Annotated in this window: 50 protein-coding genes and 1 rRNA gene (1 of these 51 running past the window's edge); 28 read left to right on the top strand and 23 right to left on the bottom strand. The window is 70.5% G+C overall.

Annotation, left to right across the window (positions count from 1 at the left end; translation table 11 throughout):
* A protein-coding gene (locus LXT21_RS27965) for an ABC transporter substrate-binding protein (protein WP_254041244.1) crosses the window boundary here: on the bottom strand, nt 1-612 show its 5' portion. It extends 657 nt beyond the left edge of the window; 612 of the gene's 1,269 nt are visible here — the first part of the coding sequence; it begins with the start codon at nt 610-612; its stop codon lies beyond the left edge, outside the window.
* Nucleotides 613-828: 216 nt separating this feature from the next.
* On the opposite strand from LXT21_RS27965, the gene LXT21_RS27960 reads away from it, so the two are divergent.
* The 4 genes from LXT21_RS27960 (at nt 829) to LXT21_RS27945 (ending at nt 4,910) form a co-directional block, all read left to right on the top strand.
* The gene (locus tag LXT21_RS27960) at nt 829-1,248 is read left to right on the top strand and encodes an STAS/SEC14 domain-containing protein (RefSeq protein ID WP_254041243.1); all 420 of its coding nucleotides are present in this window, start codon (nt 829-831) and stop codon (nt 1,246-1,248) included.
* A 154-nt stretch (nt 1,249-1,402) separates the two neighbouring features.
* On the top strand, nt 1,403-1,813 hold the full coding sequence (locus LXT21_RS27955; protein ID WP_254041242.1) for an STAS/SEC14 domain-containing protein: 411 nt from the start codon (nt 1,403-1,405) through the stop codon (nt 1,811-1,813).
* A gap of 425 nt (nt 1,814-2,238) precedes the next feature.
* A complete protein-coding gene (locus LXT21_RS27950) occupies nt 2,239-3,531 on the top strand; it encodes a cytochrome P450 (protein ID WP_254041241.1) in 1,293 nt (430 codons plus the stop codon).
* A gap of 317 nt (nt 3,532-3,848) precedes the next feature.
* On the top strand, nt 3,849-4,910 hold the full coding sequence (locus LXT21_RS27945; RefSeq protein WP_254041240.1) for a fatty acid desaturase family protein: 1,062 nt from the start codon (nt 3,849-3,851) through the stop codon (nt 4,908-4,910).
* Between the two features lie 30 nt (nt 4,911-4,940).
* On the opposite strand, the gene LXT21_RS27940 is transcribed toward LXT21_RS27945, so the two are convergent.
* Complete coding sequence (locus tag LXT21_RS27940; protein WP_407667063.1) at nt 4,941-5,873, bottom strand: DUF4846 domain-containing protein; 933 nt, start codon at nt 5,871-5,873, stop codon at nt 4,941-4,943.
* A 190-nt stretch (nt 5,874-6,063) separates the two neighbouring features.
* Here LXT21_RS27940 and LXT21_RS27935 point away from each other — a divergent pair, with 190 nt between their 5' ends.
* Entirely contained in the window at nt 6,064-6,663 is a 600-nt protein-coding gene (locus LXT21_RS27935) for a CDP-alcohol phosphatidyltransferase family protein (protein WP_254041536.1), read from the top strand.
* Here the strand turns inward: LXT21_RS27935 and LXT21_RS44930 are convergent, their stop codons facing one another.
* Both LXT21_RS44930 and LXT21_RS27930 read right to left on the bottom strand, forming a co-directional pair.
* Nucleotides 6,664-6,792 carry a hypothetical protein gene (locus LXT21_RS44930; RefSeq protein ID WP_256572057.1) on the bottom strand — a complete coding sequence of 43 codons (129 nt, stop codon included), beginning with the start codon at nt 6,790-6,792 and terminating at the stop codon, nt 6,664-6,666.
* A 162-nt stretch (nt 6,793-6,954) separates the two neighbouring features.
* Nucleotides 6,955-7,719 (bottom strand): hypothetical protein, encoded by a 765-nt coding sequence (locus tag LXT21_RS27930; protein ID WP_254041239.1) that lies wholly within the window; start codon nt 7,717-7,719, stop codon nt 6,955-6,957.
* Nucleotides 7,720-8,040: 321 nt separating this feature from the next.
* On the opposite strand from LXT21_RS27930, the gene LXT21_RS27925 reads away from it, so the two are divergent.
* Entirely contained in the window at nt 8,041-9,231 is a 1,191-nt protein-coding gene (locus LXT21_RS27925) for a hypothetical protein (RefSeq protein WP_254041238.1), read from the top strand.
* A gap of 155 nt (nt 9,232-9,386) precedes the next feature.
* Complete coding sequence (locus LXT21_RS27920) at nt 9,387-10,712, top strand: DsbA family protein (RefSeq protein WP_254041237.1); 1,326 nt, start codon at nt 9,387-9,389, stop codon at nt 10,710-10,712.
* A gap of 19 nt (nt 10,713-10,731) precedes the next feature.
* Here LXT21_RS27920 and mltA read toward each other — a convergent pair whose 3' ends face one another.
* Complete coding sequence (gene mltA, locus LXT21_RS27915; RefSeq protein WP_254041535.1) at nt 10,732-11,946, bottom strand: murein transglycosylase A; 1,215 nt, start codon at nt 11,944-11,946, stop codon at nt 10,732-10,734.
* Nucleotides 11,947-12,172: 226 nt separating this feature from the next.
* On the opposite strand from mltA, the gene LXT21_RS27910 reads away from it, so the two are divergent.
* The 4 genes from LXT21_RS27910 to LXT21_RS27895 all read left to right on the top strand — a co-directional run bounded on the left by LXT21_RS27910 (nt 12,173) and on the right by LXT21_RS27895 (nt 16,773).
* Nucleotides 12,173-12,529, top strand: a complete 357-nt coding sequence (locus LXT21_RS27910) for a hypothetical protein (protein WP_254041236.1) — start codon at nt 12,173-12,175, stop codon at nt 12,527-12,529.
* A 407-nt stretch (nt 12,530-12,936) separates the two neighbouring features.
* Nucleotides 12,937-14,331, top strand: a complete 1,395-nt coding sequence (locus tag LXT21_RS27905; protein ID WP_254041235.1) for an energy transducer TonB — start codon at nt 12,937-12,939, stop codon at nt 14,329-14,331.
* Entirely contained in the window at nt 14,322-15,578 is a 1,257-nt protein-coding gene (locus LXT21_RS27900) for a TonB-dependent receptor plug domain-containing protein (RefSeq protein WP_254041234.1), read from the top strand. Before LXT21_RS27905 ends, LXT21_RS27900 begins: the two co-directional genes overlap by 10 nt.
* 1 nt (nt 15,579) lies before the next feature.
* Nucleotides 15,580-16,773 carry a hypothetical protein gene (locus tag LXT21_RS27895; RefSeq protein WP_254041233.1) on the top strand — a complete coding sequence of 398 codons (1,194 nt, stop codon included), beginning with the start codon at nt 15,580-15,582 and terminating at the stop codon, nt 16,771-16,773.
* 30 nt (nt 16,774-16,803) lie between these two features.
* On the opposite strand, the gene LXT21_RS27890 is transcribed toward LXT21_RS27895, so the two are convergent.
* From LXT21_RS27890 to LXT21_RS27880, 3 genes are all read right to left on the bottom strand, one after another.
* Nucleotides 16,804-17,895 carry an isopenicillin N synthase family oxygenase gene (locus LXT21_RS27890; RefSeq protein ID WP_254041232.1) on the bottom strand — a complete coding sequence of 364 codons (1,092 nt, stop codon included), beginning with the start codon at nt 17,893-17,895 and terminating at the stop codon, nt 16,804-16,806.
* A gap of 95 nt (nt 17,896-17,990) precedes the next feature.
* The gene (locus LXT21_RS27885; protein WP_254041231.1) at nt 17,991-21,725 is read right to left on the bottom strand and encodes an ATP-binding protein; all 3,735 of its coding nucleotides are present in this window, start codon (nt 21,723-21,725) and stop codon (nt 17,991-17,993) included.
* A gap of 250 nt (nt 21,726-21,975) precedes the next feature.
* Entirely contained in the window at nt 21,976-22,797 is an 822-nt protein-coding gene (locus LXT21_RS27880) for an SDR family oxidoreductase (protein ID WP_254041230.1), read from the bottom strand.
* 121 nt (nt 22,798-22,918) lie between these two features.
* Between LXT21_RS27880 and LXT21_RS27875 the strand changes: the two genes are divergently transcribed.
* Nucleotides 22,919-23,899 carry a dioxygenase family protein gene (locus LXT21_RS27875; RefSeq protein ID WP_254041229.1) on the top strand — a complete coding sequence of 327 codons (981 nt, stop codon included), beginning with the start codon at nt 22,919-22,921 and terminating at the stop codon, nt 23,897-23,899.
* Between the two features lie 45 nt (nt 23,900-23,944).
* Here LXT21_RS27875 and LXT21_RS27870 read toward each other — a convergent pair whose 3' ends face one another.
* Nucleotides 23,945-24,835 (bottom strand): LysR family transcriptional regulator, encoded by an 891-nt coding sequence (locus LXT21_RS27870; RefSeq protein ID WP_254041228.1) that lies wholly within the window; start codon nt 24,833-24,835, stop codon nt 23,945-23,947.
* Between the two features lie 65 nt (nt 24,836-24,900).
* Between LXT21_RS27870 and LXT21_RS27865 the strand changes: the two genes are divergently transcribed.
* Nucleotides 24,901-25,860 (top strand): MBL fold metallo-hydrolase, encoded by a 960-nt coding sequence (locus LXT21_RS27865; protein WP_254041227.1) that lies wholly within the window; start codon nt 24,901-24,903, stop codon nt 25,858-25,860.
* Between the two features lie 3 nt (nt 25,861-25,863).
* Here LXT21_RS27865 and LXT21_RS27860 read toward each other — a convergent pair whose 3' ends face one another.
* Complete coding sequence (locus LXT21_RS27860) at nt 25,864-26,865, bottom strand: extracellular catalytic domain type 1 short-chain-length polyhydroxyalkanoate depolymerase (protein WP_254041226.1); 1,002 nt, start codon at nt 26,863-26,865, stop codon at nt 25,864-25,866.
* Nucleotides 26,866-26,894: 29 nt separating this feature from the next.
* On the bottom strand, nt 26,895-27,722 hold the full coding sequence (locus LXT21_RS27855) for an alpha/beta fold hydrolase (protein WP_254041225.1): 828 nt from the start codon (nt 27,720-27,722) through the stop codon (nt 26,895-26,897).
* A gap of 75 nt (nt 27,723-27,797) precedes the next feature.
* On the opposite strand from LXT21_RS27855, the gene LXT21_RS27850 reads away from it, so the two are divergent.
* Nucleotides 27,798-28,442: a TetR/AcrR family transcriptional regulator gene (locus LXT21_RS27850; protein WP_254041224.1), complete on the top strand. Its 645-nt coding sequence runs from the start codon at nt 27,798-27,800 to the stop codon at nt 28,440-28,442.
* A 333-nt stretch (nt 28,443-28,775) separates the two neighbouring features.
* Here the strand turns inward: LXT21_RS27850 and LXT21_RS27845 are convergent, their stop codons facing one another.
* From LXT21_RS27845 to mhpA, 3 genes are all read right to left on the bottom strand, one after another.
* Nucleotides 28,776-30,383 carry a M56 and MltD domain-containing protein gene (locus LXT21_RS27845; RefSeq protein WP_254041223.1) on the bottom strand — a complete coding sequence of 536 codons (1,608 nt, stop codon included), beginning with the start codon at nt 30,381-30,383 and terminating at the stop codon, nt 28,776-28,778.
* Nucleotides 30,380-30,778: a BlaI/MecI/CopY family transcriptional regulator gene (locus tag LXT21_RS27840; RefSeq protein ID WP_254041222.1), complete on the bottom strand. Its 399-nt coding sequence runs from the start codon at nt 30,776-30,778 to the stop codon at nt 30,380-30,382. The genes LXT21_RS27845 and LXT21_RS27840 overlap by 4 nt, the downstream gene beginning before the upstream one ends.
* A 75-nt stretch (nt 30,779-30,853) precedes the next feature.
* Entirely contained in the window at nt 30,854-32,443 is a 1,590-nt protein-coding gene (mhpA, locus tag LXT21_RS27835; protein ID WP_254041221.1) for a bifunctional 3-(3-hydroxy-phenyl)propionate/3-hydroxycinnamic acid hydroxylase MhpA, read from the bottom strand.
* 247 nt (nt 32,444-32,690) lie between these two features.
* Between mhpA and LXT21_RS27830 the strand changes: the two genes are divergently transcribed.
* Complete coding sequence (locus LXT21_RS27830) at nt 32,691-34,763, top strand: BTAD domain-containing putative transcriptional regulator (RefSeq protein WP_254041220.1); 2,073 nt, start codon at nt 32,691-32,693, stop codon at nt 34,761-34,763.
* Between the two features lie 7 nt (nt 34,764-34,770).
* On the opposite strand, the gene LXT21_RS27825 is transcribed toward LXT21_RS27830, so the two are convergent.
* Nucleotides 34,771-35,718, bottom strand: a complete 948-nt coding sequence (locus tag LXT21_RS27825) for a LysR family transcriptional regulator (RefSeq protein WP_254041219.1) — start codon at nt 35,716-35,718, stop codon at nt 34,771-34,773.
* Nucleotides 35,719-35,827: 109 nt separating this feature from the next.
* Here LXT21_RS27825 and LXT21_RS27820 point away from each other — a divergent pair, with 109 nt between their 5' ends.
* A complete protein-coding gene (locus LXT21_RS27820) occupies nt 35,828-36,877 on the top strand; it encodes an NAD(P)-dependent alcohol dehydrogenase (RefSeq protein ID WP_254041218.1) in 1,050 nt (349 codons plus the stop codon).
* Between the two features lie 142 nt (nt 36,878-37,019).
* On the top strand, nt 37,020-37,310 hold the full coding sequence (locus tag LXT21_RS27815) for a FruA-associating protein, FapA (protein ID WP_254041217.1): 291 nt from the start codon (nt 37,020-37,022) through the stop codon (nt 37,308-37,310).
* A 45-nt stretch (nt 37,311-37,355) separates the two neighbouring features.
* On the opposite strand, the gene LXT21_RS27810 is transcribed toward LXT21_RS27815, so the two are convergent.
* Nucleotides 37,356-38,585: an acyltransferase family protein gene (locus LXT21_RS27810; protein ID WP_254041216.1), complete on the bottom strand. Its 1,230-nt coding sequence runs from the start codon at nt 38,583-38,585 to the stop codon at nt 37,356-37,358.
* 138 nt (nt 38,586-38,723) lie between these two features.
* On the opposite strand from LXT21_RS27810, the gene LXT21_RS27805 reads away from it, so the two are divergent.
* The gene (locus tag LXT21_RS27805) at nt 38,724-39,341 is read left to right on the top strand and encodes an RNA polymerase sigma factor (protein ID WP_046717107.1); all 618 of its coding nucleotides are present in this window, start codon (nt 38,724-38,726) and stop codon (nt 39,339-39,341) included.
* Entirely contained in the window at nt 39,338-39,829 is a 492-nt protein-coding gene (locus LXT21_RS27800; protein WP_254041215.1) for a zf-HC2 domain-containing protein, read from the top strand. The genes LXT21_RS27805 and LXT21_RS27800 overlap by 4 nt, the downstream gene beginning before the upstream one ends.
* A 7-nt stretch (nt 39,830-39,836) precedes the next feature.
* On the opposite strand, the gene LXT21_RS45475 is transcribed toward LXT21_RS27800, so the two are convergent.
* Nucleotides 39,837-41,627, bottom strand: a complete 1,791-nt coding sequence (locus LXT21_RS45475) for a S8 family serine peptidase (protein ID WP_323395045.1) — start codon at nt 41,625-41,627, stop codon at nt 39,837-39,839.
* A gap of 230 nt (nt 41,628-41,857) precedes the next feature.
* A complete protein-coding gene (gene glpD / locus LXT21_RS27785; RefSeq protein ID WP_323395043.1) occupies nt 41,858-43,552 on the bottom strand; it encodes a glycerol-3-phosphate dehydrogenase in 1,695 nt (564 codons plus the stop codon).
* Between the two features lie 569 nt (nt 43,553-44,121).
* Here glpD and LXT21_RS27780 point away from each other — a divergent pair.
* The 4 genes from LXT21_RS27780 (at nt 44,122) to LXT21_RS27765 (ending at nt 49,063) form a co-directional block, all read left to right on the top strand.
* Nucleotides 44,122-44,529: a hypothetical protein gene (locus tag LXT21_RS27780; RefSeq protein WP_254041213.1), complete on the top strand. Its 408-nt coding sequence runs from the start codon at nt 44,122-44,124 to the stop codon at nt 44,527-44,529.
* A gap of 951 nt (nt 44,530-45,480) precedes the next feature.
* Nucleotides 45,481-47,475, top strand: coding sequence for a TonB-dependent receptor (locus tag LXT21_RS27775; RefSeq protein WP_254041212.1), 1,995 nt, complete (start codon nt 45,481-45,483; stop codon nt 47,473-47,475).
* Nucleotides 47,472-48,227, top strand: a complete 756-nt coding sequence (locus tag LXT21_RS27770) for a hypothetical protein (RefSeq protein ID WP_254041211.1) — start codon at nt 47,472-47,474, stop codon at nt 48,225-48,227. Before LXT21_RS27775 ends, LXT21_RS27770 begins: the two co-directional genes overlap by 4 nt.
* Entirely contained in the window at nt 48,224-49,063 is an 840-nt protein-coding gene (locus LXT21_RS27765) for a hypothetical protein (protein ID WP_254041210.1), read from the top strand. The genes LXT21_RS27770 and LXT21_RS27765 overlap by 4 nt, the downstream gene beginning before the upstream one ends.
* Nucleotides 49,064-49,200: 137 nt before the next feature.
* Here LXT21_RS27765 and LXT21_RS27760 read toward each other — a convergent pair whose 3' ends face one another.
* Nucleotides 49,201-49,410: a hypothetical protein gene (locus LXT21_RS27760; protein WP_254041209.1), complete on the bottom strand. Its 210-nt coding sequence runs from the start codon at nt 49,408-49,410 to the stop codon at nt 49,201-49,203.
* 212 nt (nt 49,411-49,622) lie between these two features.
* Here LXT21_RS27760 and LXT21_RS27755 point away from each other — a divergent pair, with 212 nt between their 5' ends.
* Nucleotides 49,623-50,045, top strand: a complete 423-nt coding sequence (locus LXT21_RS27755; RefSeq protein WP_323395040.1) for a hypothetical protein — start codon at nt 49,623-49,625, stop codon at nt 50,043-50,045.
* Here LXT21_RS27755 and LXT21_RS27750 read toward each other — a convergent pair whose 3' ends face one another.
* Nucleotides 50,046-51,902: a sensor histidine kinase gene (locus tag LXT21_RS27750; RefSeq protein WP_254041207.1), complete on the bottom strand. Its 1,857-nt coding sequence runs from the start codon at nt 51,900-51,902 to the stop codon at nt 50,046-50,048. It abuts the gene before it with no gap.
* Between the two features lie 345 nt (nt 51,903-52,247).
* On the opposite strand from LXT21_RS27750, the gene LXT21_RS27745 reads away from it, so the two are divergent.
* Nucleotides 52,248-52,592, top strand: coding sequence for a DUF2007 domain-containing protein (locus LXT21_RS27745; protein ID WP_254041206.1), 345 nt, complete (start codon nt 52,248-52,250; stop codon nt 52,590-52,592).
* A 39-nt stretch (nt 52,593-52,631) separates the two neighbouring features.
* A complete protein-coding gene (locus tag LXT21_RS27740) occupies nt 52,632-53,621 on the top strand; it encodes a tetratricopeptide repeat protein (protein WP_254041534.1) in 990 nt (329 codons plus the stop codon).
* Nucleotides 53,622-53,633: 12 nt separating this feature from the next.
* Here the strand turns inward: LXT21_RS27740 and LXT21_RS27735 are convergent, their stop codons facing one another.
* Complete coding sequence (locus LXT21_RS27735) at nt 53,634-53,933, bottom strand: hypothetical protein (protein ID WP_254041205.1); 300 nt, start codon at nt 53,931-53,933, stop codon at nt 53,634-53,636.
* Between the two features lie 65 nt (nt 53,934-53,998).
* On the opposite strand from LXT21_RS27735, the gene LXT21_RS27730 reads away from it, so the two are divergent.
* Nucleotides 53,999-54,199 carry a SlyX family protein gene (locus tag LXT21_RS27730; RefSeq protein ID WP_046717116.1) on the top strand — a complete coding sequence of 67 codons (201 nt, stop codon included), beginning with the start codon at nt 53,999-54,001 and terminating at the stop codon, nt 54,197-54,199.
* 3 nt (nt 54,200-54,202) lie between these two features.
* Here LXT21_RS27730 and LXT21_RS27725 read toward each other — a convergent pair whose 3' ends face one another.
* Nucleotides 54,203-54,649: a hypothetical protein gene (locus LXT21_RS27725; protein ID WP_254041204.1), complete on the bottom strand. Its 447-nt coding sequence runs from the start codon at nt 54,647-54,649 to the stop codon at nt 54,203-54,205.
* 256 nt (nt 54,650-54,905) lie between these two features.
* Here LXT21_RS27725 and LXT21_RS27720 point away from each other — a divergent pair, with 256 nt between their 5' ends.
* A complete protein-coding gene (locus LXT21_RS27720; protein WP_254041203.1) occupies nt 54,906-55,877 on the top strand; it encodes a quinone oxidoreductase family protein in 972 nt (323 codons plus the stop codon).
* A gap of 113 nt (nt 55,878-55,990) precedes the next feature.
* On the opposite strand, the gene rrf is transcribed toward LXT21_RS27720, so the two are convergent.
* Nucleotides 55,991-56,063 (bottom strand): 5S ribosomal RNA (rrf, locus tag LXT21_RS27715); the annotation flags it as partial.

Below are 56,063 nucleotides of genomic sequence, written 5' to 3'. Positions count from 1 at the left end.
CCACAGCGCCTCGTACACGTTGCAGCTCAGGCCCTCGTACTGCCGCCCCTGCCACACGAAGCCCTGCATCCCCGGCACCTTCGCCTTCGCCTCCAACGCGAACCGCTCCAGCTCCGCGTACGTGCGCGGCGCCCGAGGCACCAAATCCGTCCGGTAGTACAGCACCCCCACGTCCAGGTACCACGGCACCGCGTACGTCCTGCCGTCCACCACCACCGCCTCCACCGGCCCCGGCAGGAACTCCTCGCGCAGCCGCTCGGGAGGAAATGCCTCCGACAGGTCCGCAATCCACCCCGCGCGCGCGAACTCCGGCACCCACACCACGTCCGCCACCAGCACGTCGAAGTCCGCCGCCCCTCCCTCCAACGACGTGAGGAAGAACTGGTGCGCCAGGTCCGACGAGTTCGGCAACGCCTCCGTCACCAACGTCACCCCGGGGTGCGCCTCCTCGAAGTCCGCCAACAGCGCCCGGAACGGCTCCGGCGGCCCCCAGAGCGGCTGATACTTCAACACCAGCCGCGCCCCCCGCTCGCGCTCACCCTCCCCGCGCCGACACCCCAGCGACACGAAGACAAGCCCCAGCACGAGCGAGAAGAAGAGCGGGCGAACCATGGGAACCCGGCATGAGCCCCTCCCACTCCCCCACCGTCAACACACCCGCACCGCCCCCGTTCTCACCCGAACATCCCGGCACCATGTAATTCGTGTGCATGTGGAGAAAAACGTCTCCCTGGAACTTCGGGCACACAACTCGGGACGTCTGTTTGCCTTCCGCCCGGGAGCGGGCGTTATTCTTCGGACAGACAGGACCTCTGGGTGGGGGAACACATGGCGGAGAAGCCTCGGGAGTGGAAGTTCAGCGCGCACCGCGTTCGCATCGAATCGGCTGACATGGCGGTGGCGGTCTTCGAAGGCCCCATCACCCTCGATGACGTGAAGCGCACCTCCGAGGTCTACGCGGAGCTCTTCACGATTCTCGGCCCCTACTACATCGTCGCGGAAATCGGCCGCTCCCAAATCGAGGCCGCCGGCCGCCGCTACCTCTCCGAGAACAACAAGAGCGAGTGGTTCAAGGGCTGCGTCTACGTGGGCGCGGACATCGTCCAGAAGACCTTCGGCAAGGCCATCTCGCTCGCCATGCTCTACACGGGCAAGACGAGCTTCGACACCACCTTCGTCGACACCCTGGCGGACGCGCGCACCTGGGTCGATCAGCACCGCGCCCGACAGCAGCGCAAGGCGGGCTGAGACGAGGGCCTCGGGTGTGTGCCGCTCGACACCCCCGCTGTTCCATTCCAGACCCAGGGTCGTCCGAAAGTCGTGGTTTGAAGGGGAAGACTGGATTCTCGCTCCCGTTGGCCACGGGCGGTATGCTTGTGTGGCCAGCCCATAGGGAGTGCCCATGCAGCAACAGGAATGGAAGTTCGGGACGCACCAGATTCGCCACGAGCAGCAGGACGTGCTGGTGGCGGTGTTCAGCGGGTTGCTGAACCTGGAGGACATGAAGCGGGCCGTTGAAATCTACAGCTCGGTCGCCAAGGCCGGCCCCTACTTCATGATTGCGGACATCGGCAACTCGCAGCTCCAGGCGGAGGCGCGCCGCTACCTGTCCGACAACAGCAAGCCCGAGTGGTTCAAGGGCTGCGTCTACGTGGGCGCGGACATGGTCCAGCAGACCTTCGGCAAGGTCATCTCCCTGGGCATGTTCCTGACCGGCAAGACCGAGTTCAAGACGGAGTTCGTCAAGACGATGGACGAGGCCCGCGCCTGGGTGGAGCAGCAGCGCCGCTCCAACGTCCGCAAGAGCGGCTGAGCACCCCGCCCACCGCACCCGCCGTCCGTCTGCCTTTCGTGGCGGCCCCTCCCCGGGGCCCCCGCAGCCGCCCCTCGTGACACCGCGGTCGAGCCCGCTCGCGCTCCCCGGTCGTCCCGGCTCCGCCTCCCCATTTCTCAGAATCCGAGCCACTTCATGCCCAACGGGGCCCCCCAGTCGTCCGGAATCCGGCATATTTCAGGAATACTGCACCTTCGTGCTGTTGGCAGGGACCAGCTGTACTATAAAAATCCTCCCCCACTGGCTTAATAGTCGGGAAACGTTGTATAGGCGGTCACTCCAGAGCCTCCATCTCGCCCGGTAATTCCCTCGTCCTGGCTCCGGACCGGCTGTGCCCCACGCCTCAATCAACCCATGTCCGAGCGGTGAGCTGGGGGGCCCGCGCTCGAACTGCGAGTGACGCCATGCCTGTGACGGTTCAGAAGCAGGAAGAGACCGGAGTCCCGGCCCACGCCCCGACAGGGCGCTGCCCCCACCTGGGCGCCCAGTACAACCCCTTCGCGGGGCCGCACGTGGACAACCCCCACCCGTTCTTCGAGCGGCTGCGCAAGGAGGAGCCCGTCAGCTTCAACCCCATGCTCGGCATGTGGTTGGTCAGCCGCCACGACGACATCCTCCAGGTCCTCAAGGAGACGACGCGCTTCTCCAACCGGGACATGCTGGTGAGCGGCACCCAGCTCACCGAGGAGGCCAAGGCCATCCTCTCCCAGGGCTTTCCCATCGCCCACGTGCTCTTGGGCATGGACCCGCCGGACCACACGCGCCTGAGGCGCCTGATGAACCGGGGCTTCACCTCGCAGCGCATCGCCGGGATGGAGCCCTTCATCGAGAAGATGGCGCGCGAGCTGATTGGCCGCTTCGCCAAGGACGGGCACGCGGACCTGGTGGAGCAGCTGGCCTATCCGCTGCCGGCCCACGTCATCCTCGGCGTCATGGGGGTGCCCCAGGAGGACGTGTGGAAGATAAAAAAGTGGAGCGCGGACTGGCAGTCGCTCACCTTCGAGCACGTGCCCGCGGAGAAGCAGCCGGAGATGGCGCGCGGGGTGCTGGAGTTCCAGCGCTACTGCGTCAACCTCATCGAGGAGCGGCGCAAGGCGCCCCGTGAGGACCTCACCAGCTACCTGGTGGAGGTGGAGGCGGACGGCGAGGCGCTGAGCGTGCACGAGCTGGTGATGGCCATCGGCGCGTCCTTCCTGTCCGCCGGCCACGAGTCCACCACGGCGCTGATGTCCAACACGTGGAAGCTGGCGCTCGAGCACGGCCTGTGGGGACGTCTGCGGGAGGACCCGGAGCTCATCCCCAAGTTCATCGAGGAGGGCAGCCGCTTCGACTCCGTCCAGCACGCCATGATTCGCACCGCCCTGGAGGACGTGGAGGTGGGCGGCATCCCCCTGCCCGCGGGCTCGCGGCTGCTCCTGCTGTACGGCGCCGGCAGCCGCGACGAGTCGCTCTGCCCGCACGCGAACAAGCTGGACGTGGACCGCGAGAAGCCGCCCCAGCACCTCACCTACGGCCGCGGCATCCACTTCTGCCTGGGCGCGCCCCTGGCCCGCCTCCAGACGCAGATCACCACCCGCCTCCTGGTGGAGGCCGTGCCCGCCCCGCGCCTGGTCCCCAACCAGGACTACGGCACGTGGCAGAGCATCGTCCTGCGCCAGATGCGACACCTCAAGGTGGAGTGGGACGCCACGCCTTGAGCCCGCTCACGCCTCGCGCGTGACCGCCTCCATGTCGTTGCCCGGGGCCCTGTGGACCTTCATCGGTCTCCAGGGCCCCGCGCATGTCTGGCGTCTGACTTCAGTGGCCGAATCCCTCCCACCAGAGTCCAATCACACCCGGGCGGGGCTTTAAATGGCAGTCATTGTTGACCCCCAAGGGGTTTTCTCGGACTTCCCGTAGCTCTTTGAAAAGGGCGTGCGTACGTTACAGAGAGAAATTTCTTGCCATACTGGCCGTTCTTGCGAGAAAGAGTCCTGGATTACCCCGCTTGCTCGTAAAACGAAGGAGCCCCCTCATGTACGCCGAAGTCGTTGACGAGGCGGATGTCCAAATCGCGCGGCGCGTCGACCGCCAGACGCTGTCCAAGCTGACCCGGGAGATGTCGCGGGTGAGCAATGCTCGGGCGGTGTGGGCGCTCGCCTCCCAGTGGCTCGTCATCGCGGCGGCGTTCGCCGGGGTGGTGTGGGTGGACCGGTGGTGGGCGTGGCCCATCGCGGCGCTCATCATCGCCACGCGGCAGCACGCGATGCTGGCGCTGATGCACGAGGCGGCGCACTACCACTTCCTGTCCAACCGGAAGGTGGGCGACGTGGTGGCGGACTTCCTGTGCGCCTTCCCGCTGAACATGACGACGGCGGGCTACCGGCACCAGCACATGGAGCACCACCGGTACGTCAACACGCAGCAGGACCCGTACTGGGCCTCCATGCAGGACGACACGTCCTGGCACTTCCCGCGCACGCCCCTGCGCGCCGCGGCGGTGTTCGTGGGCGACGCGCTGGGCCTGTACGCGCCCAACCACCTGAAGGTGGTGCTGCCCTGGACGTACTGGGGCCGGCTGCTGGGTGGCGCCAAGCCGCGCATCAGCGCCGCCGAACACGCGCGCTACTGGACGTACGTGGCGCTGCTGGTCACCACGCTGGTGACGACGGGCGCGTGGATGTACTGGCTGCTCTTGTGGGTGCTGCCCACGACGACGGTGATGATGGCCTTCTTCCGGATGCGCGCCTTGGGCGAGCACCCGCTGGACATCGAGCCCAAGGGCGACGAGACGCGCGAGACGCGCGACGTGAAGGGCACGCTGCTGGAGAACTTCTTCGTGGCGCCGCTCAACTGCAACTACCACCTGACGCACCACGCGTTCCCGTCCGTGCCCTTCTACAACCTGCCGGTGATGCACGACGCGCTGGACCAGGCGGGGCTGCTCGAGGACGGGGTGAATCGCTTCGACACGTACCTGGGCAAGCACAACAGCCTGGTGCAGTACCTGACGCGCAAGCCGGACTCCGTGGAGGAGTCGCTGCCCGCCGCGCCGCCGCCGCAGGCCTCGGGCGTCCGGCTGCCGCTGCACTCGTAGCGCTTGGACACGCGCGCGGCCGACCCCTGCTCAGGGGAAGCGGCGCAGCGACGTCCAGGGGAAGGGCTTCCAGAAGGGCGTGGCCACCGCGTCGGTCTCCAGCGGGAACCAGGGCCCGGTGTCCCCTCCCCCTGACAGGATGTGGAAGTCCTGGGCGGGCATGAACCCCTGGCCCAGCAGCGCCACGCGGCGGCCCCCCGCGTCGGCCGCCACGTCCAGCACCAGCACCGCGTGCCCCGGGCTGCCGCCCAGCACGAAGAAGTCCCCGGGACGCACGTCGTCCTTCGTGGGCCGGCCCTTGGCGCCCTCCAGCGACAACGTGCCCGCGTACATGAAGACCAGGTCCAGGTAGGAGCGGAACGCGCCGCGTGAGCTGTCCGCCGCCGCGCTCTTCACCCAGGTGACTTTCGAGCCGGAGATTCTCGCCCGCTCGCCGGAGGCGTACTTCGTCCACGAGGCCAGGTGCCCGCTGGTGAAGCGGTAGGCGATGCGCTCCTTCTGGTTCGCGGACCACAGCCACTCGGCGTGCAGCCGGATGACGGAGTCCGCGCACTGCTGGAGGTTGGCCGTGCCGATGTCCAGCTCCGCCACCGCGGCCAGGCGCGCGTCGTCCGCGGGCAGCACCTGTCCGCCCTTGAAGTGCAGCACGGGTGTCCCCGGCGCGCGCAGGGGCAGCCCCCGCAGCCACGCGGCGAACGTGCCCGCCTCCACGCCCACCCGCGTGTAGCCCTCCGGTGGGGGCAGCGCGAGCTCCAGGGAACGGATGCGCGCGTCCTTCGACAGCCACGTGTAGCGGGAGAGTTCCTCGCGCGTGGGGGCCCGGGGCTCCGCCTCCGACGCGGGGGCCTGGGCGACGCGCGCGTCCGGGGACGGCGTGGCGCCGGCGAGGCCCGGGCCCAGGAGCGCGGCGACCAGGAGCCAGGAGCGGCGGGAGAGGGCAGGCGGGCGTACGGAGGCAGTCACGAGGGTGGGACTCCAGGAGGCTGGGGGTCTTGCTGGGAGGATTGTCGCCGGCCGGAAGTTCCCTGGCAGCCCGCGAATGCGGGGCGGTGAGGTCGCCTGCCCTCTGTCCGGGTGACGAGCGGTGAACCGACGACAGCCCGTCCTCCACGGCAGGTGCGTGACCACGGGCGAGCACTACCTTTCCAAGAAGATGCGCCGCCAGGCGAGCCTCGTGCTGCTCAACATCCTGTCGCTGTCCCGGCTGCCCATGGCGGTGGCCTTCATCGTCGTGCCCGACGCGAGGGTGCGGGCGACGCTCGTCGTGCTGGCGGCGCTGTCGGACTTCCTGGACGGATGGATTGCTCGCAACAAGGGGCTGGCCACGCGGCTGGGCGCGCTCATCGACCCGGTGGCCGACCGCGCCTTCATGGTGACGGCCATCCTGGTGTGCTACCTGGACGGGCTGGTGTCGCTGCCGGAGGTGCTGCTCCTGCTCGTGCGGGACATCGGCACCGCGGTGGGCTTCCTCGTCGCGCGATTGGTGCCCGCCCTGCGGCGCGTGGAGCTCAAGGCGCGGATGCTCGGCAAGGTGGTCACCTCGCTGCAGTTGCTCGCGCTGTTGTGCGTGCTGCTGTTCCCCCCGGCGGTGCGCCCGCTGGTGGCGCTCATCGCCCTGCTGTCGCTGGCGTCGGTGGTGGACTACACGCGCGCGGTGCTGCGGGCCCGGATGAAGCCTCGCGAGGCCGCGCGGCCGCCCGTGGGCGACGGGCATGGGACGCGGGGGACGCCCATGCCCACGGCTCGCAAGTAATCAGCCCGGGGGCGGCGGCGCGGAGTCCTCCGACTCCGAGAGCCCCAGGGTCTGGGCGCGCTCGGAGGACACCGCGGCGCGCTCACCCTCGCTCATCTCCGACCAGACGTCGTCCAGGTCGTCCAGCAAGGCATCTTCCTCGGGCGAGCCACCCTCCGGATGTCGCGCTCGCACATTCGAGACTTTGCGCAACAGTGCGCGGTATCGGTCAAAGGCCGTCATGACGGGAACCTCCCTTCGTGCGACGACGAGGCTGGGAGCGGACGACTGACGCGAGCGGACCCCTCGCCCTCAGTCCTCGGGGGCCTCCTTCCGCACCACCGAGATTTCCATCGTCTCGTGTTGCCCCACCATGTCGACCACCGCGTAGACACGGTCTCCCGGGTCCAGGTCCCGCACGCCGATGCTTCGGCCTTCGCGCAGCACGCGTGTCCGGGGACCGACCTCCAGCGTCAGCGCCTCACCGGAGTCCTGCCCGATGACCACGTCCGGCGGCGCCACCGAGCGCACCACGCCCGAATACGTGGCCGTCACCACCGCGGTGCCCACCGGCGCCGGCACGTTCGTCCCCGCGGGCGGTACGTCGCGCGCCGTGCCCGTTCCGTCCTCGGGACGTGGCTGCGTGCCCGAGCCGCCCGTGCCTTGCGCGGATGCGCCTTCGTCCGACGCGGCGCCTGTGTTGCCCGCGCGCGCCGAGGCATCGCTCGCCGTCGCCCGTGCGTCGTCGGCCCGAGCAGCGCGCGCCGGTGACGCGGGCTCACGGTCGGCGGTCGTCGGACCCGAGCCGCCGGTGCCTTGTGCCCGAGCGCCCGCGCCGTTGGTCCCTCCCGCGTCCACCTGGGCGCGCAGCTTCGAGACCTCCCGGCGCAGCTCGCGCACCTCCGCGCGCAGGCCCGAGACGCTGTTCCACAGCTCGGACACCTCGCCCTCCGAGGGCGTCGCCTGACGCCGGGGCTCCGTCGCCGCCGCAGGCTCCGCGTCCTCGTTCGATCGCGCGTTCGCCGTGCACCCCCCGCCGCACAACAGGACGGAGAAGCCCGTGATTGCCACCGCCATCCCAGCCGCGCTCCGACGCATGTCACAGCCTCCCCTCGTCCCTGGAAGATGGGGCCTGCCCCCCCATGGACAACCAGCGACAGGGCAGGCCGGCGCACGGGGAGCAGGCCACCGGGAAAGCGCCCCTCCGGCTCCAGGTCGGGCAACACACCTGCCTGCCGACGCGAATCCGGCGATAGTGCGGCCCCACCCTGGCTCCGGAGCACGGCCATCACGACGAAATCCCCCGAGGAGACGCCCACCCAACCCGGGTTTCGTGTTCCGAACTGGCCCCCGTCCGCCAACGCCCTGAGCGAGCCCGCGCCGGAGCTGCTCGCGCCGGTGACGGAGGTCCCCGCCGGCACACCGCTCCAGCAGAACCGCTTCATCACCCAGGGCTACACGCACCTGGCGCGCACGCTCCAGGAGCTGGTGGACCCGGAGTTCCATCCGACGCACGGCAGCCAGGCGACTCCGGGCTGGTTCGCCTTCGCCATCCACGCCTCGCACGAGGCCGGCAAGGGCATGCTCGGCGCGGCCATCGCCCGACGCATCATCGACCTCGCGCAGGGTGAGGCCCTCCCCGGCCCCGCCCGGACGTATGACCGCATGGGCCTCACGGGCAGCGCGCGACAGGGCGCGGAGAAGCTCTCCGAGGCCCTCGGTGGACATGGCCTGCCCCAGGACGCGGCCACCGCGCTCGGCGCGCTCGCGGGGGCCATGAACCTGGAGCCGCTCGGAGACCCGCGCACGCTCTGGGCCACCGCGCATCGCTTCGCGCGGCTGTTCTTCCAGGCCCCGGGCATCCTCCCGCTCGACAAGGCGGAGTCGCTCGCCATCACCCTGGAGCGCATGCTCAACGAGGGCAACGTCGCCATCTTCACCGACATCGGCGGCGCGGCCCTGCGCTACCTCGATTGGAGACCCGACACCGTCGGCGTCACCCCCGAGCACGTGCTGAGCGACTTCACCCTCGCGGGCGCGAAGCCCGACGAGGCCCAGCACGCCTTCACCGTCCTGCAGGGCCTCACCCACCAGACGCCCGCGCCCTCCGACTTCGCGCGCCGCTTTCCGGGCATGTCCGCCATGAGCCTCGTGGTGGCGGGCTTCGCCCTGCTGGAGCGCGCGAGGCAGTGCCCCGGCCCCGCCGCGCGGGATGCGCTCGTCAAGGTCGCCAACAACTGCTTCGCCTGGCGCGAGCAGGCCGACGCCGTGCAACCCGCCTTCACGCCGCCCGAGCGGCTCCCCGGTGAAATCCCCCGCGCGGACCTCACCCTGGCGATGACGCCGCTGCTGCGCCTGGAGCTGGGCACGGTGGCGTGGAACTTCGCCGACTACGCGGCCACGCAGCGCGACCGGGACGCCAACCCGCTCACCTCGAAGCCCACCGAGTACAACTGGGCCCTCCTCGCGGACCGCTGGCCCGCCATCCTCACCGCCTTCGAGCTGGGCTACCGCCACCCCTCGGCGCTCTGGACGCTCCCCGCGCCCTTCACCTCCGGGGACGACGAGGTCCGCCGTCGACTCGGCTGACGCGTCGGCGCCCCGCTTCGTCGCGCGTCGGAAAAGCACGCTGAAACTTCCCGCGCCCTCGACGCACTGAAGGGACGCCGGGCCTCACGCGCCTGGCCCCTCGGTGGCTCGGGCCAACCGCGCCCGGGGTGTGTCTTCATTCCGGGAGTCGCGTCGTGAACAAGTCATCGGTGTGGGTGAGCCTCGTCGTGGGGCTCGTGTTGGGGTTCGTGGGAGGACGCACGTTCGCGCCCGCGCCCGCCGCCAGGGGCGCGGAAGCTCCGCGCGCGCCGTCCGCGGCCGCGGCCCCGACCGCCGCCCGGCAGCGGCCTCCTATCTCGCCCGTCGTCTACAAGGTCCCCCTGGATGGCTCGCACAGCCAGGGCTCCGAGTCCGCGCTCGTCACGCTGGTGGAGTTCTCCGACTACGAGTGCCCCTTCTGCTCGCGCGGACACGGCACCGTGAAGCAGCTCCAGCAGCGCTACGGCGACAAGCTGCGCCTGGTGATGAAGCACCACCCGCTGGACATGCACCCGCGCGCCCTCCCGTCCGCCCTCGCCGCGCTGGCCGCCGCCGAGCAGGGCAGGTTCTGGGAGTACCACGACGTCCTCTTCGCCAACCTGCGCGCGCAGAAGGAGGAGGACCTGGAGCGCTACGCGAAGGAGCTGGGGCTGGATGTGGAGCGCTGGAAGAAGGACCGCCTGGACCCCAAGCTCGCCGAGCGCGTGCGCCGCGACGAGACGCTGGCCCTGCAGGTCGGCGCCACCGGCACCCCGGCCTTCTTCGTCAACGGGCGCTTCATCAACGGCGCGCAGCCCGTGGAGGTCTTCACCGGCGTCATCGACGAGGAGCTGGCGAAGGCGGAGGCGCTGGTGAAGGGCGGCGTGCCGCGCGCGGAGGTCTACGCGCGCACCATCGAGCGCGGCGTGGAGCGCCCGCCCGCGCCGCCCACGCCCGAGGAGGCGCCTCGCCAGCAGGTGGAGGTGGGCAAGGCCCCCTCGCGCGGCCCCGCCAACGCGCCCGTCACGCTGGTGGCATGGTCGGACTTCGAGTGCCCGTTCTGCTCGCGCGCCGTGCCCACGCTCAAGACGCTGGAGAAGGAGTACGAGGGCAAGCTGCGCGTGGCCTTCAAGCACCAGCCGCTGCCCAACCACCCGAACGCGAAGCTCGCGGCCGCGGCGTCCCTGGCGGCGCATGAGCAGGGGAAGTTCTGGGAGTTCCACGACCTGCTCTTCGCCAACCAGCGCCAGCTCCAGCGGCCCGCGCTCGAGGACTACGCGAAGCAGCTCGGGTTGGATGTGGCGCGCTTCAACAAGGCGCTCGACTCCGGGAAGTTCGACACGGTCATCGCCGAGGACTCGCGCGAGGGCACGCGCGTGGGCGCCGGGGGGACGCCCACGTTCTTCATCAACGGCCGGCCCATCATCGGCGCGGTGCCGGTGGACCAGTTCCGCCGCGTCATCGATGAGGAGCTGAAGAAGGCCGGCGTGGCCACTCGCTAGCGCGAATCCATGCCCCGCGTCACCGCGCCGTCACGGCGGGGGCGCGGGGCTTCGGCACGAGGAAGAGCAGACGTCCCTTCTGCTTCATCATGCCGGCGGCCAGCTCGGCCTGGGAGCCTCGGCCCCAGAAGACATCCACGCGGCCCGCGCCCCGGATGGCGCCGCCCGTGTCCTGGTTGAAGACGAAGCGCGACAGCGGCCGCCACTGCACCGAGCCGTCCGCCATCCGCACCGGATGGTCCGTGTGGATGAAGGCGAGGCCGCCCTTGGGGAACAGGCGCGCGTCGGTGGCGATGGAGCGCCCCGGCGTCACCTCTCGTCCCAGGGAGCCCACCGCGGCCCCCGGCAGGAAGCGGAAGAAGACATAGGACTCGTTGTAGTCGAGCACGCGCTCGCGCTCGTCCGGGTTCGCCGCGAGCCACGCGCGCAGGGCCTGCATGGACATCTGCTCGCGAGGGATGGCGCCCTCCTGGATGAGCAGCGCGCCGATGCTGCGGTACGGGCGCCCGTTCGACGCGGCGTAGCCCACGCGGCGCTCGGTGCCGTCGATGAGGCGCAACGTGCCGCTGCCCTGCACCTCCATGAAGAACAGCGACACCGGGTCCCTCACCCACGCGAGCTCCAGCTTGCGCTGGCCCAGCTTGCCTCCACGAATCTCCGCGCGGTTCCAGTAGGGGACGACGCGCTTGCCCTCGAGTCGGCCGAAGACGCGCTCGGAGGCGAAGCGCTCCGCGAAGGGCTCCAATGGGACTTCGATGAGGTCGTCCGGCGCGGAGAGCACGGGGATGCGGTACTCGTCCGTCGGCGCGAGGCTCGCCTCGATGACCGGCTCGTAATAGCCGGTGAAGAGCACCGTTCCATCCTCGCCGCCCGCGGACTCGAGCAGCTCGAAGTCCTCCATCACCGCCTTGGACACCTCGAGCGAGGACATCGTGTCCGTCAGTCGCGCGCGCAGTCGCTCCAGCGCGGCGACCAGCTCACCGGCCGTCACCTCGCGAGGTCCGTAGACGAAGCGATGGTCCACGGGCCGGGTCCGCAGCCAGATGAGGCTCTGGTCCAACGCCACGCGCAGCGACGCCGTGTCCGCGTCGTCCATGAGCTCCACGTTGGAGGCGAGCTCGGCGACCAGCGCATCCTGGGGACGCGTGACGGCGGGACGGGGCGCACGCGCGCACGCGGCGCAGACGAGCAGGAGGCACAGCAACCCAAGGCGACGAGAGGACCGGGTGAGCATCACCCTCGTACCTACTCCAGCCCGTGCACGGGCGACACTTCCAGGGCGGCACCGGGCCGGGAATCCACGGTGCCCTCGCGCCCCACCATGCGCTCCGCACCGGGCCCGCCAGCCGTCCATCCGGCACGCAGGCAGGCGACCCTCGGCGTCACCGCGCCAACCGAGCCCCCATCCTTTCCTCACACGTCGGGCGCGACCATCCGGTCGGTCCTCGGAAGGAGTCATCATGAACGCAATGAAAGTGGCGAAGGTGCTCGGATGGGTGAGCATCGGGCTGGGTTTGAGTGAGCTGGTGGCGCCCGGTGCGCTGGCCCGCTTTCTGGGCGTACGACGAGGCACCGGGCTGCTGCGCGCCTATGGCCTGCGCGAAATCGCCGCGGGTGTTGGCATCCTGACCCGCGCCAATCCCACGCCATGGGTCTGGGCCCGCGTGGGTGGAGACTTGCTGGACCTCGCGAGCCTCGGCCCAGCGGGGAAGCACAGCCCTCGCCGGGAGAACGTCGCGGGCGCCGTCGCCTTCGTCCTCGGCGCCACTGCCGTGGATGCATGGTGCGCCCGACGGCTCAGCGCCTCGAACCTCTGACTCGAGGTCGAACGCCTCACCGCTCCGTGAGCCACGCTCCGGAGCGGAGTCGTCTCCTCGGATGGCCTCCGCCATCGCGACGCGCCTCCGCGTCGAGGCCCAGGGAGACCTCCACCGTCGTGCAGCGCCTCGCGCCATGGGGACCGCACACGCGGAGGGCTCGACCTCTCCTCTTGCAGCTCGAAGCCGTGAGTCGCCGTCCCAGCTCGACCACCCTTGTCTTTCCGACAGGGGCCCCACTCCGCGCCCGGTGAATCGACAGACCTGCTCCCCTCGCTGCAATCCGCTCCTCAGTCGGCACACCGACACAGTTCCGTGGTGGGTGAATCGGAACCTCCTCATCACCTGGCAACGACCTGAATCCTGACGAGCCCGCGTATGGAAGGATTGTCTGCCCTTCCCCCGCGATGACACGCCTCGGCCTCCTCATCCTGCTGCTCCTGGGTGTCCTCCCGGCGCAGGGCTCGTCTCCCGACGAGCCCTCGGCCCTCGTGCCTCCCACCCTCGCCCAGGACGCCCCGGCGCGGCTCCCCGTGGGTCATGTCCTCGACGGGCCTGTCTCCGTCGAGTTGGAACTCACCCTCGACGAAGCCGGCGAAGTCGTCGAGGCCCGGGTCATCGGTGAGCCTCCGGCCGCGCTCGCCCGCTCCGCGCTGCACGCCGCGCCGCACCTGCGCTTCCACCCCGCCACGTCGCAGGGGCACCCCATCGCCGTGCGCGTGCCCTTCACCTACCGCTTCGAGCCCCCGCCCGTGGAGGACACCCGCGCGGTGCTCACGGGCCGCGTGCGCGCCAAGGGCAGTCGCAAGCCGCTCGCCGGCGCCATCCTCCGCACCGACACGGCGATGGTCGAGGCCGACGCACAGGGCCTGTTCCGACTGGAGCTTCCCCCCGGCGCCCACGCGCTGAGAATCACCGCGCCGGGCCACCGCCTGCTGTACCTCACCGAGACGCTCGAGGCCCGGCAGCGACTGGAGGTGCACTACACGCTGGAACCCCTCGCGGTGAATCCCTACGAGACGGTGGTGCGCGCGGACCGTCCACGCACCGAGGTCTCCCGCGTCACGCTGCACGAGCAGGAGCTGCGCGAAGTCCCCGGCACCATGGGCGACCCGTTCCGCGTGGTGATGTTGATGCCCGGCGTGACGACGCTCGCCTCCGGGCTCTCGTATCCCGTGGTGCGCGGCGTCCAGCCCGCGGCCAGCGCCTTCTTCGTCGACGGCGTGCGCGTGCCCTTCCTCTACCACCTGATGGTCGGCAACGCGGTGGTGTACCCGGACCTCGTCGAGTCCCTCGACTTCCAGGTCGGTGTCCCCTCCGCGCGCTACGGCAGCCTCCTCGGCGGCGCGGTGGACGCGCACGTGAGCCGGCCTCGCGAAGAGGGCCTCCACGGCAGCGCCTACGCGGACCTCCTCCAGGCTGGCGCCTTCCTCGAGGTGCCCATCCCCGAGACGGGCACCACCGTCGCCGCCGCCGCGCGTGTCAGCTACACGGGCCTGCTCATCACCCGCGTCGTCAACGCCGTCAACGCGCCCTCCACGTACACCGCGGGCGACGGCACCGTGTACCGCGACGGCGGCGAGCCCAAGGTCTATGCGGACTACTGGGACTACCAGGCCCGCGTGGAGCAGCGCGCGGGCCAGGGCCAGCTGCGCCTGCTCGCGCTGGGAACCTCGGACGCGGTGGGCCTCACCTCGCGCGAGTCCCAGAACCACAACGAAGGAGGCGTGGGTCTGTTGTTCCATCGCCTGGACCTGCGGGGCCGTCACCCCTTCGAGGGGGCGAAGCCGAGGTGGGCCTGACGCTCGGGTATGACAGGCTCGGCCTCGCCTACGGCCGGGGAGGCACCTCCCTGGGCCACTACGAGCTCTCGCAGGGCAGCGTGGCCCTGCGCGCGGGCTACACGCGGGAGCTCATGGCGGCGTTGAAGCTGGAGCTCTTCAGCCACGCGGAGCGCCGCGAGGCGAGCATGCGCGCCACCGGCCGGTTCCGCCCCGTGGGCCCCTTCGACGGGAAGGACGCGTACTCGCGCCCCGGCATCCTGGGCACCTTCGCGGGCGTGGGCACACAGCTCACGTACACGCCCTCCGAGCGCTGGGTGCTGGTGCCAGGACTGCGGCTCGACAGCTACCACGGCTTCGGAGACCGGACGCGGCTGGCGCTGGAGCCCCGGGTCGCCGTGCGGCACGCGCTCACGGAGAGCCTCACGCTGAAGGCAGGCGCGGGCCTGTATCACCAGCCCGCCACCGTGCTGCTGCCCGTGCCCGCGGGCGAGATGCTCGCGCTCGAACGAGGGCTCCAGCGCGCGGCGCAGTTCTCGCTCGGCGCGGAGTGGCGCCCCGTCAACGGCTGGGAGGTGACGGCGGAGGGCTACTTCAATCCGCTCTTGCGCACGCTGGAGTTCAACTTCGAGGACGTGCTGAGCAACCTGCGCCGCCGAGGACTCGAGGCCGAGGACGTGGAGCGCCACGGCCACAGCTACGGCCTGGAGTTGATGGTGCGCCGTCCGCTGGGCCGCCGCTGGTTCGGCTGGCTCACGTATGGCTTCAACCAGAGCAAGCGCTTCGAGCGCTACGCGAAGGTGGGCCCCAATGGCGAGGAGCTCGGCATGGCCGAGGGCTATCTGCCGTACACCTTCGAGCAGGCGCACTCGCTCAACGCCGCGCTCAGCTACCGCTTCGACTTCGTCACCCTGGGCACGGTGGCGCACTTCAACACCGGCCGTCCGGAGACGGGCCAGTTCGGCTACCGCACCATGCGCGAGGGCGTGGACGCGGACGGCGAGCCCGAGTGGAAGCCCGTGGGCCGAGGCGCCGTGGACCGCCTGCCCGCGTTCTTCCGTCTCGACTTCCGCGCCTCGCGCACCATCGTCTTCGACCAGTTCCTCCTCGACGTGTATCTGGATGTCTTCAACGTCACCGCGCGCAGCGAGGTGCTCTCGCACGACTACGGCTACGAGGGCGAAGACGGCCAGCCCGTGCGCTTGAAGCGCAAGCCCTTCGGCATCCCGGTGATTCTGCCCACGCTCGGCGCCAAGGGGACCTTCTGACATGCGCACGCCACGCGCCCTCCTGCCGCTCGTCCTCCTCGCCTCCGGCTGCGCGCTGGAGCCCGACTCCCCCGTCTTCCTCTCCGGCACCGTGCTGGAGCTGGACGGCACACCCTGGCGCGGCGGCCCGCTGACGCTGCTGCGCCCGCGCAAGCTCCCCGGCACGGCGCCACTCCCGGGCCAGCCCCCCACCGGACGCCCCACGCTGGCGTACGAGCCCTGGGCCCAGGTGACGCCCGACGCGGAGGGCTTGTTCCTGTTCGAGCTGACCGCGCGAGACACCGGCGCGGACGGACTGGACCGCCCCACGCCCTGGGCCAATGTCGATACCTTCAGGCTCGACCTGCCTCCCGTCGATGGCGCGAGGGACTTCCTCCGGTTCCACTTCACCCGGGACGCCGACCTGCCTCCCCTGCGCCGCTGGGACAGTCGCGTGCAATCCCATCCACACACCAGCGGCGTGCGCCTGTCCTGGGTGGACGTGCCCGCCCTGGCGGACATCCCTCCGCACACCTATGCCCTGCAGGCGCGCGGCGAGTGGGGCGTGGTGTGGACGCAGGACACGCGCTCCAGCGAGGCGTTCCTCGGACCGGAGATGCTGGAGGACTTCGCGTCACCGTTCGCGTACGTGCAGGCCCGGGCTCGCGGGGAGCGTTCGTGGATTCAGAGCGGGCTCGGCTACACGGACGTGCACGAGGCGCCCCCGGTGCCGCTGCCCTTCACCGGCGTCGTCCCCGTGAGCCGCGGGCAGCCGTGCGAGACGGACGAGGGCGTGGTGGAGCCCTGTCCCTTCACCGACGGGAAGCTCGAGTCGCAGCGGGTGCCCGTCTCGCCCTACGGCTCGCTGAAGGATGAACTCATCTTCCGGTTGCGCGAGCCCGTCCACCCGAGGCGCGTGCTGATTCGTGGCCACTCCAGCACGCGGCCCCAGGAGGTCTTCCACGTGGAGGGCTCACTCGACGGGGGTGCCTGGGTGCCCCTGGGCCAGAGCGCGCCGATTCCGGAGCTGGGTGACGCGCCCTACGCGGATGACGTCGCGACGCAAATCGCGTTCGAGCGGGACGTGGACATCCCCCTCACCGAGGGCGCGCCGCGCGTGGACCAGGTGCGGGTGTTCTCGCTCGGCCCCGTCCCGGGTCTGCCCACACAGACTCGCGGGTACTTCTCCCAGCTGCGCGAGGTGTCCGTCTTCTGAAGCCGAAGCGACACCCCGCGCGAGCGGGACTCACGCGTACGGGTTGTAGAACCGCGCGAAGGTGGCGCGCGCGAAGTCGCCGAAGGTCATCCCCGGCTGGAAGGCGCCCACGCGCGCCTCCGCGGGGTCCGTGCCCTCCGGCGCGCGCAGGTGCTCCTCGTTGTCGGGCTGCATGAAGACGGCGAAGGTGGAGCGGGAGATGTTGCGGCTCGCCGGATGGGCCAGCGCCTGCACCGCGTGCGGCGTGGAGCGCAGCAGCCCCCCCGTCACGATCTGCGCGCTCTCGCCAATCTGGAACGCCAGACAGTCCTTGGGGATGACCACCTTGCGCTCCTCGCCGCTGCGCGTGCGCACGTAGAGGCCCGCGTCCGGGTCCGGCACCGGGATGTCCTGGCGTCCAGGCTCCGGGGCGCCGGGCTCCGCGTCGAAGTACATGGCGGGACACAGCGCCGTCAGCGAGCCGTGGTCGCTGTGCCAGCCGCACCACGAGTCGCGCGTGCGCGGCGTCGCGTCCTCGTTGATGGCGAAGTAGTAGAGCAGCCGCGCCTTGCACGCGCGCGACTCGCGGATGGTGCGCGCGAGGCTCGCGTCCGGGGACAGCCGCTCCCCCAGCTTCGCCTTCACGTAGCGGTCGCACTGCGCGGCCACCAGCAGGCCCACGTCCACCATCTTCCGCCCCAGCGACTGGAAGGCGGGGCGCAGCGCGGGGAAGTCCGCGTCCGGCCACACGTTGGGCAGGTAGTTCTCCGGGTACTTCTCCACCAGCGCCGGCGCCACCGCGGGCGCGTCGTACTGGGGATTGTTGTAGTAGGAGCCCTTGAACTCGTCGAACTGGCCGGGCTTGAGGACCTCCTTGCCGTGGCTCCAGCCGAACGAGTAGCTGCTGCGCTCGTGGACGTAGCGGTCCTTCACCTCGTTGGGCAGCGCGGCGAAGCGGAAGCCCAGCGGCAACAACCCCTGGCGCAGCTCCACCAGCCCAGGAATGCCCCGGACGATGAGCAGGCCGATGCCATCCGGGCCATACGCGCGGGCGATGTCCGCGGACAGGTCCGCGCCCTCCACCAGCTTCGCGTAATCGAGAACCACCACTCCGTCCTTCGCTGCCGCCACGTCGCTGCTCATCCCGAACGCCTCGTCTGTTCTCCCCGGGCCTCCCCCAAAGCCATACGGAGGCCCACAGCATAGCGCAGCCGCCATGCCGTGGATTCCCCCGTCCGTCAGGAGACGGGCCCCAGGCGCTTGAGCAGCGAGCCCAGGGTGTTGAAGTCGATGGGCTTCACCAGGTGCGCGTCGAAGCCGGCTTCCTTTGAGCGCAACCGGTCCGACTCCTGGCCGTAGCCCGTCACCGCCACCAGCTGGAGCCCGCCGTCCGGCCGCTGGGTGCGCAGGTGCTTCGCCAGCTCGTAGCCGTCCATCACGGGCAGGCCGATGTCGAGCAGCGCCAGCTCCGGGCGGAACGTGGGCGCCACCTGGAGCGCGCTGGGGCCGTCGTAGGTGACGCGCGTCTCGCAGCCCAGCATGTCCAGCGCCTCGGCCAGCACGTCCGCCGCGTCGCGGTTGTCGTCGACAATCAGCACCCGGTGCGGCATCGGCATCGACTCCTGTCGCGGGGCCTCGGACTCCGCGGCCACCACCGCCGAGACATCCGCCCCCGCCTCGAGAGACGGCAGGCGCACGGTGAAGGTGCTGCCCTGGCCCCGGCCCTCGCTGTCCGCATGGAGGGTGCCTCCGTGCTGGGACGCCAGGCTCCGGGCGATGGCGAGCCCCAGGCCCAGGCCTCCCTGGGAGCGGTCCAGCTCCTGCCGCTCCTGGAAGAAGAGGTCGAAGATGCGCGGCAGCATCTCCGCGCTGATGCCGGTGCCGTTGTCTCGCACCTTCACCACCAGCGCGTCCCCCTCGCGCGCGCCCTGGACCGTGATGCGCCCCCCGGGCTCGGTGTACTTCGCCGCGTTCGTCAGGAGGTTCGAGAACACCTGCGCCAGCCGCGTCGGGTCCGCCTCCAACGGCAGGCCCTGGCGCGCCACCTCCACCGTCAGGTGGTGGCCGCGCTGCTCCAACAAGGGACTGGCCAGCTCGATGGACTTCGCCACCACCTCCGCCAGCTCCACGCGCTCGCGCCGCAGCACGACCTTGCCGCGCGTGACGCGGGACACGTCGAGCAGGTCATCCACCAGCCGCACCAGGTGGTGCACCTGCCGCTCGATGACGGTGCGCTCGCGCTCCACGGCCCCGCCGCCGCGCAGCCGCAGCAGCTGGAGCGCGGTGAGGATGGGGGCCAGGGGGTTTCGCAGCTCGTGGCCGAGCATCGCCAGGAACTCGTCCTTGGCGCGGCTGGCGGACTCCGCCTCGCGCCGGGCGTTGGACAGGTCCGTCACGTCGAAGGCCACCACCACGATGGAGTCCACCTGGCCCGCGTCATCCAGCATGGGCTGGTAGACCAGGTCGAAGAACCGCTCACGCGGAGGCCCGCCCTCGTCGGAGATGATGGTCGCCCGCAGGGAGCGGCCGATGTACGGCTCGCCGGTGCGGTAGGCGTTGTCGAGCAGCTCGTAGATGCCCTGGCCCGCGAGCTCGGGGAGCGCCTGGGCGATGGGCAGGCCCACCACGGACCGGTTGGCGATGAGCCGCAGGTAGCCCGCGTTGACGAACTCGTAGACGTGCTGGGGGCCGCGCAGGATGGCGATGCCCACCGGCGCGAACTGGAAGACGCGCGTGAGCATCTTCCCGTGCGCATCCTGGATGGCCTGGAGGCGCGCCTTGGTGAGCTGCGTCTCCACGCGCGCCAGCAGCTCTCGCGCGGAGAAGGGCTTCACCAGGTAGTCGTCGGCGCCGGCGCGCAGGCCCTCGATGCGGGCCTCCTCCCCCGCGCGCGCGGAGAGGATGGTGACGGGGACGTGGCGCGTGCGCTCGTCGGCGCGCAGCTCGCGCAGGAGCCCGAAGCCATCCAGCCCCGGCATCATCACGTCCGTCAGCACCAGGTCCGGAGGACGCACCCGCGCGGACTCGAGCGCCGCGAGGCCATCCGCCACCGCCTCCACCTCCCAGTAGCGGGACAGGAGCGACTTCAGGTACTCGCGCATGTCCGCGTTGTCGTCCGCCAGCAGGATGCGCGCGGAGTCGGGGCGCTTGTCCTCCGCGGGCACCTCCGCGCCCAGCTCGAGCGACTCCACCTCCAGGCCCCCCGGCAGCCACCGCAGCGCCTCGTTCACGAAGGGCGCGGCGCCCAGGGCGGTGGAGGCCCGCGTGTCGCGAGCGCCCAGGTGCTCCTGGGGCAGGTGGGCGTTGCCCGCGGGGATGCGCAGGGTGAAGGTGGTGCCCTTGCCCTCGGTGCTCGCCACCGACAGCGCGCCGCCGTGCAGCCGGACCAACTCGTGCACCAGCGCCAGGCCGATGCCGGAGCCCTCGTGCGTGCGCGCGCGGGCGCCCTGCACGCGGTGGAAGCGGTCGAAGATGCGCGGCAGCTCCCGCTCCGGGATGCCGATGCCCGTGTCGGAGACCTGGAGCTCGGCCTGGCCGTCCACCCAGCGCAGGGAGACGCCGATGCGGCCCTCGAAGGTGAACTTCAGCGCGTTGGAGAGGAGGTTGAGGACAATCTTCTCCCACATGTCCTGGTCGACGTGGATGGCCTCGGGCAGCGGGGCGCAGTCGATGTCGAAGCCGAGCCCCGCGCGCTCGAGCGCGGAGTGGAACGCGCTGGCCAGGCCCGCGGTGAGGGCGGACAGGTCCACCGGCTCGTAGCGCGCCTGGATGCGGCCGGCCTCCAGGCGGGAGAAGTCGAGCAGCGAGTTGACCAGCTTCAACAGGCGCTGCGCGTTGCGGTGGACCGTCTCCAGGCCCTCACCGGAGAGGGCGCGCGACGACGACGCCAGCGCGTCCTCGGTGGGACCGAGCATCAGCGTCAGTGGTGTGCGGAACTCGTGGCTGACGTTGTTGAAGAAGGCCGTCTTCGCGCGGTCGATGGCGGCCAGGGCCTCGGCGCGCTGGCGCTCCTCTTCGTACGCGCGCGCGTTGGCGATGGCCGTCACCACGGGGTCCGCGACCAGCCGGAAGAGGGCCAGGTAGCGCTCGTCCAGCGTGCGTCGGGGGCTGACCCCCGCGACGAGGAAGCCATACGGATGCGCCAGCCCCGAGCGCGACAGCGGCAACACCACGGCGCGCGAGGGCGGGGTTTCCCAGCGTCCACCCGGGAGCGCGCCGAAGCGCGAGCGCAGGTCCTCGACGAGCACCTCGCGGCCGGTCTGCGCGGCCTGCGCGAAGGGCCAGGCCTCGGGCATGTCCGGCGTGGGGTGGAACGGGCAGGACTCCGGCTTCGCCGGGCCCGAGTAGCCGGCCAGCCCGCTGGAGCCCACGCAGCGCGCCTGGGTGGCGTCGTCGTCGAGCAGGTACAGCAAGGTGAAGGGCAGGTCCTCGTCGTAGGCGGAGAAGATGCGCGCGGCCGTCTGGCAGGCCTCCTCGGCCGTCTTCGCGGAGGCGGAGCTGGTGGCCAGCTCACCGAGCAGCTTGAGCTGGCGGTTGTCCTGGACCTGCTCGGTGGTCTCCTGGACGGTGACGAGCACGCCGCCGACGCCGCCGACCTCGTCGTAGACGGGGCTATAGGAGAAGGTGTGGAACGTCTCCTCGAGGAAGCCGCGGCTGTTGATGAAGAGCTGCAGGTGCTCGCTCCAGGTGGCGGGGCCGCCCTGGCGCACGCCCTCCGCCATGGGGCCGACGACGTCCCAGATTTCCTGCCACACGACGGACGCGGGGGCGCCGAGCGAGCCGGGGTGTTTCATGCCCAGCACGGGGCGATAGCCGTCATTGTAGATCTGAAGGAGCTGAGGCCCCCACCACAGGAGCATGGGGAAGCGGTTGCCCAGCACGACGCCGACCATGGTGCGCAGGCTGGTGGGCCAGCCCTCGAGGGGGCCCAGGGGCGTCTGGGACCAGTCCTTGGAGCGGACCAGGTCCGCCATCTCGCCACCTCCGCCAAGGTGGCCATCCAGGAATGCAGCGGCGCGATTCGGGGGGGAGTCCTGCTCGGACATCAGTGCTCAGCGGGAGAATGGAAGTGGCCTGCGCTTCTAGTGTCGCGTCCACAAGCGTGCAATCAGTGACGCTGGAATGCTCTGTTCCCCAACACTTCGCGGGTGAGTCGTCTTCCCTCCAGCCGACCGGGCTCGCCGTCGCGGTGTTCGCGGCGAGCCCGGATTGCGCTCCCCGGCTTCAGATGAAGTAGTCGGGGAACAGGTCTTCGCCGGGCACGGATTGATACTTGTCGAAGTTCGTCACGCCGTCGGCGCGCAGGACGTCCTCGTCGATGCAGAAGTTGCCCGTGAAGCTGCGGCTGGGCTTGGTGAGGATGGCGTACGCGGCGTCCGCCATGATGTCCGGCGAGCGGCTGCCCTTGATGGTGTCCTCGCCGCCCAAGAGGTTCTGCACCGCCGCCGTCGCGATGACCGTGCGCGGCCAGATGGCGTTGACCGCGATGCCGTCGTCACGCAGCTCCTCCGCCATGCCCAGCACGCACATGCTCATGCCGAACTTCGCCATCGTGTACGCCACGTGCGGCGCGAACCACCGCGCCTCCATGTTCAACGGCGGCGAGTTGTTCAGGATGTGCGGATTGCTCGAGCGCTTCAGATGCGGGATGCACGCCTTCGAGCACAGGAACGTCCCACGCGTGTTGATGCTGTGCATCAGGTCATAGCGCTTCATCGGCGTGTCCACCGTGCCCGTCAGGTGGATGGCGCTCGCGTTGTTCACCAGCACGTCGAGACCGCCGAACGTCTCCACCGCCTTCGCCACCGCGGCCATGACCTGGTCCTCTTCACGGATGTCCACCGCGATGGGGAGCGCCCGGCCGCCCGCCTTCTCGATTTCCTCCGCCGCCGTGAAGATGGTGCCCGGCAGCTTGGGGTGCGGCTCCGTCGTCTTCGCGGCGATGATGATGTTCGCCCCGTCCCGAGCGGCGCGCAGCGCAATCGCCTTGCCGATGCCCCGGCTGGCCCCGGTGATGAACAGCGTCTTCCCCTTGAGTGTCGTCATGCGCGCGTCTCCGTGGGTGGCACGTAAGGTCTGCTTAAGAACTCCCTGGGTATAGCGATTCTCGAGCCCGAGGACACGGGCTGTTCGGGCCGGACGCGTCGGCCCCTCGAGAGGACTCGCGATGAGCAACCAGGACACCAAGACCCTCACCTCGGCCATCATGAGCCGCCGCAAGGTGCTGCGCGGCATGGGCCTGACGCTGGCGGCGATACCGCTGGTGCAGGTGCTCGCCTGCGGCCCCGAGGACGCCCCCGCCCCCGGAGGCGACACCGACTCGGGCTCCACCCCCGACGGCGGCACCAGCGCCACCGCCTGGGCCACCGGCGGCACCGCCGTCATGTCGGGCACCTACGCCAACCCCTTCACCGAGGACCCGGGCACCACCTGCGCCCTCACCTGCGCCGCCACCCTGGGCCCCTGCTACGCCGAAACCCTGGTCCGCCAGGACATCAGCGAGGGCCATGACGGTCTGCCCGTGCGGCTCGCCTTCCGCATCCTCGACGACCAGTGCCGCCCCATCCAGGGCGCCTCCGTCGACATCTGGCACGCCGCCCCCGAGGGCCTCTACTCGGGCGAGGACGCCAGCACCTTCTGCACCTCCGACGACCCTTCGGCCACCAGCGCCCGCTGGTTCCGCGGCGTGCAGGTGACGGACGCGGACGGCCGCTGCGACTTCGACACCTGCTTCCCCGGTTGGTACAGCAGCCGCACCGTCCACATCCACTTCACCGTGCGCATCGGCGAGGCGGAGTACGTGACGTCGCAGCTCTTCTTCGACGACGCGCTCAACGACGACATCATCAACCACCAGCCGCTCTACGACACGCGCGGCCCCCGCGACACGACCAACGCCAACGACAACGTGGTGTCCGCCGAGTCCGTGAACGACTACCTCTTCCAGACCGCGCGCCAGGACGACGGCGCCCTGCTCGCGTGGAAGACCCTCATCATCCGCTCCTCGCTCGACACCGCGCAGTGCCAGATTCCCGGCGGCAACGGTGGCGGCGGAGGCGGAGGCCCTCCTCCCGGCGGCGACGGTGGCATGGGCCCGCCCCCGGGCTGGGATGGCGGCATGGGTCCTCCGCCGGGCACGCCTCCCTGACGGGAGGGAGGTACACCGCAAGCTCGGGCCCCAGCGCGCGAGGCTTCAGCGCTTCCTCGCGCGCTCCAGCTCCTGCACCAGCAGCTCCGACACGCGGCGCACCCGGGGGATGTCCAACGCCGACTTCGCGCAGATGAGGTGAAGCTCGCTCTTCGCGTAGGGCCCCAGGTCGATGTCGAGCGCCACCAGGTTCCTCTCGCGCAGGGAGCTGAACCGGTGCGGGATGTGCCCGCTGATCATCACCCCCACGCCCGCCTCCACCGCCGCCAGCTGCACCAGGTAGTTGTCCGAGGTGAACGCGGGCGAGAAGTTCGGCATGAGCGCCTGGAGCTGCGGATTGGGCGGCACGGCCTCGTAAGGCGGCGCCCACGCCACCCAGGGCAGCTGCTGGAGCGTGGGGCGCTTGGGCAGCTTCTCCTTGAGCGCACGCGAGACGAGCAGCGCGTTGTGCACCTCCAGCTCGAAGAGACACGTGAGGTCCGTGTTGCGCGTGCACTGGGTGCGCAGCGCCAGGTCCGCCTCGCCGCGCCCCAGGTCCGCGTACTGGATGGTGGACTGCACCTCCAGCCGCAGCCCCGGGTGCTTGCTCGCCACGTGGCCCGCGAAGGGCGCCAGGAAGTCGAAGCTGAGGAACGGGCTCGCCGTCACCCGCACCAGCCCCTTGGGTGACGTGTCGCTCGACCCGGCCGCGCGCTGGAGCTCTCCGGCCCACTCCGCCATCTTCCGCGCCGGCATCACCAGCCGCTCGCCCGCCGCCGTCAGCGCCGCGCCCTCCACGCCGCGCCGGAACAGCTTGGCGCCCACCGTGTACTCGAGCGCCGCCAACCTCCGACTCACCGTCGGCTGACCGATGCGCAGCCGCTTCGCCGCCGCGCTGAAGCTGCCCGTCTCCGCGATGGCCAGGAACAGCCGCGCGTCATCCCAGGAGATATCCATGAATGCATGGCTCCATACCAGAATCGCCATTTTCCATGCAGCAGCGCATCGATACCTTGGCACCCATGAAGAACGCCAAGCGCATCGTCCTCGCCGCCGTCGCCGTCCTGTTCGTCGCCGTCGCCACCCTTGTCCTCGTGGGCGCCGCGACCACCTCGCATCCCCACCAGCGCTCCACGCTCGGCGCGGCGCGGCCCTCGGTGGAGCTGCTCGCGCGCTTGAACGAGCCCGGTCCGGTGGAGCTGGAGTCCATCGCCTCGGCGGACTGGGCCGTGGACCGGAGCGGCCTCGTCAACCTGGGCCACCCCACCGCGAAGTCCGCGGGCCTGGTGGACGGGGACGAGCCCATCCAGGTCTTCTTCCACGCGCTGCGCCACCCGACGAAGGGGCTCTACATCGTCGACACCGGCGTGGAGAACGCGCTGCGCGACGCGCCGGAGCAGGCGGCCCTGAGCGGCCTGCTCGCCGACGCCATGAAGGTGAAGGAGAAGATGCAGGTGAAGGAGCCGCTGGGCGCGTGGCTCGCGAAGCAGCCCGGGCCGCTTTCGGGCGTGCTCCTGACGCACCTGCACCTGGACCACCTCACCGGCATGGCCGACGTGCCCGCGGGCACGCCCGTCTACGCGGGCCCGGGTGAGACGACGCCGCGCTCGTTCTTCAACCTCCTCACCCAGTCCATCACGGACCGCGCGCTGTCGGGCAAGGCCGCCATCTCCGAGTGGACGTACACCCCCGAGACGAACGGCCTCTTCGAGGGCGCGGTGGACATCTTCGGCGACGGCTCCGTGTGGGCGCTCTGGGTGCCGGGCCACACGCCGGGCAGCACCGCGTACCTGGTGCGCTCCACGAAGGGCCCCGTGCTGCTGGTGGGCGACGCCAGCCACACCCGCTGGGGCTGGGAGCACGACGTGGAGCCGGGCACCTTCACCGCCGACGCGGCGCGCGGCCGCCAGAGCTTCGAGAAGCTGCGCGCCTTCGCCGCGGCGCACCCCGAGGTGGCGGTGCGCCTGGGCCACCAGCACTGACGCCTACAGCGCGTGCTGCTTGAAGAAGTCCCACATGAACGTCGTGGCGTCGGGACCGGCGGGGTCCGCGAAGGGATAGCGCGAATCCCCTCCGGGCCAGGCGTGGTCCATGCCGCGGACCTCCAGCTTCTGGCCCACGAGCTCACCGCCGTAGACGTAGTTCTTCACGGTGTAGTCGCGGCCACCCGCGGCGCGGAAGGTCGCGGTGCTGGTGGGCGTGCCCCGGACGCTGTCGTTGGCCACGCCGTCGTCACCGTAGTCGCTGGTCTGCAGGAACTGCTTCATCGCCTGCTCGCCGTTGAGCGGGTTGACGACGCTGTCCTCGGTGCCGTGCATGACCAGCACCGGCACCGTGCGGCGCGGCCGGCCCGAGCAGGTCCACGCGTCCTTGCCCCGGTCATCCGGCGAGTAGATGCTGCCGAAGAGCATGGCGAAGGCGGTGCCGGACACCGTGGTGGCCGCCTTGTACATCGCGCCCGCGCCCACCATGCCCGCGGCGAACACGTCCGAGTAGCAGGCCATCAGCGTGCCCGTCAGCACGCCGCCCGCGGAGACGCCGCCCACGTACACGCGGCGCGCGTCGACCGCGTACTGCTGCTTCATCTGCTCCACCATGCCGACGATGAGCGCCGGCTCGCCCCTGCCGCGCTCCATGTTGGTGCCGAGCATGAAGTTCCAACACTGCGTGGCGTTCACGAACATCGCCTGGTTCGGATAGAGGACGAGGAAGCCCTCCGCGTCCGCCTTCTCGTTCAGGCGCGTGAGGCCCGCGAACTGGTCCGGGTTCTGGAGACAGCCGTGCAGCGCCACCAGGAGCGGCATGGGCGCCCCGGGCTGATACCCGGTGGGCACCCAGAGCTGGTAGCCCCGCGCGCCCGAGGAGCCCACGTGGATGCCGTGCACCCAGGAGCCAGCGTGGGCGGGGGCCCCCACGCCGAGCGTCACCACCACCGAGAGCAGGAACAGCGACCGCGAGAGTGCGCCACCACGTCGAAGCATCGACATCGTCCAGCCTCCTGTTTGGGGGAGTTCGCTCAAGGCCCGGCGCGAACGCCAGGCGCGGCACCGGCGGCGGCGCCATCGACTTCGCGGAGGAAGGGTTCCACCGCGTCACACAGCGCCTCGGGCTGGTCCAGCGGCGCGGCATGCCCGGAGTCCGCCAGCACCGTCAGGCGCGCGTCCGGCAGCAGGTCGACATACGCCTGCTTCGAGGCCTGGGGCGTGTAGTCGCGCTCGGAGTGCACCACCAGCACCGGGCAGGTGATGTCCTTCAGCCGCGACATCACACTCCACCCCACGAGCCCGCGCGTGGCGCGCAGGTAGGCATCCGGCTCGTTGGCGGAGAACGCCGCGATGGCACGCTGACGCAGCGGCTCCTGCTCCGGCTTGGGGAACAGCTTGGGCGCCAGCACCTTGGCCAGCCCCGCGGGCCCGAGCAGCCGCAGCAAGGTCAGCCGCAGCGCGAACTCGAACTTACGACGCAGCGTGCGGGCCACCAGCTCCGGCCCGCTGTTGACGATGACCAGGCTGCGCACCAGGTCCGGCCGGTCCACCGCGAGCTGGAAGCCCATCATCCCGCCCATCGACAGCCCCACCACATGGACCTGCTTCAACCCCAGCGCATCGCACAGCGCCGCGACATCCCGGGCAAACAGTGGCACTCCGTACGTCCCAGGAGGCTTCCCGCTCGTCCCATGCCCCCGTGCATCTGGCACCACCAGCCGGTAATTCCCCGACAACCTTGGCGTTACCCGCTCCCAGTCCGCGCCGGACGAGCCGAGGCCATGAAGCAGCAAGACCGGAATGCCGTGCCCAGACTCTTCGTAGTGAAGAGACGAATCAGTGAGCTGAAGCGTGGACATCCAGAACTCCCGGCGCGAAATAACAGCAGTTCCCCACACCCTAGCTGAATGAACGTTCGTTCATCAACCACTGACATGAGCCCACCGACCCGCTCCCGGCTTCGCGCCCATCCGGCGAGCCTTCCGCCCTCCGCTCCGTCGGACGGCACCCGTCGTCGAATCCTGGAGACCGCGCTCCAGCTCTTCGCGAACCGCGGCTATCACGACACGTCCATCCGAGACCTGGCCAAGGTGCTGGAGCTCCAGCCGAGTGCGCTGTACGCACACTTCTCCTCCAAGGAGCACGTGCTCGCGGAGCTGGTGCGCATCGGCCACGAGGCCCACCACGACGCGCTCCAATCCGCGCTGAAGAGCTCCGGCCCGGAGCCGGCCGAGCAGATACGGGCGCTGGTGCGAGCCCACACCCGGACGCACGCCTTGCACCCGCAGCTGGCGGTGGTGGTCAACGAGGAGCTGTACGCGTTGACGCCGGAGCTGGCCGCGCCCGCGGTGGTGTTGCGGGACAAGTCCGCCGCGCTGCTCGCGGAGGTCATCGAGCGGGGCGTGGCACAGCGGAGCTTCTCTCCGCCGCATCCACGCGTCGCGGCGGCGGCCATCTCCGCGATGGGGGTGCGGCTGCCCTACTGGTACGAGCCCGGCAGCGCGCTCGACGTGGACACCCTGGCGGACCTGCACGCGGAGCTGGCGCTGCGCATGTTGGGAGGCAGTGCGGCGTCGTGAGCCTGCTGAGAAGAAGCCCGCCTGAATGGAGCCAGGCGGGCTGGAGCGTTCCTCCCACGCGCGTGGGCCGCGCACACCGGGCAGCCCACGCGCGCAGCTGAGCCCTCGCGGGCACGCGCCCACGTCGGCCAGCACAGACGATTGGCATACAGGAGGGAGCCAAAGGGAAACAGGTGGGCGCTCAGCCCAGCAGGTGGGGATGTCCCACGCTGAACCCAACCACCGTCATCGCCGCTGACTCACGACCGCGGAGCCGATGCATCACAGGCAGGACCCGCGCGAATCACTCACATCCCTCGGCCCGCGCGAGGCAGCCGCCGGGCCGGGTGCGCGTCAATCCAACAGGTGCGGGTTGCGCACGATGAGCAGGCCCGCCTGCACCGTGGCGGGATAGTCATTGAGGTGCCCCGCGGCGTTGAGCGCCGTCGTGTCGCGGCTGCCCCCCTCGCTCAGGGCCTGGTCCACCTTGCGCTCCCCCTGGTTGTACGCGGCGAGCGCCAGTCGCCAGTCCTGGTAGCGCGCGTGCAGGTCCGACAGCAGCGTCGCCGCGGCTTGCGTCTCCCGCGCCACGTCGAGCCGCTCGTCCTTCGTCGCGCTCACCTCCAGCCCATAGCGACGCGCCGTCTCCGGGATGAACATCCACACCCCGGCGCCCCGCATCCCCGGAGCGAGCGACGGCCGCCCATCCGTCTCCGGCATGTTCGTCACCGCGGACTCCACCACCGCCACCGCGAGCAGCCCCTCGGGCAGCCCCTGCGCCTTCAGCGTCGACGTCATCGCGGCGCGGTGCGTGCCCAGGTTCTCCAGCGCGCGCTTCATGAAGGCGCGCCCCTTCTCGGTGCCGATGAGCTTGTTGACGCGCTCCACCACCTTGTCATCCACGACGATGGACACATCACCCTTCGGCTGACTCGTCCGGGCGAGCGCCTCCACCTCGGCGCGAGTCACCGCGCGGCCCTTCGCCGCGCCCTGCGCGAGCACGGCCACGGGGAGCAGCAACAGGGACAGCGCGGCGAGCAGCGCGGGGACAGCGTGGGCACGACGGGGACGCGGCTGGAACAGCATGTGGATTCTCCTCTGTGTGGGGTGGGACATGCCGGTGGCACCGGCGGGAACGGGCTCCGCGCCCGGGAGTCGGAGCGCCGCCTGGAGCAGGCAGCGCGCATAGGCCTGGGCCTGGGCCCGACCGCTGGCGACCAACGCCTCGTCACACGCCAGCTCCTGCAACGACGCGAGCCAACGCGACAACACGTGCACCGCCGGGTGCCAGAAGAACAGGCCCGACAACAACAGTCGGCCCAGCGCCAGGTGCGTGTCGCGCTGACGGTGATGCTGCAGCTCGTGCAGCACGGTGAGCCGGAACGCCTCCGAGTCCTCGAGCAGCGACGGAGGCACCACCACCCACGCGGAGGGACGCGCGCCCGAGCGGGGGAACCACGCGGAGAACGCGGGCGTCCCCTCCTCACCCAGCACCACCGCCGCCCGCCGCACCGAGCGCACCCGGGGCAGCCGCTCCAATCGTCGGAGCAGCCTCCGGTGCCGCCAGAGCGCCCGCCCCGTGAAGAGCACCGCGCCCACGAGCCACGCTCCGGACAATCCCATCCACACGCCGAGGGGAACAGACGTCGCCTTCGACGCCGGGGGAGCCGCGCTGCCCACGGGGCTCGCCGTCCACACCGCCGACGGGAGCCGCTGCGCCTGCCTCGCCACCGAACGTTCGAAATCGAACAACGGCCCCGCGGGAGACAGCGCCCGCGCGCCCATCGCCAACAGCGGCAGCACGAGCGCGAGCAGCAGCGCGCCTCGCCCCACCTTCAGCGCCTGCCGCGCCGACAGCGCCCACCCCAGCCGCGCGAGCACCGCCAGCGCGCCCCACGCCAGCAGCAGCGCCACGGGCAACACCAGCGCCACCGCGAGATACAGGGACACCAGTGCGCTCACGGCTTGCCGCCCTTGGCCTTGAGCAGCTTGCGAATCTGCTCCACCTCGTCGGGCGCCAGCGGCACCGCCTCCACCAGACGCGCCACCAGCGCGGAGGGCGTCCCATCGAAGACGGTGTCCACCAGGTGGCGCAGGCTCTGCGCCTCGTACGTCTCGCGCGGCAGCGTGGCCGAGTACAGGTGCCCCCGCCCCTGCTTGCGACTGACGATGACGCCCTTCTGCTCCAGGATGCGCAGCACCGTGGACACGGACGTGTACGCCAACGCGCGCTCCGGCGGCAGCGCGGCCAGCACGTCCGCCACGCTCACCTCGCCCTGCTTCCACACGATGTGCATCAGCTCGAGCTCCACCGGCGTCAATGGCCGGGGCGCCTCGGGCTCGGGTTGTCTGGCCATGGAGGTCCTCCGTGGCCAGCAAACTACTAAGAGCTTAGTTCTTCGTCAACTAAGCCCTTAGTTCGAATCGCCGCCTCACACGCCCAGCGCGTCGCGCAGCTCCGGCAGCTGCTCCGCCTTCACCGCGCCGAACACGAAGCGGTCCGGGCGCAGCACCACCACGTCCGAGCCGTGCCGCGAGAACCAGTCGCCCAGCTTCCCGGTGATGTCCTCCACCGAGGGCACCTCGCCGCCGTGCTCGCCCGCCGGCTGGACGGCGAGCAGCCGCCCACCCAGGGCCTCCGCCAGCCCGCGCGCCGCGGCCAGCTGCGACGAGGGCGCGTTGGCGCGGCACAGCACCGCGAAGTCGTTGCCGATGGCGTCATCCAGGAGGACCTCCTGGCCGGACGGCAGCCGCACCCGGGGCTGGATGAAGTACGTGCCCTCCGCCGACTGGGCACCCTCGCGCTTGCCCCCCAGGTAGTAGCCCTGCTCGTGCATCGGCGGCTGCTTGAACTCGAAGCCCTGGATGAAGCGCCGCACCCGGGGGATGCGCTGCAGCGCGCGCATCACCAGGTCCCGGGCGCTGGCCACCCAGCGGTTGCGCGCGAGGAACAGGTGCCCCACGCGCACGCACAGCTTCTGCACCGCCTCCACGTGCGGACGACGCTCCTCCTCGTAGGTGTCCAGGAGCGACACCGGCGCCAGCCCCCGCACCACGCGCTGGAGCTTCCACGCCAGGTTGGACGCGTCGCGCATGCCCGACACCAGGCCCTGGCCCATGAAGGGCGGCATGGTGTGCGCCGCGTCCCCCAGCAGGAACACGTTGCCGTCGCGCCAGCGCGCCGCGTTGAGGCAGTGGAACGTGTACACCTGCGCGCGCTCCACGTGCACGCGCTCCGGGTCGATGTAGGGCTCCAGCAGCTTCTTGATGGTCTCCGGGCGCTCCATCTCCTCGCGCGTCTCGCCCGGCATCAGCATGAACTCCCACCGGAACTGCCCCACCGCGCCCGTGGCGACGAAGGCCGGGCGGTTCGGGTCGCACACGAAGCGGCACAGCTCCGGCGCGTCGCCCTCCACCTGCCCGGACACCGCCAGCCACGGCTCGCCGTACGCCCGGCCCGCCATCTTGATGTTCAGCGCCTTGCGCACCGGGCTGCGCGCCCCGTCGCACGCCAGCAGGAACCGCCCACGCACCGTGCGCGTCTCGCCCTTCTCCACCAGGCGGTAGCGCACCGTCACCCCACCAGCGTCCTGCTCCAGCGACTCCACGCTCGCGCCCAGCTGCAGCGTCACGTGGGGGAAGCGCTCCAGCCCGCCGCGCAGCACCCCCTCCACCAGCGGCTGGTGGAAGAACCACAGCGGCGAATACCCGAAGCCGAAGTCCGCGGAGCTGGTGTGCACCTCCGCGAAGCGCTTGCCTGTCTGACCCACATATTCAGCGAAATGGTTCTGCCGCATGTCCTTCTGCAGCTCGGCGCCCAGGCCCGTGGACTGGTAGATGCGCAAGGCTTCGTCATCACACGAGAACGCCCGCGGTTGTCCATGCGGCGCCAGGTCCTGCTCCAACACCAGCGTTCGCACGCCCAGGGAGCCCAGCAGATTGCTTGTCAGTGCTCCCACGGGACCGCAGCCGCTGATGATGACATCAACCTCCATGTCGGCCTGCTGCTTGTCACAAACCATTGCGACCCCCGTGGTTGACCCGCCTGACTTGATTCATAACGAACGAGGTGTGACCAGGGTGTGACCGCACCAGTCGATTCGCAATGCCGTCCGCCCGTGACGGCGAGCTGCCGTGTACTGGGAATTCGAGCCGCACCGCGTGATGGGGCCGTCTTGCCTGGGTTAATCCCTACCCGCGAGGGAGCCTGCTGTGCGGCGTGTTACGTTAGGCCAGACACGCTCTTCCCTTCTTGGAACCTCGGAGGCCATGGCAGGCGACGACGCGGCAGGGACGCAAGTCTTTCATCTCGCGCTGCTCGGCGAGGCCCGCCTGCGGCATGGCGGCGCTCATCTGCCGTTGGAGCGCCGCACGGCGGCGGTGCTGACATGGCTGGCATTGGAAGGGCCGCATCCGAAGTACCGCCTGGCGGGCCTGTTGTGGGCCGAGTCGAGCGAGGCCACGGCCCGCAACAACATGCGTCAGCTGTTGCGCCGGCTGCGGTTGTCGGTGGGCGCGGAGCTGGTGCAGGGCTCGGATGTGCTGTCGCTCGTCGAGGGCGTCACCATCGACGCCGCGGAGCTGCAGGCCCACGTGCTCGCCGGGCGTCATGCCCAGGCGCTCGCGCTGGAGGGCGTGCTGCTGGGCGCGCTGGAGTTCGACGACTGCCCGGAGTTCCAGTCGTGGCTGGAGAGCGCGCGCGAGCGGTTGGACAAGCTGCGCCGCCGCGCCGCGTCCGCGGAGTCGGAGGCCAAGGAGCGCGCGGGGGATTTGTCCGGCGCGCTGGTGCTGGCGGAGAAGCTGCTCGCCATGGACCCGTACTCGGAGGAGGCGTGGCGCCGGCTGATGCGGCTGCACTACATCGCGGGCGACCGGATGGCCGCGCTCAACGCCTTCGAGCGCTGCCGCCGCCTCTTGCGCGAGGAGCTGGCCACGCAGCCCCTGCCCCAGACGGTGGCCCTGGCGCGGGAGATTGAACGCGGCCCGGCCACGGCCCAGCCCGCGCGCAACGCTCCGGCGAAGCTGCCCCTGTCCGTGCTGCGGCCGCCCGTCCTGGTGGGGCGCGAGCGGGAGTGGGCCCGGATGGAGGAGGCCTGGGCCGAGGGGAAGACCATCTTCCTGAGCGGCGAGCCCGGGGTGGGCAAGACGCGCCTGGCGCACGACTTCGCCGCGTCGCGCGGCGTGCACATGGTGCTCGAGTCGCGGCCCGGTGAGACGCACGTGGCCTACTCCACGCACGTGCGCCTGCTGCGGCAGATCATGGCCCGCTGTCCGGACGCGACGCTCGCGCCCTGGGTGCGCCGGGAGCTGTCGCGGCTGATGCCGGACATGGCCGGCACGGAGGGACCGCCGCCGCCCATGGTGGACGAGGCCGAGCGCAGCCGCTTCCTGGAGGCCAACTGCCTGGCCATCTACCAGCTGTGCGCCGGGATGGACGCCATCGTCGCGGATGACTTGCAGTACATGGACGCGGCCACCGCGGAGTTCGCGCTGCTCATGCTCTCGCGCCGGCACGACATCCCGTCGGACGGCGTCTTCCCCCGCTTCGTGGACACGTACCGCCGGGGCGAATTGACGCCCATCGCCGCCGCCTGCATCCAGCAGCTGGTGGAGGCGGGGCTCGCGGTGGTCATCGAGCTGGAGCCCCTGCACTCGGAGGCGGTGGGCACGCTGCTGGGCAGCCTGGAGCTGGCCGGCGCGGAGGGGCTCACGGACAACGTGATGCGCTACACGGGCGGCAACCCCCTGTTCATCATGGAGGCGCTGCGCAACCTGCTGGAGTCCGGCGGCCTGGAGCGCGGCTGGCCCGAACAGGTGCACCTCTCCGGGCGGGGACGGGACTTGATTCAGCGGCGGCTGGAGCGGCTGTCCGCACCCGCGCTCCAGGTGGCCCGGCTGGCCGCGCTCGCCAAGACGTCCTTCGCCATGGAGCTGGCCAGCGAGGTGCTGGAGATGACGCCCATGTCGCTCGCCACGCACATCTCCGAGCTGGAGGCCGCGCACGTGCTGCGCGGCGAGCGCTTCACCCATGACTTGCTCTTCGACGTGGTGCGCGAGGCGATTCCCCCCTCGCTGGTGCCCCTGCTGCACCGCCGGCTGGCCAGCGCCCTGGAGCAGCGCAGGGCCGCGCCCGTCGTCGTCGCGCAGCACTGGCTGGAGGGCAAGGAGCCCCAGCGCGCCGCGCCCTTCCTCGTCGCCGCCGCCAACGCGGAGGCCTCCGCCTTCCGCCACATGGAGGCCGCCCTGCTCTACTACCGCGCCGCCACCGCGCTGGAAGAAGCGGGCGCGCTCGACGAGGCCGCCCGCGTCAGGGCCCGCGCCCGCGGCATCCCCAGCGCCTGAGGCTCGCTCACGCGCGGCGCTTCGGGGAGCGGGGCACCTCGCGGGAGACAGCACGGCGCTCCGCCACCACCTCGCGCGCCACGTCCACGAAGGCGCGCAGCGTCGGTGACACCCGCGCCCGGCTGGGGAAGTAGAGATAGAAGCCGTCCACGTGGGCCGCGTAGGGCTCCAGGACGATTCTCAGCACGCCCTTGCGCACCCGCTCCGCCACGTCCGGCTCGAAGGCATACATCAAGCCCACGCCCTCCTCGACCAACGGCAACAGGCCCTGGAAGCTCGTGGCGGTGAGCGGCCCGCGCACCGGCACCCGCCAGCTCCGGGCGCCGCGCTCCAGCTCCCACTGGTAGAGCGCGCCGGTGGTGTTGGAGCGGATGCAAAGACAGTCATGGGACAGCAGGTCCTTGGGCTTCTCCGGGACACCCCTTCGCTCCAGGTACGCCGGCGCGGCCACCACCACGAAGCGGTAGCCCTCCGACAGCCGCACCTGCACCATGTCGCGCTCCAGCGACTCGGACATGCGGATGCCCGCGTCCAGCCCCTCCGCGACGATGTCCACCATCGCGTCCTCCACCCGCAGCTCCACGTCGGCGCGGGGATGACGGGCGAGGAAGCGCGTGAGCATGGGCGCGAGGACATGCGGCACCGCGATGGTCGGCACGGTGAGCTTCACCGTCCCCGTCACCTCGCCGGGCTCGGCCGCCGCGACCTTCAGCGCGGCGAGCGCCTGGTCCACCGACGGGCCCGCCCCCTCCAGAAGCCTCCGGCCCGCCTCGGTGAGCGCCACGCTGCGCGTCGTCCGCGTGAGCAGCGCCACGCCCAGCCGCGCCTCCAACTGCCGCACGCTCTGGCTGAGTGAAGAGGCGGACACGCCCAGCTCTCGCGCCGCGACGGCGAAGCTGCGCCTGCGCGCCACCGCGAGGAAAGCGTTCAAGGCATTGAGCGGGGTAAAAGCCATTCGGAAGTTTTCCTACACAGCCCTTGTGGATTCCACAGATTTTCCCCGGGCGCGCGGGTGCGCATAGTCCTGGAGCAAGAGTGCCCCTCTCCCAAGGAACATGAACACCATGACCACCGTACGCGGCTACGCGGCCCAGGACGCCCGCTCCCCCCTCGCCCCCTTCCAGTTCGAGCGCCGCGAGCCCGGCGTCGACGACGTCGAGCTCGACATCCTCTACTGCGGCGTCTGCCACTCCGACATCCACCAGGCCCGCGACGAGTGGGGCGGCTCCATCTTCCCCATGGTCCCCGGCCACGAAATCATCGGCCGCGTCACGCGCGTCGGCGCCAACGTCACCCGCTTCAAGGTCGGCGACTCCGTGGGCGTCGGCTGCATGGTGGACTCGTGCCGCGCCTGCCCGTCCTGCCAGGACGGCCTCGAGCAGTACTGCGAGAAGGGCGGCCCCACCGTCACGTACAACGGACGCGAGCGCCAGAGCCAGCAGCCCACCTTCGGCGGCTACTCCAGCGCCATGGTCGTGGACCAGGCCTTCGTCCTGCGCGTGCCGGACAGCCTGAACCCCGCGCGCGCCGCGCCCCTCTTGTGCGCGGGCATCACCACCTGGTCCCCGCTCCACCACTGGAACGTCCGCGCCGGCCAGCGCGTGGGCATCGTCGGCCTGGGCGGCCTGGGCCACATGGGCGTGAAGTTCGCTCGCGCCCTCGGCGCCCACGTCGTCGTCCTCAGCCACTCGGAGAACAAGCGTCAGGACGCCCTGCGCCTGGGCGCCCACGAGTTCGTCGTCTCCTCCGACGCTGCCCAGATGAAGGCCCGGGAGAACGCCTTCGACTTCATCCTCGACACCGTCTCCGCGCAGCACGACCTCAACGCCTACCTGCGCCTGCTGCGCCGCGACGGGCAGATGGTGCTCGTCGGCGTCCCGGAGAAGCCCCTGGAGCTCGGCGCCTTCAACCTCATCGGCACCCGCCGCAAGCTCGCCGGCTCCATGATTGGCGGCATCCGAGAAACACAGGAAATGCTCGACTTCTGCGCCGAGCACGAGGTCGTCTCCGACGTGGAGGTGATTCCGATTCAGCAAGTGAACGACGCCTACACCAGGATTCTCCGGGGTGACGTGAAATACCGGTTCGTCATCGACATGAAGAGCCTGAAGTAAAGCCTGACGCGCCGCAGCGGTACGCGATGGGTTCGGAATTCTCCGCTGCTGGCGTTCGCGCGGGCTCACCTGCCAGGAACAAGACAGTGGGCTGCCCGACCGGACAGGTGCCTGCTTGGTCTGGGGTTCACATTCTCAATCCATGACTACGACACTTGAGCACGCCGGTTACAACAAGATGACGATGCTGTACCCAGAGGAACACGAGCTCCAGACGCCCACGCAGTCGCTGAGGGACCCTCACTCGGCCGCCAAGCTGCGGCTGCAAGCGAGCCTGTGGCTGAGCCGTGCGCAGCGCGAGCTGCATGACGCCATCTTCCTGCGCGACGGCTCCGACGAGAGCCTGGACCGCTACTGCAGCGCCCGCGCGGAGCTCGACTCCGCGGAGGCCTACGCGCTGATGGTCGCCAAGGCCCTGCTGCAGGCTGGGTGAAGCACTCGGGCGCGCGCGTGGAATCACCTCCACGCGCGCGCCGCTTCAGCTCGCGGCGCCCGATGAGCCGGTGGACACCGGGACGGGCGCGGGGGCCGGACGCTCGCTGTACGGGAAGTAGTCCTTGAGCTTCAGGAAGTGCTTCTCGAACAGGTTCCAGCTCACCAGCGCGATGCCCCACGACAGCACCGCGGCCACGACATAGAACACCAGCTGCATCGGGAAGTCGGAGCCCGCCACCTGCTGCAGCGGCGTCTTGAGCACGGTGCGCCGCAGGATGGCGTCCAGCGGCGAGTGCACCAGGTAGATGGCGTAGCTGTACTTGCCGTACGTGAGCAGCACCCGGTTGGAGAAGACGCGGTGGAGCACACTGCCCGGCTTCGCCGCCACCACCCGATACACCAGCAGCGTGTAGAGGATGCCCACCGCGGTGTAGCCGCCCGTGCGCACCACCGTCTTGAACGCCGGGCCCATCGGCAGGGCAATCATCGCCGCCACCACGGGCAGCGCCAGCCACGGCGCCCAGCGCATCCACGGGAAGGCCGCCAGGCCCTTGCCCTCCGGGTGACGCAGCGCCAGGGACAACAGCGCGCCCAGCGCGAGCGAGTCCACGCGGCAGAACGTCACCACGTACGTGCTCTCCTCGCTGGCGCCCCACAGCGTGAGCCCCACGCGCACCGCCACCGCCATGGCGATGGTGCCCAGACACAGGCGGATGGCGCCTTTGTACGAGACGGCGGCGAGGAGGAACGGCCAGACGATGTAGAACTGCTCTTCGATGGCCAGCGACCACACCACGCCGAGGATGGGGTGCGTCGTGTCCACCCACAGCTGGTAGAAGTTGGACAGGTAGAGCAGGTACCAGACGGCGCCGTCCGTGGTGATGCGCTCGTCCAGGTTCAGCCGCCCCGCCAGCGATGGCAGCACCAGGAACGACACCGCCAGCGCCGCGTAGTACAGCGGGAAGATGCGCAGGACGCGCCGCGCGTAGAAGTTGCGGAAGTAGTACGTCTGCCCCTTCGCCTCCCACAGGATGCCGGTGATGAGGAAGCCGGAGAGGACGAAGAACAGGTCCACGCCCGTCCACCCCGCGCCGGCCAGCCACCACGTCGCCTTGCCCGCGACGCTCTGGTCGCTCAGGTGCGTGGTGTGGAAGAAGACGACCAGGAGGACCGCGAGTCCCCGCACGCCGTCGAGCACGGGCAGGTGCCCATGCAGGCGCGGAGCAGGCGCCGCCGACGCCGCGGCGTCCGGACGGGCGAGATGGGAAGACATGGGATTCTCATACCAACAACGTCAGTTCCCCAACAAGGTTGGCTCCCCGCCCTCGTGAGCGGAGCAGGCGGGCACCCGCGCGTGGCGGATTCGACGGGGCGGCTGAAACTCCCGCGCCGCTCGTGACACGGTGGTGGCGTGGCTCTTCTTTCCGCGGTGAAGATGGTCCTGGTGGGTGCGCCCCCATCCGACACGGAGGGTGAGCGCCGCCTGCTGCGTCGGGCCCGGACGGGGGACCCCGCCGCCTTCCGCACGCTCTTCGAGCGGCACTCCCCCGCGGTCTGGCGCTTCCTCAGGGACTTGCTGCGCGACGAGGCCGCCGCCGACGAGGCCACCCAGGAGACCTTCGTCCGCGCGCACGCGAGGCTCGGGGCGCTGCGCGACGAGGACCGGGTGGGCGCGTGGCTGCTCGGCATCGCCCGCCATGTCTATCTGGAGTCCCGCCGCACCCGGGGGGTCCACGTGGACGTGGAGGACGAGGAGCACGCCGCGCACCTGGAGGCGGTGCTGCCCACGCCGTCCCCGGAGGACCTGCTCCTGGACCGGGAGCTGGAGGGGCTTCTGGCCCAGGCGCTCGGGACGCTCAACGAGGAGCGGCGCGCGGCGCTGCTGCTGCGCATCGACCATGGGCTTCCCTACGAGGAGATTGCTTCGGTGATGGGCTGGTCGCTGCAGAAGGTGAAGAACGAAATCCACCGCGCCCGCCTGCGCCTGCGCGAGCAGCTGGCCGCCCATCTCGGAGGAGGACACCCATGAGCACGTGCCGCGAGAGCGAGCTGGACGCGCTGCTGGCCGGAGAGCTTTCACCCGAGGACGCCGCGAGGGTGCGCGCGCACGCGGACACCTGCGCCGCCTGCAAGCACGCGCTGGCGTGGCAGCGCGCCGAGCGCGGGTGGATGGCCCAGCGCGCGCGCCGCGAGCCCCGCCGCGCCGCCCTGAGCTTCGAGGCGCTCGAGGCACGCCTCGCCGCCCGCGCGCCGACGCCCGTCGTGCGTCAGCCTCCGCGCGAGGGCGAGTGGAGACATTGGGGGAAGATGCTGATGGCCGCCGCCGCGGCCGTGGCCTTCGTGGGGCTGGTGCTGCCCCGGGGCGGCGGGAGCGGCCCCAGCGTGGACGAGCCGTGGAGCCGCGAGGTGCTCGTCACCGGAGGCGTGGAGGCGTGCGAGGACGCCGCCGCCGCGCTGGAGGCCCGGGTGGGCGCGTGCCTCATCGCCTCACCCGTGCTGGCCCTGCGTCGGGACTAGGCCCGCGTCACGGCGCGGGAGGGCAGACGCGCCGGGCCTCTTCCACCGCGGCCTTGGCCTGCACCAGGCCGTGGCCGAACTTGATGTCCTTGCCCGCGTCGCCCAGGTCCAGCGCCGTCTTCTGCAGCACCTCGCGCACCTGGACGTTGGTGAGCTTGGGGCACGCGCCCAGCACCAGCGCGGCGACGCCCGCCACGTGCGGCGTGGCCATGGACGTGCCCGACTGGCGCAGGTAGTCCAGGCCCGACACGTCCACCGTCACGTCCTGTCCCACCAGCCCCTTGAGCGAGTTGGCGTTGACCAGGGTGACGGACGTCGTCGGCACCCAGAAGTCCTCCGGGTCGGTGAGCGTGAAGTTGCCCGCCCCGTCCTCGCTGGTGTTGTTGCCGACGACGATGGCCTTCGCGCCGGCGCGGATGGCGTTGAGCGCCTTCTCCTTGAACAGGATGCCGCCGCCGCGGTCCACCAGCGCGACGAAGCCGTCACACGTGGCGCCCTCGCCGCACGACGACACGCGCTCGCCCAGGCCGCAGTACACCATCCGCCCCGCGTACTTGCCCACGCCGGTGTACTCCAGCGGCTCGGAGGCGAAGCGCGTGCCGCCCACGTCCACGTCGCCGTACGGCGCGCCGCCGACGATGGTCGCGCTCAGGATGCCCACGCCCGGCGCCACCAGCGACACGAAGTCCTTGCCGTACTGGGAGAACGGCGCCCACGCGTTGTTCGCGTCGATGGCGCCCACGGCGATGACGTTCTCGTAGCCCGCGGGGTAGGACTTCTCCTCCGTGCCCCGGTTGCCCGTCGCGGCGATGGCCACCATGCCCGCCTCGAACGCGCGCTTGAAGGCCTCCTCCTCCGTCTGCGAGGGCGCGATGGAGCCCAGCGACAGCGAGGCGATGTGCGCGCCGCGCTCGATGCACCAGTCCATGGCGGCGATGACGTTGGACGTGTTGCCGTCGCCGTTGACGTCGAGCACGCGGGCCACCAGCAGCGACACGGTGGGCGCCACGCCCGCCACGCCGTTGGGCTCCTCGCCGGGCCGCACGTGCGCGCCCGCGCCCAGCTGCGCCGCGATGGTCGCCGCCGTGTGCGTGCCGTGGCCGCCACCCCACTTCACCACGCCGCCCGAGCGCGACTGGTCCAGCGGCTCGTCGTCCCCGTCGAGGAAGTCCTTGCCCTCCAGGTACGCCGCCGCCAGCTCCGGGTGCCGGTTGTCCCAGCCGCTGTCGATGATGCACACCTTGATGCCGGTCCCGGAGGGCGCGCCGTCATCCAGCACGCCGTCGTTGTTCGCGTCCCAGACCATGGGCGCCTGCACCCGGTGCAGGCCCGCGGTGTACTCGCCCGTGGAGCCGCTCGTGTTGGGCAGCACACCTTGCAACAGGGACGGGGACAACAGGCTCGGCATGCCGAACGCGCGCACCACGCGGTCCGGCTCCACGCGCAGCACGTCGGGGTCCTGCTCGAGCGCCGCGCGGGCCTCGGGGGTCACCTTCGCGGCGACGGTGTTCAGGTGGGGGAAGCGGCGGTGGACCTGGGCGCCCACGCGTCGGGCCGACTCGGTGAGCGTGTCCAGGTTGGACACGGCGCTGGCGGACACGCGGGGACGGAAGGTGATGAGCACCGGCTCCGCGCCATCCGCGCCGGCGAGCGGGCTGAGCGCCTGACTCGCGGTCCCCGGCAGCGACAGCTCCTCCGTCCCAGGACAGACCTCCTCGGTGACCGAGGGCTCCCTGTCGGGGACCTTGGTGCACGCCACCGCCCCACCGAGCAACCCGAGCCAGACCCAACGCTTCATCGTCATTCTCCTTGAACGCCCCGGCGAACGGGTAGGTACGGAGGGCACCCCGGTCCGGATTCGACGGCCGGGATGAACGAGAGGACACCGCTTCCCGTTCCCCACGCGCAAGTTAAGCACGCCAGCCGTCCGGCTGCTCGCGGGCCTGTCAGGCGGAGGACGACTGTCTCGGGACGTGAGACACGCGGGCGTACGGCGTTGGACGGACGCGCGTTGTTTCGCCCGCCTTCTCAGGATTCAGCGCTGTCGACACCGAAGATACGCAGCGCGTCGGAGGCGTAGGTGTCGAGTTGACGGCGTGTCTCGGCCTCGTCCCAACCCAGGCGAGGGGCCATGACCTCGGCGGCCACCTGGGCGGCGCCGCGACCGAGGTCCCGGGTCTCGAAGGCAACCTTGAGTCGACGGATGAGCAGGTCGGAGAGCGTGTGCACCAGCTCGTGGGTGACGCCCCACACGGCCTCGGCGGCGCGATAGGGCAGACCGGGAGCGAGCGGCCGGGCGAGTGAGGTGTCCTCGCGGGTGAGCGCCCAGACGCGGCGCCAGCGGCTGCCGTAGGCGCGCACCAGGTGCGTGGCGGTGGCCGCGTCGCCGACGACATCGCGCGCGGCGGCGAGCTCCGCGTTCAGGTCGGGGATGTCGCCGCCGGGCAGGGGCAGTGACTCGGTGGGAGCCTTGCGGCGCGGTTGGCCGAGGTGCTTCTCCACCGCATCCACGACGTCGCGCGCCATGACGCGGTAGGTGGTGAGCTTGCCGCCGCTGATGGCGAGCACGCCGGTGGGGCTGAGGTCGATGTGGTGCTCACGGCTGGCGCTGCCCGCGTCGGTGGTGCCGTGGTAGCCGCTGGCGGAGAGGGGGCGGATGCCGGCCCAGGCGCTCACCACGTCCTCGCGGGTGAGGTGGGCCTCGGGGAAGAAGGCGTTGGCGGACTCGAGGAGGTAGGCGACGTCCGTCTCGCTCGCGCGGACCTCGGCGGGGTGCGCGCGCGTGGAGGTCTCCGTGGTGCCGATGATGGTGAAGTCGTCGGCGGGGAGCACGAACATCACGCGGCCGTCCTTGGGGGACAGCAGCGTGAGGGCGTCGTGGTTGCCCAGGCGCTTGCGAGGCACGGCGACGTGCACGCCCTTGCTGCCGCGCACGGCGTGGGCGTTGCCGTCGGGGGCATCGAGCTTGCGGATCTCATCGCTCCACGGCCCGGTGGCGTTGACGATGGCGCGAGCGCGCACGGTGAGCTGCTGACCGGTGAGGTGGTCCACGACGATGGCGCCGCGGGCCTTGCCGTCGACGACGTCCAGGCGTTGGACGGAGGCGTGGTTGAGGACGACGGCGCCGGACTCGGAGGCGCCGAGCGCGTTGGCCAGGGTGAGGCGGGCGTCATCGGTGGCGGCGTCGTAGTAGCGCGCGCCGCCCTTGAGGCCATCGGTGCGCAGGCCGGGCTCGGACTGGTGGAGCTGTTCGCGGTTGAGGCGCTGGTAGCCCTTCACGTTCCGGAAGAGGGAGAGGGCGTCGTAGAGCATGAGGCCCGCGTTGAGCTTCCAGCGGGGCACGCGCGCGCCGGCGTAGACGGGCCACACGAAGGCGAGCGGGCGCACCAGGTGGGGCGCGAGCGTGAGGAGGCGGCGGCGCTCGATGCTGGACTCGAAGACGAGGCCCAGGTGGCCGTGTTCGAGGTAGCGCAGGCCGCCGTGGATGAGGCGGGACGAGCGACTGGACGTGCCGCTGGCGAAGTCCTCGCGCTCCACGAGGGCGACCTTGAGTCCGCGCAGGACGGCGTCGCGCGCGGAGCCCGCGCCGGTGACACCGCCCCCGATGATGAGCAGGTCGAACTCCTCGGTGGCGAGGGCCTTCAGCCGCTCGGAGCGAGGCTTCGTCGGCGGAATGTCCCCCTCTGCGGACAACTGGCGGAGCGCTACGGATTCAGAACGCACACGCATATTGTAATGACGGTCCGCCCCGGGTGACACGGGAATCAATGCGCCGCGTCAAGAGGGACACAGCACCCACATCCCGAGGACGGGGACGGTGGACAGTCTCCCCGGGAGAGTGACGGGTGGGAGGCGGAGGACCCGTCCCCCGGGGACCTCCACGGCGGGCCCGTGGAGCCGGGTGTCCGACGCCTACATCGGGGACGCGGAGGAAGTCCTCGCGCTCAGCCGTGTCACCAGGCTTCACCCTCGCGCGTGGCCACAAAGCTTCCGGAGCCGCCGCGCACGCAGCATGTGCACACGGAATGGGCACAACACCTGCGCACGCGATGATGGCGGCGCGTGGACGGAGGCCCGCTGTATGCCATTGGCTTGGGGGGCGCCGCGCCGTCAACTGACTTCGTTGCGCGGCAGAAGGGCCTTCTCCGGGTGGCGTCGTGTTGCGAGGTCGCGATGCGTGCGCATTGAGTCCACGCATGAACGGGGCGGCGCGCGGCACGGGGGTGCTGCCTTGCACGGGCCAGTGAAGCCGGGTAGGAGGCAACCACCCCCCTGCCCTGTCGACCAGCTCCTTGCTGAATCCCCACGACCGACGAGACCTCGCGAGCCTGGGCCTGATGGTCCTGGTGTACGGGCTCGCGGTGGCGCCGGTGCTGCACGCGGTGGTGGGTCATGCGGGGCACATCGGTGGCACGGGGAGTGTGCACAGTCACGGTGGTCAGGCGCACAGCCATGAAGCGGCGGACGAGCGTGGCCTCGCGCCGAAGCCCACGAATCAGTCCCCCGAGGCGGGACATGGGCCGGATGGCCACAAGCACCTGACCGGCTCGGTGGAGCACCTGAGCGTGGTGGCGACGACGTGGGTCGTGGCCCTGGTGCCGGTGGTGCGGTGGGTGTCGTGGAAGCACGAGTCCGTGCATGCGCCGACGCGATTGCCGGGCGTACCGCCGCGGCCGACGGCGATGCCCCAAGGGCCCTAGGTCCACGGCGCTCGCGCTGAAGCGAATCCATCGAACGTGAGCTTCGGACCTTCCGCGCACCGGTTCTGCGCGATGAGGCGCCGGTGTGTTGCGTGTCGTTGCCCCACATCCATGACGGCGGAGGGTCTCCGTCTTCGAGCCAGGAGTGTCACGCGCGGTCCGCGTGCACCAGGGCCCGAGGACCGAGGCGACCCGCCGTGAGTGCCCTTCATGTTCACGAGAGTCGTGACCGTCGCGCTATCGACAGGTTTGTGGGTCCTCTGCGCACCGCTGCTCGCGGTGGCGCAAGAGGCGGAGCCACATCCCGCTCTCGACGCAGTGAGCATGCCCTCGTCGACGAGCGCACGCCCAACCACGAGCCCATCTGCTCACGAAGGGCTGAACACGGAAGCGACAACGCCATCCGAATGGCCCCGGGTCGCGCCCCCGCCTGCAGCGCTGAGCGCCTACGCGATAACGCCGTCCGCACAGCGCCGCATCGACACCAGGCTCCCGAGTGCGGAGCAGGGCACGACGCAAGCGACGACATCGCCCGCACAGCCCACCCGCATCGCCAGCCAGCCCCCAACGGTACAGCCAAGCGCCGAAGCGCCCACGCCCCCCACGGAGCCCAAGCCCCACCAGTCCCGTCAGGCCGAACCCGACACCGAGGCGCAAACCACCGCGGAGCCCAAGCCCCACCAGTCCCGTCAGGCTGAACCCGACACCGAGGCGCAAACCACCGCGGAGCCCAAGCCCCACCAGTCCCGTCAGGCCGAACCCGACACCGAGGCGCAAACCACCCCGGAGCCCAAGCCCCACCAGCCCCGTAAGCCCGAACCCGACACCGAGGCGCAAACCACCCCGGAGCCCAAGCCCCACCAGCCCCGTAAGCCCGAACCCGACACCGAAGCGCCCCCCGCCCCAGAGCCCCACCCCAGCCAAGCCACGCGAGCCGAGTCGGACACAAGCGTGCCTCCACCCACGGAGCCGAAGACCAACACGGTGGTCCGAGGCACGAGGGCACCCCAGAACGCCTCGGAACTCACCCTCGGTCGAGACATCCTGGACGCGGCGCCGCGCAGCGGAGCCGTGGACCTGCTCCGCGCCGTGCCCGGCCTCGTGGCCTCGCAGCACAGCGGAGAGGGCAAGGCACACCAGCTCTTCCTGCGCGGCTTCGACGCCCTGCACGGCCAGGACGTGGAGCTCGATGTCGCGGGCCTCCCGGTGAACGAGGTCAGCCACATCCACGCGCTCGGCTACGCGGACCTCAACTTCGTCATCCCCGAGGTCGTCCAGGCGCTCGAGGTGACAGAGGGTTCGTATCGCGCATCACAAGGTGACTTCGCCGTCGCCGGCACGGTGCGCATGGACCTGGGCGTCAAGGAGCAGGGCGTCCACATCGCGGGCACACTGGGCCAGTACCGACAGCGGCGATTGGTGGCCACCGTGCGCCCGGGCGAGGACCCGGAGACCTTCGCCGCGGTGGAGCTCGGCGAGGCCCGGAACTACGGCACCCAGCGCGGCTACGGCCGGGCCTCCCTCCTCGCCCAGGCAACGACGCGGCTCACCGACGGCCTCACCTTGAGGGCCCTCGGAGGCAGCTACGTCACACGCTTCGACTCGCCCGGCGTCGTGCGCGAGGACACCCTGCTCGCCGGCCAGCAGGACTTCTTCTCCGCCTCCACGCCACGACAGGGAGGCACCGTCTCCCGGCACCAACTCCTGCTCGGCGTCGAGCTCCCCCGTTCGGGCAAGGGCCGCACGAAGCTCGAGCTCTTCGGAATCCTCTCGGACCTGCGGCTGCGCAACAACTTCACCGGCTTCCGGGTGGACGAGCGGGGTGACGGACTCGAGCAGACGAACGACTCCATCATCCTCGGAGCGCGCGCCGAGCACCGTCGCACGGTGACGATGTTCGGCCGTCCCGTGGCCCTGGCGCTCGGCCTGGGCGCCAGGCGCGACGGCGTGGAGCAGACGCAGCGGCGCTACCGCGAATCGGACGGCACCTTCTTCTCCGACGAAATCGACGCCCACTTCACGCAGACGGATGTCTGGGGTTGGGCCGAGGGGCGCATGGTCCTCGGACGCTGGGCGCTGCGAATCGGAGGACGCGCGGACGCGCTCGGTGTCGAGGTCTTCGACGCGCTCGCCTTCCGAGACCCGCGCTTCTACGACGGCCAGGGCTACTCCCGCAGCGCCTTCGGTGTGCACCTGGGCGCGAAGGCGGGTCTCGAGTACGCGCTGTCGGACGACGCGACCACCTGGCGGCTGTTCGCCAGCTACGGCGACGGCTTCCGCTCGCCCCAGGCACGCAGCCTCTCCGAGGGAGAACGAGCCCCCTTCGTCTCCGTGCATGGCGCCGAGGTGGGCGCGCGCAAGGACGGAGAGACCTGGGCCGTGCAGCTCAGCGTCTTCGGCTCGCAGGTGGAGAACGACTTCTTCTTCGACCACACCGTGGGCACCACCGTGTACACGGGTGAGACGCTCCGCTCGGGAGTGACGGCGTCACTCCAGGCGCGCCCCGTGCCCGGCCTCGTCGCGGCGCTGAGTGGCACGGTGGCGCACGCCTACGTGACGAAGACCGACACGCTGCTCCCCTACTTCGCGCCCTTCGTCGCCAGGGCGGACGTGGGCTGGGAGCATCCCCTCGAGTGGTCCTGGTTGAGCGCCGAGCCCACCCTCTTCACGGTGGGCACGGGGCTGACATTCATCGGCCCGCGCCCGCTGCCCTTCGACGAGCAGAGTCGCTCCGTCTTCCTCACCGACCTGGACCTCGGCCTGCGCCGGGGAGAGCTGGGGTTGAAGCTGGAGGTGCGCAACCTCCTGGACGCGCGCTGGCGTGATGGCGAGTTCGTCTACAGCTCCCGCTTCGACCCGAGTGCCCCGGCGAGCCTCGTCCCGGCCCGACATTTCACCGCGGGGTCGCCTCGAATGGCCTCGCTCACCCTGGAGGTCCATCTATGAATCGCAGACACGTCCTGAGGGGCACGGTGGCCGTCGCGGCCCTGCTGCTCGGCTGTGGCAGCGAGGCCGAGCGCCGCGTATTCACCGTGGAGTCCACCGCGGCCCCACTGTCCGCCACACCCAACGAGCGAGGCTGGCGCATCACCCTCGACTCAGCGCACGTCTCGCTGGGCCCCGTGCGCTTCTTCGAGGGCCGGGTGCTGCTCTCCCGCGCCTTCGACTGGTACGCGCTCATCGGAGGCACGGCGCACGCGCACCCGGGCCACTACGTCCCCGGAGACGCCATGGGCGAGCTCTTGGAGACGCACACGGTGGACCTCCTGAGCGGGGTCACCCCCCTGGGCACCGCGAGCGCGGTGACGGGCGAGTACGGCTCCGTGGAGCTGACGCTGGCCACACCGACGGCGGCCACCGACGCGCGGGGAATCCTGAAGGGCCACGCCGTGCGGCTGGTGGGCACGGCGACGAACGCGGACGGAGGTCAGGTGCGCTTCGACGTGGAGGCGGACCTGCCCAAGCCCGTGGCCGGAGTGCGCTTCGAGAAGTCCCTCGGGATGGAAGCGGGCCGGGTGCGCATCACGGTGGACCTGTGGAAGTGGGTGGACCGCATCGACTTCGCCACCGCGACCGACACGGACGCGGATGGCATCTACACCTTCCCCGCCGACAGCCAGGCGCGCAATGCCCTGGTGCGCGGCGTGGAGGACACAACCGCCTACGTGGTGACGTGGGAAGAGGGAGCCGCGCAATGAAGAACTGGATGCTGGGGTTGTCGTGTCTGGGACTCGTCGCCTGCAGTGATGGGACGGGCAACGTGACGTTCACCACGTACGGAGAGGACTTCATCGAGAAGCAGATTCCTCCCGCGGTGGGCGACGAAGCGGGCTTCACCGACGGGTGGACGGTGCGCTTCGACAAGTTCCTCGTGGTGCTCAGCGAGGTGACGGTGGAGACGCACGACGAGGTGGCCGCGAAGCAGACGCAGGCGCGCGTGTTCGACGTGCACAAGCCCGGCCCCGTCGTGGTGGAGAGCTTCAAGGACCTTGGCGCGCAGAAGTGGGACCACATCAGCTTCGCGATGGCGCCGGTGGCGGACGCGGTGGCGGGCAACGCGGACGCCGCGGACGTGACGCTGATGAAGACGGAGGGCTACAGCGTGTACGTCGCGGGTCAGGCGACGAAGGACCGCGAGACCAAGCGCTTCCACTGGGGCTTCACCACGAACACGCTCTACGAGCACTGCGAGAGCCCCGAGCTGGGCGCGGGCGTGACGGTGCCCAAGGACGGCGAGGAGACGGTGCAGCTCACCATCCACGGAGACCACCTCTTCTTCGACGACCTCCAGTCGCCGGACGCGAAGATGCGCTTCGACGCCATCGCCCAGGCGGACAGGCTGGGCATCGCCGGACCGGACGGCGAGGTGACGCTGGAGGAGCTGGCCGCGGTGGACCTCACGGAGCTGCCCATCGACCAGTACGGCACGGGCGGCGCGGCCAACGTGCGCAACCTGCGCGACTTCGTCACGGCGCTGGTCCGCACCGCGGGCCACTTCCGGGGCGAAGGCGAGTGCTCGCCCCGCGCGCGCTGAAACACTTCGACGCACGACACGGCGGCGCGGTGAACCTCCGTCGCGCGAGCGACACACCGCGCCGGCCGTGATGGGGCCAGGCGCCCTCTCCACCGGTGCTGGTCCACCGGGAGTGGGGGCCTCGATCCAAGGGGACGTCAGTGCTTCGGCGGGTTCGAGCCTGGCTGCCCGCTGCCCGGAGCACCGCCTGGGATGGTGTTGCCCGGGCCCTTGCTCGGCGCATGCTCCTTGTTCATCTGATTGGCGCGGTTGTCCTGCGACGACTTCTGCGCGGGGTTGTTGGGATTCTTGGAGTCGGAGCGCTGGTCATTGGCGCTCGGCATCTTTCCGCTACCCTTGTTGCCCATCGGCGAACCTCCGGAGTCCCGAGCGGGAGTGCTCGAGAGGGCCGCAACGTAGAGAGAGGCCCGGCGGCGAACACTCGGGCGGAGGGCTCGCCACGCTGTCCTGAAGCGTACGTCCGGGTGTCGGGGCTGCGGCGCTGCGGGCCGTCCCTCGTCCGTGCGGGGATGTCGGGACGCGCCTGAGTGCCTACCTCCTAGGCACGGAGGTGATGGGCGTGAGGACGATGACCTATGAGCGCAGCGGCCGGACCAACACGGCGGCCCAGGCCTTGCGGTTGACGGGACTCGAACACCTGTCGGTCCTGGAGCAGGGCGAGGTGGTGTCGGAGCGAGCCCTGACGGCCCACGAGGTCCGCAGGCTCACGCCGCTGCTCGAGGAGGTGGGCCGCCAGCCGGCGCCCGTGGTGCTCGTGCCCCAGGCGGGCGGCCCCGACGGTCTCGCGGTGACGCTCGCGTTCGAGGACGAGGAGTCACCTCGGGTCCGACTGGCCACGGAGCGCCTGCCCGCGACGGGCGCGGGACCGCTCTACGACCTCCTGCTCTTGGAACTGGACGCAATGCTGACGCGGGAGCTGCACACCCGCGCGCCGAGACATGCGCACGTGGTGTTGCCGCACGAGCTGCGTCAGGAGGAGTAGTCAGAGGGACGCATCGGCCGAGGTGGCCGAGTCCTGCAACGGCAACCGGACGATGAAGGTGGACCCCGCGTGGGGCGCGCTCTCCACGCGGATGTCGCCCTGGAGCGCCTCGACGATCTGCCGGACGATCCAGAGGCCCAGTCCGAAGCCACCGTAGTGGCGCTGGGACACGGCGCGCTCGAAGCGTTGGAAGATGCGGGCGTGGTCCTCGGCGGCGATGCCGATGCCCTGGTCCTTCACGCTCAAGCGCGCGTAGCCGTCCTCGCGCGTGACGTGGACGTCCACGGGCTGCTGCGCGCCGTACTTGAAGGCATTGGAGAGCAGGTTGGTGATGACCTGCTCCAGACGCACACGGTCCCAGTGGCCGACGAGCGGCTCGGACACCACGAGCCGCACGGGACATCGCGCGCCCGCCGCATCCTCCTGGACCCGGGACACCAGCTCTTGGGTGAGCGACGACAGGTCCACCCGCTCGCGATGCAGGTCGAGTCGTCCCGCGCGGATGCGCGAAACATCCAACAACGTGGCGACGAGCTGGTGGAGCTGGGCGACGGAGCGCAGCGTGGACTCGACGCGGCGACGCACGAGCGAGGCCGTCGCCTCGGAGCCCATCGCCGGAGCGCCACGCAGCAGGAACTGGAGCTGGAGCTGGACGGAGGTGATGGGGGTGCGCAGCTCGTGGCTCGCGATGGAGAGGAACTCGTCGCGGGACTGCACCACCTCGCGCAAATCCCTCGCCAGGTCCTCCGCGGCGCGCCGGGCCACCACCAGTCCCGTCACCTCCACGGCGACGGCCATCACGCCCTGGACGACGCCTCGGGCATCACACCAGGGCTGCCAGCTGAAGTCGTGGAAGCGCTGCGGCCGGGAGAACGCGGGGGCGACGTAGGGGGACGCGGAGGCCAGGGGCACCTCGCGCCCGGAGAAGGGCTTGCCGTCGCGGTAGACATCATCGAGGAGCCGCAACATGCCGGGGTCCATGGCGGGCTGCAGGTCTCGCAGCGGCTTGCCGATGGCGTGGGCATCCACCTCCAGCAGCGCGCAGGCTTGGGGGTTGAGCAGCTCACAGACATGGTCCGGTCCTCGGAAGACGGCGATGGCGACGGGGGCCTGGAGGAAGAGTGACTCCATGCGCTCGCGCTGGACCTGCGCCTCGGCGAGCGCCGCGTGCTCACGTTCGAGCAACCGCGCGCGCTCGAGTTCATGCTGTCGACGCGCCGTCGCATCCCGGAACACCCACACGGCGCCGAGCTCCTCGTCGTCGGCCCCGCGCAGGGACACGGTGCACTCCTCGATGGGCAGCTCTCCGCCATCGCGTCGCTTCAGCGCGCGCGGCCACTGGGACCATGTCCTGGGAGGCGCCGCCTGACGCAGCGGGAAGGAGCCCGACTCGGGACGGGAGCGCAGCACGTGCGACAGGGGAACGCCCAGGGCATCCGACTCCGAACACTGCAGCAGGTGCGCGGCCGCGGGGTTGAGGTAGCGCACGACGCCCCGGTTGTCGGTGGCCAGGACCGCGTCGTTGAGGCTTCGCAGCAACTGCGCCTCCAGTCCGGAGGACGGCGCGGGGGGTGCGAGCGAGGGCGCCGTGACGCGCTCCTCCACCGGGACACGTCGCGCCGCCAGGAGGGAGGCGAGCGCCCCCACGACGAGGAAGAGGACGATGGTGCTCGGCGCGGAGGGGCTCGAAGGCGAAGCGGGACCGAGCATGAGGAGGAGCGTCCCCATCAGGGTCGCCAACCAGGCGGGGCCCACGCCGCCCGCGAGCGCCACCAGGAGCACGGTCGTGAGCGACAGCAGCAGCGCGGTGGTTCCGGGCAGGACGAACCACCACGAGGCGAGGCCCGTGAGGCTCACGCAGAGGACGGCGAAACCGTATCGGACCCACGCGAGGTGTGTGGGAAGAGTCGAACGGAATTGGAGAGCGTGCGCACGCATGGGACGGCGTCTCGCATCCTGGACAAAGGCTTCACACAGTGAGTGGAGGGTGCGCCGGGAGACTCTCGGGCAGCACCCCGCCGACGTTGATTTTCACCTGGACGCGCGGTGAAAGGCAAACACCGGGGGACAGGCGACAGATGACCCGTTTGGGTTGTGACAAAGCATGAACAATAAGCAGACGAGCAGGCTTCGGTGAGAGAAGGCGGGACGTGGGCGGTGGGTGTGGTTGCCGTGCGCCCCGTCATCTGTGAAGAGAGAGACATGAAGCGTGTGCAGTTCTCCGTGCACCGCACGGTGGGAGAAGCGCGGCTGCTGGCGGGGACGCTGGAAGCCGAGGGAATGTCCGTCCAGGTGCGCGGCGAGTCGCTTGCCCCGCTGACTGGAGAGATTCCGAGCGGCGAGACGTGGGTGGAGCTCTGGCTCCATCCCGAGGACGTGGAGCAGGCGCGAGCGGTGGTCGCGGAGCTGAGGGAGAACCAGGAGGAGGCGTCGCGCACGGTGGAGTGTCCGGGGTGTCGGGAGGAGAACCCAGGCAACTTCGAGCTGTGCTGGAGCTGCGGGGTCGAATTGCCTCGAGGCCTCCGGCCGCGACTTCGGGCAGTGTGAGCCACATCGGCGGCTTGGCGAGAACGGGACGTGCGGCGGATGGAAGCGGAGCAGCAGCAACCCCTCACCGAGGCTGTGCCCGCCGTGAAGCGGCGGCGCTGGCGGGCCGACCAGGGCCTGCGCGGCATGCTGGTGGTGTGCGGCGTGGCGTTCCTGATTCACCTCATCCCGCTGCTGCTGCCCAGGAACATGCCGGAGCAGGAGTTGAGCATCGCGCGAGCCACCTCGCGGCCCGAGCAGCGCGTCAGGCTGCTGCTTCCCTTGCGCGAGCATCCGAAAGCGACGCCCGCGGAGCTGCGTGAAGCCGCGGAACTGCTGCTCGACGGCGCCCCCTCCGAGGCACACGAGTTGGTCCTGGAGGCGGAGCGACGGGAGCCCGAGGCGCTGGAGACGCAGCTGCTGCTCGCGCGCGTCTGCGAAGTGGAGCGGATGGAGCGCTGTGTCCGCACTGCGCTGGAGCGGGCGAACCAGCTCGCCCCCACGGACGCTCGGCCCGACGTGTTCCGAGCGGAGCTCCGGGAGCGCGGGGGCGACACGGTGGGCGCGTCCGAGGCGATGAAGGCCGCGTTCGAGAAGGCCCCTGGGGAGCCGCTCATCGGGCTTCGTTACGCGCGACTCTTGAGTGCCGCCAGGCTGCCCTCCGAGGCGTTCTCGGTGCTGACGACGCTGAGGGGCAAGGTCCCCCTGGCGCGACTGCTGGTGGAGCAGGCGTTGGTGTTGCGCGCGGACGGCCAGGGCGCGGAGGCCGTGGCGGTGTTGCGCAAGGCGACGCTGGAGGACCCCAGGCTCTCGCTCGCGCACTTCGAGCTGGGGTTGGCCTTGTTCCGTCTGGGAGACCTGGACGGCGCCCAGGATGCCCTGAGACAGGCGGACCGGCTGGATTTGGGGAGCCCCAAGTCCCTGGCGGCCCTGTGCGCGATGCAGCTCGAAGCGCGTCGAATCGACGACGCGCGACTGACGCGGATGGACCTCGAGCGCCGTTTCTCCGGACGCATGGAGCTCATCCGTCAGTCGTGCAGCCTGCCGTGACAGGGCGCGGGCTCAGCGAGGCTCGATGCCTCGAATCTGGCGGAGCATTCGCGCGGAGGCCTTGACCTCGTGGTCCACCGCGCCATCGACGCGCTCGGTCCGGACGACGGCCAGGAGATACGGCAGGGCCTCGTCGTCGCGCTCCTGCAGGAAGAGCAACTCCCCGAGCGCGAAGCGGGCACGCGTGAGGAGCACCAGGTCCTCCTGGGCGACGGACGCGTCGATGGCGTCACTGAGCGCGGACTCGGCCAGCTCGGATTGTCCCCGGGCGAGGAGCTCGCGGGCACGTTGAAGATGTTCCTGGACGTTCATGGCAGGACGCCGGGGCGCTGCGAGGAAGGGACGACGAGGGCCACTCCGAGGTAAGGGTGGGCCCCATGGACGAGTCGCGCATCACCGAGCTGGAGCTTCGCTACATGCAGCAGCAGGAGACGCTGCAGGAGCTGAGTGACGTGCTCTATCAGCAGCAGCGAGTCATCGAGGCGCTGCGCGTGGAGCTGGACCTCCTGAAGAAGAAGCTGGAGGCCGAGCCCGGCTTGGTGGACGCCCGTCAGCAAGAGCGTCCACCGCACTACTGAGCTTCAGAACTTGTAGCCCAGGCGCAGACCGATGACGGGGTCGGGGTCCAGGTAGCCCACTTCCACGCCAATGCTCGCGGCCTTGCCTTGCAGGCCGAAGCCGAAGGCGGCATGAGCGCGAAGCGCGTCACCCCGGCCCATGACGATCCAGGGCCCGACGAGTCCTTCGACGTAGACGCCCGCGCTGGCGATGTTCGCGCGGAGGACGAGGTCCAGGGGGATGCCGACGTCGTTGCCATCGGTGATGAGCGAAGCACCGAAGCGAGCTCCCACAGAAAGGGGCCCCGCGAGCCGACCTTCCACTCCCAAGAGGAAGCTGAAGGCCGCGCTTTGATCAATCCAGTAGTCGGCCCCGAGCCCGACGCGAACGGTGGCGGCATCGGAGCGCATGGGCGCGACGAAGAAACCGGCCGCGAGCAGGACACCAAGCGAGGGACGAAGCAGCTTCATGCAGGAGGCTCCTCTTGCGTGGGGGGACCGCCACTCAAGCAAGCCCAGTGGACCGAGGCCAGTCACACGAGGCGTTCCCGCTGCGTTCCCGCACTTTTTCACGTCCATGGGTCAACATCAGCGGAACAGCGACAGCCCCAGCGGACCCAAGTCATCCCAGAGTGAAGGGCGAGCGCGTGAGCACGAACCTCGGAGGCGTGCGAATCCACGCGAGGGAGCAGCGGCGACGAAGTCACCTCGTCGTTACGACGCGGGGATGAGAGCCATTCGCTACCACGAGACAGGCGGTCCGGAAGTGTTGCGGCTGGAGGAGGTAACAGACCCGACAGCCGGTCCGGGACAGGTGCGCATCCGGGTGAAGGCCGCGGGCGTGAACTTCGCGGACACAGAGCGCCGTCGAGGCCTCTACGACGCGACATCCCCTCTCCCACGAATCCTCGGAAGCGAAGCCGCGGGCGTCGTGGACCAGGTCGGCCCAGGTGTCGACTCGCGCTGGGTCGGCAAGCGAGTGGTGGCCCTCGCGCAGCACAGCTACGCGGAGCTCGCGACGACCTCCGTGGATGAGCTCCTGGAACTTCCCGAGCACGTGTCCTTCGAGGAGGCCGCGGGACTCCTGGTCCAGGGCCTCACGGCCTGGCACCTCCTCTTCACGTCAGCGCAGGTGCAGAAAGGCCGCCGAGTCCTGATTCATGCCGCGGCGGGAGGCGTGGGTCTTCGCGCCATCCAGCTCGCCAAGACCTTGGGAGCAGTAGTGCTTGGAACGGTGTCGAGCGTGGAGAAGGCCGCGCTCGCGCGGGAGGCCGGCGCCGATGAAGTCTTCGTGTACGGAGGCGCGGAGTCAGTCTCGGATTGGGTGAAGCAGGTAACGGGAGGCAGCGGCGTGGAGCTGGTGCTGGACTCAGTAGGCGCCAGCACCTGGGCGAGCAGCCTCGAGTCGCTCGCGCCTTTCGGCCATCTGGTGAGCTACGGGAGCGCCAGTGGACCTCCGCCAACACTGGAGGTGGAGACGCTCTACGCGAAGTCACTGAAGGTCAGCGCGTACTGGTTGCGCACACCACACCCCGCCGCGCTGCAACGCCAGGCGCGTGAGGCATTGGGTCAGGCCCTCGCGGACGGACGACTTCGGGTGAAGCTGGGATTGGTGGTCGGGTTGGAAGAAGCCACCCAAGCCCACCGGCAGCTGGAATCCCGCGCCACCGTGGGCAAGGTCGTGCTCAGGGTCGCCTGAGCCGATCACCAGCCCCCCAGCGCGAGGAGCGCTGGGGCCTCCGGCTCGCGAAAGGGGGCGCGGAAAAAAGAAAAGCCCCCGTCGCACGAGGCGACGAGGGCTTCTCAAAAAGAATCCGGCAGCGACCTACTCTCCCACGCGGTTTCCCGCGGAGTACCATCGGCTCTGGAGGGCTTAACTTCCGTG

Source organism: Myxococcus guangdongensis, assembly GCF_024198255.1.
Taxonomy (GTDB): Bacteria; Myxococcota; Myxococcia; order Myxococcales; family Myxococcaceae; genus Myxococcus; species Myxococcus guangdongensis.
This window is presented reverse-complemented; position numbering and strand designations above follow the sequence as displayed.

Coding starts and splice junctions, on each gene's coding strand:
- LXT21_RS27725 (WP_254041204.1), bottom strand. CDS start 54,649: ATGAAGCTGCTTCGTCCCTCGCTTGGTGTCCTGCTCGCGGCCGGTTTC.
- mhpA (WP_254041221.1), bottom strand. CDS start 32,443: ATGGTTTGTGACAAGCAGCAGGCCGACATGGAGGTTGATGTCATCATC.
- LXT21_RS27735 (WP_254041205.1), bottom strand. CDS start 53,933: ATGAACGTCCAGGAACATCTTCAACGTGCCCGCGAGCTCCTCGCCCGG.
- LXT21_RS27885 (WP_254041231.1), bottom strand. CDS start 21,725: ATGGCGGACCTGGTCCGCTCCAAGGACTGGTCCCAGACGCCCCTGGGC.
- LXT21_RS27825 (WP_254041219.1), bottom strand. CDS start 35,718: ATGGCTTTTACCCCGCTCAATGCCTTGAACGCTTTCCTCGCGGTGGCG.
- LXT21_RS27950 (WP_254041241.1), top strand. CDS start 2,239: ATGCCTGTGACGGTTCAGAAGCAGGAAGAGACCGGAGTCCCGGCCCAC.
- LXT21_RS27830 (WP_254041220.1), top strand. CDS start 32,691: ATGGCAGGCGACGACGCGGCAGGGACGCAAGTCTTTCATCTCGCGCTG.
- LXT21_RS27760 (WP_254041209.1), bottom strand. CDS start 49,410: ATGGGCAACAAGGGTAGCGGAAAGATGCCGAGCGCCAATGACCAGCGC.
- LXT21_RS27850 (WP_254041224.1), top strand. CDS start 27,798: ATGAGCCCACCGACCCGCTCCCGGCTTCGCGCCCATCCGGCGAGCCTT.
- LXT21_RS45475 (WP_323395045.1), bottom strand. CDS start 41,627: ATGAAGCGTTGGGTCTGGCTCGGGTTGCTCGGTGGGGCGGTGGCGTGC.
- LXT21_RS27720 (WP_254041203.1), top strand. CDS start 54,906: ATGAGAGCCATTCGCTACCACGAGACAGGCGGTCCGGAAGTGTTGCGG.
- LXT21_RS27810 (WP_254041216.1), bottom strand. CDS start 38,585: ATGTCTTCCCATCTCGCCCGTCCGGACGCCGCGGCGTCGGCGGCGCCT.
- LXT21_RS27955 (WP_254041242.1), top strand. CDS start 1,403: ATGCAGCAACAGGAATGGAAGTTCGGGACGCACCAGATTCGCCACGAG.
- LXT21_RS27820 (WP_254041218.1), top strand. CDS start 35,828: ATGACCACCGTACGCGGCTACGCGGCCCAGGACGCCCGCTCCCCCCTC.
- LXT21_RS27770 (WP_254041211.1), top strand. CDS start 47,472: ATGAATCGCAGACACGTCCTGAGGGGCACGGTGGCCGTCGCGGCCCTG.
- LXT21_RS27865 (WP_254041227.1), top strand. CDS start 24,901: ATGAAGAACGCCAAGCGCATCGTCCTCGCCGCCGTCGCCGTCCTGTTC.
- LXT21_RS27935 (WP_254041536.1), top strand. CDS start 6,064: ATGCGCCGCCAGGCGAGCCTCGTGCTGCTCAACATCCTGTCGCTGTCC.
- LXT21_RS27960 (WP_254041243.1), top strand. CDS start 829: ATGGCGGAGAAGCCTCGGGAGTGGAAGTTCAGCGCGCACCGCGTTCGC.
- LXT21_RS27730 (WP_046717116.1), top strand. CDS start 53,999: ATGGACGAGTCGCGCATCACCGAGCTGGAGCTTCGCTACATGCAGCAG.
- LXT21_RS27855 (WP_254041225.1), bottom strand. CDS start 27,722: ATGTCCACGCTTCAGCTCACTGATTCGTCTCTTCACTACGAAGAGTCT.
- LXT21_RS27880 (WP_254041230.1), bottom strand. CDS start 22,797: ATGACGACACTCAAGGGGAAGACGCTGTTCATCACCGGGGCCAGCCGG.
- LXT21_RS27930 (WP_254041239.1), bottom strand. CDS start 7,719: ATGGCGGTGGCAATCACGGGCTTCTCCGTCCTGTTGTGCGGCGGGGGG.
- LXT21_RS27745 (WP_254041206.1), top strand. CDS start 52,248: ATGAAGCGTGTGCAGTTCTCCGTGCACCGCACGGTGGGAGAAGCGCGG.
- LXT21_RS27875 (WP_254041229.1), top strand. CDS start 22,919: ATGAGCAACCAGGACACCAAGACCCTCACCTCGGCCATCATGAGCCGC.
- LXT21_RS27905 (WP_254041235.1), top strand. CDS start 12,937: ATGACACGCCTCGGCCTCCTCATCCTGCTGCTCCTGGGTGTCCTCCCG.
- LXT21_RS27800 (WP_254041215.1), top strand. CDS start 39,338: ATGAGCACGTGCCGCGAGAGCGAGCTGGACGCGCTGCTGGCCGGAGAG.
- LXT21_RS27840 (WP_254041222.1), bottom strand. CDS start 30,778: ATGGCCAGACAACCCGAGCCCGAGGCGCCCCGGCCATTGACGCCGGTG.
- LXT21_RS27860 (WP_254041226.1), bottom strand. CDS start 26,865: ATGTCGATGCTTCGACGTGGTGGCGCACTCTCGCGGTCGCTGTTCCTG.
- LXT21_RS27870 (WP_254041228.1), bottom strand. CDS start 24,835: ATGGATATCTCCTGGGATGACGCGCGGCTGTTCCTGGCCATCGCGGAG.
- LXT21_RS27740 (WP_254041534.1), top strand. CDS start 52,632: ATGGAAGCGGAGCAGCAGCAACCCCTCACCGAGGCTGTGCCCGCCGTG.
- LXT21_RS27765 (WP_254041210.1), top strand. CDS start 48,224: ATGAAGAACTGGATGCTGGGGTTGTCGTGTCTGGGACTCGTCGCCTGC.
- LXT21_RS27890 (WP_254041232.1), bottom strand. CDS start 17,895: ATGAGCAGCGACGTGGCGGCAGCGAAGGACGGAGTGGTGGTTCTCGAT.
- LXT21_RS27895 (WP_254041233.1), top strand. CDS start 15,580: ATGCGCACGCCACGCGCCCTCCTGCCGCTCGTCCTCCTCGCCTCCGGC.
- mltA (WP_254041535.1), bottom strand. CDS start 11,946: ATGCTCACCCGGTCCTCTCGTCGCCTTGGGTTGCTGTGCCTCCTGCTC.
- LXT21_RS27910 (WP_254041236.1), top strand. CDS start 12,173: ATGAACGCAATGAAAGTGGCGAAGGTGCTCGGATGGGTGAGCATCGGG.
- LXT21_RS27815 (WP_254041217.1), top strand. CDS start 37,020: ATGACTACGACACTTGAGCACGCCGGTTACAACAAGATGACGATGCTG.
- LXT21_RS27945 (WP_254041240.1), top strand. CDS start 3,849: ATGTACGCCGAAGTCGTTGACGAGGCGGATGTCCAAATCGCGCGGCGC.